This is a genomic window from Aeromonas piscicola (genome assembly GCF_000820005.1).
GTDB lineage: Bacteria > Pseudomonadota > Gammaproteobacteria > Enterobacterales > Aeromonadaceae > Aeromonas > Aeromonas piscicola.
Genome location: NZ_CDBL01000033.1, coordinates 1 through 57671 on the forward strand (window position 1 = coordinate 1; position 57671 = coordinate 57671).

Below are 57671 nucleotides of genomic sequence, written 5' to 3' on the forward strand. Positions count from 1 at the left end.
CTCTGGGTATCAGCACCAGTTTTAAGTCAGTTTTAACGCTTTTTGCCTGGCGGCCATAGCGCCGTGGAACCACCTGATCCCATGCCGAACTCAGAAGTGAAACGCGGTAGCGCCGATGGTAGTGTGGCATTCGCCATGCGAGAGTAGGACACTGCCAGGCTCCTATTTAGAAAAGGCCTCCCATTCGGGAGGCCTTTTTGCTTTGGAGTTTTTCCTCCCACCATGGGTTTCTTTTAGTAAAAATGCTGGGATGTCAGCACGTTGCCCGTTACTCTTGGTCTGGTATTGTCGGGAGTCATCGCCAGAGGAGTATGCATGGCCACGTTGAAGGAAATTGCGAAGGAGGCGGGGGTTTCCCAGGCGACTGTGTCACGGGTGCTCAATGAAGACCCAACGCTGAGCGTCAAGGAAGAGACCAGGCAGAAGATCTTCGAGATCGCCGAGCGGCTGGAATACAAGACCAGTACGGCTCGTAAAGGGGTGCACAAGAGCAAGCTGCACTTTCTGGCGGTCTATGCCTACCCGCAGAGTACCGAGGTCAACGATCCCTACTATCTCGCCATTCGCTATGGCATCGAGACCCAGTGTGCCCGCCTCAATATTGAGCTGACCCATTTCTACAACGGTGCCGAGGGGCGTGAGCTCTCCGCCGTCGACGGTATTCTGGTTATCGGCCATCTGCCACCTGAGCGGCTTGCCGCACTCTATTCCCTCTCTGCCCAGCTGGTGTTCGTGGACTGTCGCTCCCAGGGGGAGTTCGACTCGGTGGACGTGGATCTGGCGCTGATCAGCCAGCAGGTGGTGGATTTCTTCATTGCCCAGGGACACGGCCGCATCGGTTACATAGGTGGTCAGGATGAGGCTCCGGATCTGCGTGAGCTGGCCTTCCTCGACTATGGTCAGCGGCTGGGGGTGGTGCAGGAGAACGATCTCTATCGCGGGGACTTCTCCAGTGCCTCCGGCTATCGGCTGGCAAAAGAGATGCTGGCGGGGGATTGGCCCAAGGCCTTGTTTGTCGCCTCTGACTCCATCGCCATCGGTGTGCTGAGGGCCATCCACGAGAAGGGGTTGGCCATTCCCCAGCAAATTGAGCTTATCAGCGTCAACGATATTCCGACTGCCAAGTTTACCTTCCCGCCGCTCTCCACCGTACGGATCCACTCCGAGTTGATGGGCTCCCAGGGGGTCAATCTGCTGGTAGAACGGCTTCGCGACGAACGTGAGATCCCGCTGCGGGTACTGGTCCCCAGCCGACTGACCCTGCGTGGCACCACCCGGTAGTTTTAGTAAAACTCATTGGTTTTTAGCCGCGCCATTCTGACATGGTGCGGCGACTCTCTTCATCCCGGATAGACATTCCCACTCTTACTAAATGCTTAATATATTGTTATATAACAATATTATTGTTTCCTCTCTTATGAAGATCAACATCCATGCCACCCAGGCAGACAAACCCCTCCTTTAGTTCCGGCTTCTGATCTCGCTCACAAAACCATCCAGCCATTGTGATCAGGTTAAAACTTTACCGATCCAAAACTGATGTTTAGTAAATGTTTATCTAAAGTTTACCCAGTCAAAGTTGCCTTGTTCCGGGAGGACATGTGAATAACTGGGAAAACGTTCAATTCGTTGGTGAAAACAGGCTGGCTCCGCGCGCCTACTTCTTCTCTTATGCCGACCACTCGCTGGCGGCCACCATGCAGCGCGAGCTGAGCCGCCGCTTTCTCTCCTTGAGCGGCCAGTGGCAGTTCAACTACTTTGCACACCCCCTGCAGGTGCCGGAGGCCTTCTATCACAGCCCCATGAGCGAGTGGGGCCAGATCACAGTGCCCAACATGTGGCAGATGGAAGGGCATGGCAACCTGCAATACACCGATGAAGGCTTTCCCTTCCCCATCGACGTGCCCTTCGTGCCGACCAACAACCCCACCGGCGCCTATCAGCGCAGCTTTATGCTGAGCCCGGCCTGGGATGGCGAGCAGGTGATCATCAAGTTTGACGGGGTGGAGACCTACTTCGAGGTCTATGTGAACGGCCACTATGTCGGTTTCAGCAAAGGGAGCCGCCTCACCGCCGAGTTCGATATCAGCGCCTACGCCAACATCGGCGAGAACCTGCTGTCGGTGCGGGTGATGCAGTGGGCTGACTCCACCTATATCGAAGATCAGGACATGTGGTGGATGGCGGGGATCTTCCGCGACGTCTATCTGGTGGGCAAACCGGCCGCCCATGTGCAGGACTTCTTCATTCGCACCGCGCTGGCCGATGACAACCAGAGCGCTACCCTGAGCTGCGATATTCAGCTGGAAAATCTGGGTGCGACTGCCCGAGATCACCGTCTGGTCTGGTCGCTGCTGGATCAGGGCAGCGAGATCGCCAGCGGCTCGCTCGACAATCTCGTCATCGATGGCAAGTGTGACTGCCGCTTCACGCTGGATCTGGCCAACCCTCATCTGTGGAGTGCCGAAGACCCGTACCTCTACCAGCTGCAACTCTCCCTCTACAACGGTCAGGGCGAACTGCTGGAAGTGATCCCGCAGCGGGTCGGGGTGCGCGAGATCAAGGTCAAAGATGGCCTCTTCTACGTCAACGGCCACTACCTCAAGCTGCACGGGGTGAACCGTCACGACAACGACCACCTCAAGAGCCGCGCAGTCGGTATGGATCGGGTGGAGCGCGATATCGTGCTGATGAAGCAGCACAACCTCAACTCGGTGCGCACCGCCCACTACCCGAATGACCCGCGCTTCTACGAGCTGTGCGACCAGTACGGCCTGTTCGTGATGGCGGAGACCGACGTGGAGACCCACGGTTTTGCCAACGTCGGCGATCTCAGTCGCATCACCGACGATCCCTTCTGGGAGCCGGTGTTCATGGATCGCATCGAGCGCCACGTTCACGCCCAGAAGAACCACCCCTCCATCATCATCTGGTCGCTGGGGAACGAGTCCGGCTACGGCTGCAACATCAGAGCCATGTACCAGCGCTGCAAGGCGATCGACCCGACCCGGCTGGTGCACTACGAAGAGGATCGCGATGCCGAGGTGGTGGATGTGGTCAGCACCATGTATTCGCGCGTATCCCAGATGAACTGCTTCGGCGAGTTCCCTATGACTAAGCCGCGCATCCTCTGCGAATACGCCCACGCCATGGGCAACGGCCCGGGTGGTCTTAGCGAATACCAGCAGGTGTTCGACCGCCATCCCCACATTCAGGGCCACTACATCTGGGAGTGGTGCGATCACGGCATCCTGGATCAGGACGAGCAGGGCCGCCCCGTTTACAAATACGGCGGCGATTACGGCGACTACCCCAACAACTACAACTTCTGCATGGATGGCCTCATCTATCCGGATCAGACTCCTGGGCCGGGCCTGCGCGAATATAAGCAGGTGATCTGCCCGGTCAAGGTGCGGGCGCTGGATCTTGCCAGCGGCCGGCTTGAGCTGGAAAACCGCTACTGGTTCTCCAATCTCGACGACATTCGCCTGCTGGTCGAGGTGAAGGCCGAGGGCGAGCTGCTGGTCAGCCAGCAAATCCGGCTGGAAGGGGTTGCCCCCGGTGCCATCACAGATCTGCTGCTCGAACTGCCATCCCTCGATGCACGGGAAACCTTCGTCCAGCTGCGGGTCATCAAGGCCACCGCCACTCGCTACAGTGCAGCGGAGCACGAGCTGGGCCAGTACCAGTTCCAGCTGAAAGAGTCGACTCGCCAGCTGCAGCCCTTTGCCAGCCCCAACGCCACCCCGTTGCAGATTGCCGACGAGCGGCTTGCGCTTGTCTTAAGCGGCAGTGGCTTCGCCCTGCGCTTCTCGCGCCTCGACGGCAAGCTGGTGAGCTGGCAGCAGGATGGCATCGAGCTCATCGAGCGCTCGCCGCGCCTCACCTTCTTCAAGCCGATGATCGACAACCACAAGCAGGAGTACGAGAGCCTGTGGCACCCGAACCACCTGCAGATCATGCAGGAGCACTTCCGCACCATGAGCTGGCGTCAGCTGGGTGACGCAGTCGAGGTGACGGTAGAGAGCCTGATAGCGCCCCCGGTGTTCGACTTCGGCATGCGTTGCCGCTACGTCTACACCCTGAGCCCGAACGGCCAGCTGCATGTGGCACTGTCCGGTCAGCCCTACGGCGGCTATGACGACATCATTCCCAAGATCGGCTTCGAGCTGGGTATTCGTCAGGATCTCGACCGGGTGCACTACTACGGCATGGGTCCGGGCGAGAACTATCAGGACAGCCGCCAGAGCAACTGGATCGACAGCTTCAACAGCACAGTGGGCGAGATGTGGGAGCACTACCCCTTCCCGCAGGACAACGGCAACCGCCAGCAGGTGCGCTGGGCGACCCTGACCAACCGTCACGGCGCCGGTCTCTACGTGCGACCCGATGCCCCCATCAACCTGAGCGTCTGGCCCTATAGCTGGGAGCATATCCACGCGGCGCAGCACATCAACGAGCTGCAGCCTAGCGGTTATCTCACCCTCAATCTGGATCACAAGGTGCTGGGGCTGGGCTCCAACTCCTGGGGCTCCGAGGTGCTGGACTCCTGGCGGGTGCGCTTCGAGCCGTTCAGCTTCGGCCTGACCCTGCTGCCCATCGCCCGCGGCAACCTCAATCCGGCTGCACTGGCCGGGCTCGATCTCACCATCAACGGCGGGAGGAACCTCGCATGATCACCCTGGACAACCTGACCCTGTTCAAAAACATCTACCGGGAGGGCAAGAAGTGGGGCCGCTGCGTGGAGGCCATCAACAACCTGGCAAACCTCAAGCCCGGCATCTGCCACTCCATCGGTGACTCTCTCACCTACCGCTTGCAGGAGGGGGCCAGCCCGGCCACCTCACTGTTCGAGGGGCAGCGTCGCTACTTCGACGTCCACTACTACCTGGAAGGGGAAGAGACGGTGGAGTGGGCTGCCAAGCGCGAGCTGCGGGTCGAGCGGGCCTATGACGACACCACCGACCGCGAGTGGCTGGCCGGTGAGGTCCGTGAGCGCCAGAAGATCGGCAACGGTCAGGTGGTGATCTTCGAGAACGACGAGGCTTACCGGTTCACGGGCGACAGCCCGGTGCGCAAGCTGATCATCAAGGTCACGGTCGAAGGCGGCTACTTCAAAAACAAATAACAAGCCGCTGGTTTTGCACTGATAAAAGCCGGAAGGGCGGGGCTCACCCTACAAACCATGCCCCGTCCTTTCGCTGAAATAACTACAGGTCTGGAGATGCACCATGTCTGATTCCAAACGGAATACGATAGGCAAGTTTGGTCTGCTGTCGCTCACCTTCGCGGCGGTATTCAGCTTCAACAACGTCATCAACAACAACATCGAGATCGGTCTGGCCTCAGCCCCGATGTTCTTTCTGGCCACCCTTTTTTACTTCATTCCGTTCTGCCTGATCATTGCGGAGTTTGTGTCACTGAACAAAAACTCCGAAGCGGGGGTGTATGCCTGGGTGAAGAGCTCCCTCGGCGGTCGCTGGGCCTTTATCTCCGCCTACACCTACTGGTTCGTGAACCTGTTCTTCTTCACCTCTTTGCTGCCGCGGGTCATCGCCTACGCCTCCTATGCCTTCCTCGGCTACGAATATATTTTCACCCCGCTGGCGACCACTTTCTTAAGCATGGTGCTGTTTGCCTTTGCCACCTATGTCTCCACTAATGGCGCCAAGCTGCTCGGCCCCATCACCTCGGTGACCTCGTCCCTGATGCTGCTGCTGACCCTCTCCTACATTCTGCTGGCAGGTGTGGCGTTAGTCGGTGGTGTACAACCGGCTGACCCCATCACGGTGGAGGCCATGGTCCCCGATTTCAGCTGGGCCTTCCTCGGTATCACCACCTGGATCTTCATGGCGGCCGGTGGCGCCGAGTCGGTCGCTGTCTACGTCAATGACGTGAAAGGCGGCTCCAAATCCTTCGTGAAAGTGATCATCGTCGCCGGGCTCTTCATTGGTGTGCTCTACTCCATCGCCTCCCTGCTGATCAACGTGTTTGTCCATAGCGACACCCTGAAATTTACCGGTGGCTCGGTGCAGGTGTTCGAGGGGCTGGCGGCCCATTTCGGTCTGCCCACCGTGCTGATGAACCGCTTCGTGGGTCTGGTCTCCTTCACCGCCATGTTCGGCTCCCTGCTGATGTGGACTGCCACCCCGGTGAAGATCTTCTTCTCCGAGATCCCGGCCGGCATCTTCGGCAAGAAGACGGTCGAGCTGAACGAGAACGGTGTGCCTGCCCGTGCAGCCTGGATCCAGTACCTCATCGTGCTGCCGCTGATGGTGATCCCGACCCTGGGTTCCAACACCGCGCAGGATCTGATGAACACCGTCATCAACATGACCGCTGCCGCCTCCATGCTGCCGCCGCTGTTCATCATGCTGGCCTACCTCAATCTGCGCCTGAAGCTGGATCACCTGCCACGGGATTTCAAGATGGGTTCGCGCACCACCGGTATCGCCGTGGTGTCGGTGCTGATCGCCATCTTCTCGGTTGGCTTCCTGGCCTCCACCTTCCCGACCGGCGCCGACATAGTGACCATCGTCTTCTACAACGTCGGCGGAATCGTGATCTTCCTGGGCTTCGCCTGGTGGAAATACAACAGATACGAAGCCTCCCTGAGCGAGGAAGCGCGCGCGAAAGAGGCCCTGCCGGCCGCTCAGGTTTCCATCCAGCCTTCCTGATCCCCAGCGAATGGGGTCCGAGTGGCCAAGAGAGTGAAAGCGGGTGGCGGTAGCCACCCGTGACAGGTTGAACCACAGAACAGAAGGAGCATGGAATGAGCGAGACGATCGAGTTTGCCGAATTCAAACGGGTCGAGATGAAGGTGGGCAAGGTGCTGGAGGTGGTGCGCCATCCCGGGGCCGACAAACTCTACATCGTTCAGATCGACGCGGGTGGCGAGCGGCCGCTGCAGACGGTCACCAGCCTGGTGCCCCATTACAGCGAGGAGGAGCTGCTGGGCAGCCAGGTGGTGGTGCTGACCAACCTCAAGCCCACCAAAATGCGCGGCGAGCGATCCGAGTGCATGTTGCTCTGCGCCGAGACCCCGGACGAGAGCCAGAGCGTGCTGCTGCAACCTCGGGTGCCGATGGCACCGGGCACTCCGATCGTCTGAATGGGATTGCGAGCCGGTGCGGTGAGACTGCACCGGTTCACCAACGAGGCCGCCCAGGCGGCCCGATTATAACAAGAGAGTAAAGAGCGGGGCCGACAGACCCTGGCCGAACACATCACAGAGTCACAGCGTTACCCGCAGGGAACGCGAGTCCATTGGAGGACACCATGTCTGAATCCGTACGCGGCACCATAGGCAAGTTTGCCCTGTTGTCGATGACCTTTGCCGCCGTGTTCAACGTGCGCAACATAGTCAACAACAACATAGAACTTGGGCTCAGCTCGGCACCCATCTTTCTGCTGGCCACGCTCGTCTATTTCATCCCCTTCGTGTTCATCATTTCCGAGTTCGTCTCGGCCAACAAGAGCTCCGAATCGGGCATGTATGACTGGCTCAAGAAACCGCTGGGCACCCGAATGGCCTATCTGGGCTCCTTCCTCTACTGGTTCGTGAACCTGTTCTGGTTCGTTTCCCTGTTGCCCAACGTTATCGCCTACGCCTCCTACGCCATGCTGGGGTATGAATACAGTTTCTCCCCCATGGTGACCTCGATCATCTCCATAGCGCTGTTCGCGGCGGCGACTCATATCTCCACCAAGGGGGCGACCTGGCTCGGCAAAATTGCCGAACTGGTGGCCTACGGGGTGTTCGCGCTGTTTGCCATCTATGTGCTGGGTGCCCTGATGGCGCTGAGTGGTGACCATGTGGCGGCCCAGCCCATCACGCTGGAAGCCATGACCCCCACAGTCAACTGGGCGACGTTGGGCATCATGTGCTGGATTTTCCAGGCGGCGGGCGGTGCCGAGACGGCGGCGGCCTATCTCAATGACGTCAAAGGCGGTCAGAAGTCCTTCATCAGGGTGATCATCACCGCCGGTATCGTCATCGGTGCCATGTATGCGTTGGGTTCCCTGCTGGTGAACGTGTTCGTGCCGCGTGAAAGCCTCACCTATGCCGGCGGCATGGTGGAGATCTTCACCGGCATGGCCCAGTACTTCCACCTGTCCGAGGCGCTGGTCGGCCGTGCGGTCGGGGTTGTGCTGTTCATCGCCATGTTCGGCTCCATGATGATGTGGACCTCGGCCCCGGTGAAGATCCACTTCTCCGAGATCCCCCAGGGCGTCTATGGCGAGAAGACCACCCAGCTCAACGAGCATGGGGTGCCGGTACGCGCCGCCTGGTGGCAGTTTGTGTTCGTGTTCGTGATGTTGGTGATCAACGGCTTCGGCTCCGAGTCGGTGCAGCAGATGATGAACACCGCCATCAACCTCACCGCAGGTACCGCCATGCTGCCGCCCATCTTCATCATGGTGGCCTACTTCGTGTTCCGCTGGAAACACGACGATACCCCCCGCGACTTCCGCATGGGCTCGCGCAAGTTCGGTATGGCAGTGGTTTCGGTGCTGATCGCCATCTTCGTGGTGAGCATGAGCGCCTCCGCCTTCCCGAGCGGGGTGGATCTGGTGCGTGCCTTCTTCATCAACGTCTTTATGACGGCGGTGTTTTCGGCGCTGGCCTACTGGTGGATCTCCCGCTTCGAGAAGCGCCAGGCCCGCAAGCCTGGTGGTAATGACAAGAAAACCGGTAACGGCAAGCTGGCAGGTGGTGCCAAGCTGGCCAAGCAGCGCTGAATAACCGGGCTGGCCGCCAGCCCGGGTTGTTTAATTTCCTGCACGCTGCGAGGGGCCGCTCAACTTTGCGCCTCCCGCATATCGGGGTAAGCTGGGGATTCGTTTCAACGGGAGGTGCCAGACACCTCCTGTTGTGTTTCTTGTCGTCCCTGAACCCGGCCTCTTTGATGAGGGCGGGATCTGCTTCCGATGGAGACCACTCGTGCGTCTGGATCCCTTTACCTGTGTGCTTATTCTGGTGGTCACCCTGGCCTCCCTCTTTCCCTGCGAGGGGCAGGTTGCCGTCTGGTTCGCGCTGCTGACCAAGCTGGCGGTGGCACTCTTGTTCTTCATGCACGGCGCCAAGCTGTCGCGCCAGAACTTGCTGGCGGGGCTGGGTCACTGGCGACTGCATCTGGTGGTGATGGCCAGCACTTTCGTGCTGTTCCCGCTGCTGGGGCTGCTGCTCACGCCGCTGGTGCCGCTCTGGCTGAGCCCGGCCATCTACCTCGGCTTCCTCTATCTGTGCGCTTTGCCTGCCACAGTGCAGTCGGCCATCGCCTTTACCTCCATGGCGGGGGGCAATGTGTCGGCGGCTGTGTGCAGTGCCTCGGCCTCCAGTATCCTCGGCATCTTCCTCTCCCCCGTGCTGGTGGGGCTGATGATCAATGTACAGGGGGAAGGGATCGATACCTGGCACTCCATCCAGGCCATCATGGTGCAGCTGATGCTGCCGTTTGTGGTGGGTCATCTGTCGCGGCCGCTCATTGGCCGCTGGGTCGACAGCCATCGTCCGCTTATCGGCAAGCTGGATCAGAGCTCCATCCTGCTGGTGGTCTATGTGGCCTTCAGCGAGGCGGTGGTGCAGGGGATCTGGCATCAAGTCGGTTGGTACGATCTTGCCAGCATAGTGCTGCTCAGCTGCGTACTGCTGGCGCTGGTGCTGGGTTGGAACGTCTGGATCAGCCGCCGGCTCGGCTTCAACAAGGCGGACGAGATCACCATAGTCTTCTGCGGATCCAAGAAGAGCCTCGCCAATGGTGTGCCCATGGCCAACGTCATGTTCCCGGCCGCCAGCGTCGGTGTCATGGTGCTGCCGCTGATGATCTTTCACCAGATCCAGCTGATGGTGTGCGCCGTGCTGGCCCGCCGCTATCACGAGCAGGGGGCCTGAGCCCCGCCGGGTGCTCGCGACAATGGAAAAAAGGGAGGCCTATCGGCCTCCCTTTTTCATTTTCCCGGCCCGTGGCCGTCGCTGCTATCTAGCGCTTACGCCAGACGGTGAGCTGGGCCAGCGTGTGCTGGTACTTGCGGGCTGTCTCGCGAATGACGAAGGGGACATCTCGCGGTGGGCAGTGCTCCTCGAACTCCTCGGCCAGCAGCCGTTGCAGCGCCTGATAGGTGCTGAGGGCCTCGCCATTTTCACGGATGCCGCCGAGCCAATTGGCCTTGGGGGTGTAGTCGGTCAGCCAGGTGTAGGGGCTGGTGAGCACCAGCAGGCCACCGCTGCGCAGTCTGGGAGCTATGTCGCGCAGGAAGCGGGCCGGTTCGCGCAGCCGGTCGATCAGGTTGGCGGCGAGCACCAGATCGTAGTCGCCGTATTTGGGCTTGAGGTTGCAGGCATCCCCCTGGCTGAAGTGGACGCGGCCGGTCTGTTCGGCGCCGAGATCCAGGCTCGACAGCCGCGCCTCGCAATACTCCACCAGATCTCCCTCCAGTGGCACGGCATAGCGGAAGCTGTCCTGGCTGGCGAGGGCGAGTGCCACGTCGATGAAGCGGGCCGAGTAGTCCACCCCGTCCACATGCTGGAAGTGACGGGCCAGTTCGAAGCTGGCGCGACCGGTGGCGCAGCCTATGTCCAGCGCACGCTGGTGGTTGCCGCCCAGCTCGCTGGCAAGGTCGGCCAGCGTTTTGGCGTAGTTGGCCACGCCGAAGTGGGCCGGGCCGTACTGGAAGTCGAGGTATTGTGCTACGAGCGTGTCGGTTTCATAAGGATTCACGATAACGGGTTCCTGATAACGGGAGACCAGATAGCGGAAGCCCGCATGCTGGAAGAAGTGGCGACGAAAGGCGTAACGGGATGACTTGAGGGCCTCGTTGCCCGTGCTTATCCAGCTGCCGCCCTTGATGAGGGTGTGCTTGCCATCGAAGGTCGGAGTGGAGAAGTCATCGTAGAGGGGGTGTACCTTGAACCCCTCGAAGCCGTCGATGGCGGTGCTGGTCCACTGCCAGACGTTGCCCACCAGATCGAAGAAGCTACCCTGGGGGAAGGCGTCCACCGGGCAGGAGGAGGCGAAACGGGCCAGATTGAGGTTGCCGGGTGCCTCAACCCAGTCCGGCTGATCCCCCGCCAGCTGATCGCGCAGCAGCGCCCACTCCCCCTCGCTCGGCAGCTGGATGGGCAGCCCGGTCTGGGCCGCTTTCCAGCGGCAGAAAGCGGCGGCCTCCAGCTGATTGACCTCGGCGGGCCAATCCCAGGGCATGGCCACCCGCTCCGTCATCAGCCGCAGTTGCAGTTGCTCGGGTTCGCTGGGATCGCCGACCCAGAAGCTGGGCATGCGCGCCCTGGCATACTGGCACCAGCCCCAACCCTCCTCATCCCACCACTGCTGCTGCTCATACCCCCCCGCCTGCACGAAGGCGAAATAGTCGGCATTGCTGACCAGCATGCGGCTGGCCTGAAAGGGGGCTACGTCGATGTGGCGCTCGCCATATTCGTTGTCCCAGCCGTAGGTGGCATCCTGCTTGCCGAGCTGCACCTGACCCCCTGCCACCGGCAGCAGGCTGTTGGCAGGCACGTCCGCCATCTGATGGCGTACCTGGGGGCAGGCGGGCCAATAGGGGCGGGGCCGTACCCAGGCCAGTGGCAGCTGGCGGATCAGCACGCTGGAGGTTTCGAGGTGGATGCGCTCGTGCTCTATCCCCATCAATATGACCCAGGCCGGGCTCTGCCAGTCGATGGGCAGGGTCAGCGGCATCCGCTCGATGAAGTCGACCACCAGGGCGCGCACCTGTGCGCGGTAGTCGCGCAGCTCGGCGACGGCGGGCCAGTCGTAGTGGGTCTCGTCGAGATCGTCCCAGCTCATCTCGTCCACCCCGATGGCCACCATGGCCTCGATGCGGGCGTCGAGGCGACTGTCGATGAGGCGGGCCGCCAGCAGCTTGTTGATGAAGAAGGCGGCTGTGTGGCCGTAGTAGAAGATCAGCGGATGGCGCAGCGGGATCGCCTTGTTGAACCAGGCGCGCTCATCGGCCAGACAATCGAACAGTGAGTCGTAGAGGTCGAAGGTCTGGCAGAAGTAGCCGAGCAGTTCGCGGCGCTTCTGCTCGGGATCGCTGCCGGTCAGCAGCGGGGTACGGGTCGGCGCGGGCAGGCCGATGGCGGTGGAAAACTGGGTGCTGACTTGGGTCACACTCTGACTCCTTGTTGGCAGTAGTAAATGGATTACCGCAATGGAGAGCTTTATACGCACAAGGTATCACTATTGGCTCAACAGACAGGTGCGACAACCAAAAACTTCCCTGGCTCGTCAGCAGGGTGGCCCGGCGGGCGGTTGCAGGCTGACCGGGACTTGCCCCCATTTGGGCATGGTCAGTTTTACCAACTTATGGTCTGAATGGCTCTCTACATTTTGATGACGATGGCATGAATAATTATTATATCCATAAAAATCATGCAGTTGTTGATTTGGCATGGGGTTTGCCATCTATGAGGACCAAATGGTCTGAAGACGGCCAGATCACAACGAGGAGAGTGGCGATGAAATGGATGATGGGCATGATGCTGGTCGTGGGGCTCAGTGGTTGCAGCTGGCTGGATGATACCCGGGTGACCGGGGCGGGGGCTGTCATCGAGCAGCATCAACCCATGGGCAAACAGGTGACCCGGGTGTTGGCCGGTGTGCCCGCCAGTATCCATCTGGTAGCGGGTGAGGCGAGCGGTATTCATATCAAGGGACAGGAGAACCTCTTGCCCTATCTGGTGCTGACCGAGAAGGGAGACAAGCTGGAGATAGAGGTGAAGGATGGCTATCGGCTCGATCCCACAGAGCCGCTGGAGCTCACCATCACACTGCCGGAGCTCCATGAGTTGGCGCTGGCAGGCACGGGCAGCGGCGATCTGCATGGCTTCAAGGGTGACCAGCTGGTGCTGTCGCTGGCCGGCACGGGTGATATAGTCGCCAGCAAGCTGGATCTGAAGCGGCTGGAGGGCAACATAGCTGGCTCGGGCAGCCTGGATCTGGGTGAGGGCTCGGCCAAAGCCATGGAGCTGAACATTGCCGGCGCCGGCGATGTGCTGGGGGCCGGTCTCAGAAGCGAGCAGGTCGAGATCAATATCGCCGGCAGTGGGGATGTGGAGGTGCGGGCCCGGGATCGGCTCAAGGTCGGCATCGCCGGATCCGGTTCGGTCAGCTACTGGGGGGATCCCAAGCTGGAGAGCAAGATCGCGGGCTCGGGTGACGTGACTCGCCAGGGTAGCTGATGCCGCTGACCTCAAGCCGACAATCGAAAGCAGACAGGCCCGTGACGGGCCTGTCTCGATCAGAGGTGGCGGGCGTGGAAGCGCAGGTGCGCCTCGATAAAGCTCGCCACGAAGTAGTAGCTGTGGTCATAGCCGGCATGGCGGTTGAGCTCCAGCGGCCAGGCCATGTTGGCGGCGGCATCGGCCAGGGCGTCGATATGCAGCTGCTCGGCGAGGAAGGGGTCGTCCAGCCCCACGTCCACCAGAGTGGGCAGCGGCGTCACCTCATGGTGGCGCAGCAGTTGGCAGGTATCCCACTCCTGCCACAACAACGGATTGCTGCCGAGGTAGGCGCCGAGCGCCTTCTGGCCCCAGGGGCAGCGGCTCGGGTGGCTGATGGGGCTGAAGGCCGACACCGAGCGATAGCGACCAGGTTCGCGCAGGGCGGCGATCAGCGCGCCGTGCCCTCCCATGGAGTGACCGCTGATGGCGCGGCGGGTCGAGACCGGGAAGTGGGTCTCGATGAGCTCGGGCAGCTCGCGGGTGACGTAGTCATACATCTGGTAGTGATCGCGCCAGGGATGCTGGGTGGCATTGACGTAGAAGCCGGCCCCCATGCCGAGATCGTAAGCGGGGTCGTCCGCCACGTCTTCGCCGCGCGGGCTGGTGTCCGGCGCCACCAGGGCGATGCCGAGCTCGGCGGCGATGCGGTGTGCCCCCGCCTTCTGCATGAAGTTTTCATCGGTGCAGGTGAGGCCGGAGAGCCAGTAGAGCACGGGCACCTTCTGGCCGGTGAGGGCCTGGGGCGGCAGATAGATGGCGAAGCGCATCTCGCAGCCGAGCAGGCTGGAGCTATGGCTATAGCGCTTGTGCCAGCCATCGAAGCTCTTGTTGCTGCTGATAATGTCCAGATTCATCGAAGGACTCCTGCACCCCGCCCACGATGGCGGGCGGGGTGATCATGCTCAGTAGTGGATGACGGTGCGGATGCTCTTGCCTTCGTGCATCAGCTCGAACGCCTCGTTGATCCGGTCCAGCGGCATGGTGTGGGTGATGAAGTCATCGAGGCGGAACTCACCCTGCATGTAGCGCTGTACGTAACTCGGCAGTTCGCTGCGACCACGCACCCCGCCGAAGGCACTGCCGCGCCAGACCCGGCCTGTGACCAGCTGGAACGGACGGGTACTGATCTCCTGACCCGCGCCGGCCACGCCTATGATGACCGACTCGCCCCAGCCCTTGTGGCAGCACTCCAGCGCCGCGCGCATCACCTTGACGTTGCCGATGCACTCGAAGGAGAAGTCGACGCCGCCGTCGGTGAGATCAACGATCACCTCCTGAATCGGCTTGTCATAGTCGTTCGGGTTGATGCAGTCGGTGGCGCCCAGTTTGCGGGCCAGCTCGAATTTGCTCTCGTTGATGTCGATGGCGATGATGCGGCCGGCCTTGGCCAGACGGGCGCCGATCACGGCGGAGAGGCCAATGCCCCCCAGACCGAAGATGGCGACGCTCTCACCCTCTTTCACCTTGGCGGTGTTCATCACGGCGCCTATGCCGGTGGTGACGCCGCAACCGAGCAGGCAGACCTCTTCCAGCGGGGCGGCCGGGTCCACCTTGGCGATGGAGATCTCGGGCAGTACCGTGTATTCGCTGAAGGTGGAGGTGCCCATGTAGTGATAGATGGGCTGGCCATCCTTGGAGAAACGGGTGGTGCCGTCCGGCATCAGCCCCTTGCCCTGGGTGGCGCGGATCTTCTGGCACAGGTTGGTCTTGCCGGATTTGCAGAACTTGCACTCGCCGCACTCGGGGGTGTAGAGCGGGATCACGTGGTCCCCCACCTTGACGCTGGTGACGCCCGCGCCGACGGACTCGACTATGCCGCCGCCCTCGTGGCCCAGGATGCAGGGGAAGACCCCTTCCGGATCTTCACCGGACAGGGTGAAGGCATCTGTGTGGCAGACACCGGTGGCGACTATGCGTACCCGTACTTCACCGGCCTGGGGTGGCATGACCTCGACCTCTTCGATGGAGAGGGGCTGACCCGGTCCCCAGGCGATGGCGGCTTTACACTTGATGCTTTGAACCTGTGCCATGAATGACATCCTTCTTGTTGCGGTAGGTGAGCAGAGATGAACTCAGGCATGCAGTGTAGTTTCTCTTCGATTTGGTGATAATAAGGCTAAATATCAAATCACTTTTACACACAGGTAATAATGCTCGGCTGGGAAGGGATCTGTGAATTTGTCAGCGTGGCGGAGCAGGGGGGCTTTACCCCGGCGGCGCGCAAGCTGGGGGTGTCGGTGGCTCAGATCAGCCGGCAGGTGGCACAGCTGGAAGACAGGCTGCAGGCCAAGCTGCTGCTGCGTACCACCCGTCAGGTGCGGCTCACCGAGCTTGGCGAAATCTATTACCGCCACTGCCGCCAGCTGCTGGACAACCTCTACGAGGCCGAGCTGGCGGTGGGGCGCCATCAGGCGGTGCCGCAAGGGTCTTTGCGCATCACGGCACCCGTCTCCTATGGCGAGAGCCGCATAGCCCCGTTGGTGAACGACTTCATGGTACGTTTCCCCCAGCTGGAGGTGACCCTCAATCTCACCAACCAGCTGCTGGATCTGGTGCACGAAGGTTACGATCTGGCGATCCGGCTTGGTCACCTCAAGGATTCGAGTCTGGTGGCGCGCAAGCTGGCGCAGCGGGTGCCCTATGTGTGCGCCTCGCCAGCCTACACGGCCCGCCACGGCATGCCCAACAGCCTCTCCGAGCTGACCCGCCACACCTGTCTGATAGGTAATGGCGACGAGTGGTACTTCACCCTGGATGGCCGCCCCCACAGCGTGCGGGTGCACGGTCTGCTGCAGTGCAACAGCGGCCACGCCCTGCTGGACGCGGCGCTCAAGGGGATCGGCATCATCCAGTTGCCGGACTACTACGTGAGTGACCATCTGGCCCGGGGGGAGCTTGTCGAGCTGCTGCCCGAGCTGCGGGCACCGGAGGAGGGGATCTGGGCCCTCTATCCCCACAATCGCCACCTCTCCCCCAAGGTGCGGCTGCTGGTGGATTACCTGGCCGAGTGGCTGAGTGATCCCCATCAACCCGCGCTGGTGCGACCGGTCGGTTGAGCGTGCGGCATGAAAACGGACATAAAAAAGGCCCGCTTGTGCGGGCCTCTTGTTGAGAGCGGAAGGGCTATTCCCTTTCCTTGACGTAGGGGGTGCCGAGTGCCTTGGGTGCCACCGCCTTGCCGATGAAACCGGCAAGCAGGAACACAGTCAGTATGTAGGGCAGCGCCTCTATGGCCTGCACCGGAATGGCGAAGCCACCTATGCTGACCCCTTGCAGCCGGATGGCGACCGCATCGAGGAAGCCGAACAGCAGGCAGGCCGCCATGGCATTCCAGGGGCGCCACTTGCCGAACACCAGCGCCGCCAGCGCCATGAAGCCTTTGCCCGCGCTCATGTTGGGGATGAACTGGGCCGTCTGGGCCACTGCCAGATAGGTGCCACCAATACCGGCCAGCAGACCGCCTATGATGAGCGCGGTATAACGCATCCGCACCACGGAAATACCGGCGGTGTCGACCGCAGCCGGTGCCTCGCCCACGGCACGCAGACGCAGACCGAAGCGGGTGCGGAACAACACCCACCAGGCCAGCGGCACGGCGGCAAACGCCACGTACTCCAGCAGGGAGTGGCCGCTCAGCAGCTCGCTGTAGAGCTGGCCGATGACGGGCACGTCATACAGCTCCTTGGCGTAGGGCAGATCGATGGGGGCGAAGCGGGCCGCACCGGACAGCGCCGGGGTCTGGCCACCCTGATCGAACCAGTAACGGCCCAGGGTGACGGTCAGACCAGCCGCCAGTATGTTGATGGCCATGCCGCTCACCACCTGATCGCCCCTGTGGGTGATGGTGGCAAAGCCGTGCATCAGGGCGAACAGAATGGAGACGCCCACCCCTGCACCCAGACCAATCCAGGCAGAGCCGGAGACGGCCGCCGCCGCGCCGCTGGCGAACGCCGCCGCCAGCAACTTGCCTTCCAGCGCTATGTTGACCACACCGGAGCGTTCACAGAACATACCCGCCATGGCGGCCAGGATCAGTGGTGGCGCGGTTCGTATGGTGGCATCCAGCATCAGGATCAGAGTTTCGAACATGATCAGACTCCCTTGGCTTGCGCGGATGAGCGGTTGGCAAACGCCAGATAGAGCTGCTCGATGCGCGGACGCATCATGTGCTCAAGGGCGCCACAGAACAGGATTACCAGACCCTGCAGCACCACCACTATGTTGCGGTCGACCCCAAACTCGAAGCTGAGCTCGGCGCCCCCCTGATAGAGGAAGCCAAACAGCAGACTGGCGATGATGACGCCGACCGGGTGGTTGCGACCCATCAGGGCCACCGCGATACCGGTGAAGCCGAAGCCTTCCACGAAGTTGAGTTTGATCTGGTGCAGTTCGCCCTGCAGCACGTTGAGGGCGAAGAAGCCCGACAGCATGCCGGAGATCACCATGGCCAGGATCACCACCTTGGGATAAGAGATACCGGCGTAGGCGGAGGCGCTCTGGCTCGCACCCACGGAGCGGATCTCGTAGCCCCAGCGGGTATGCCAGATGAAGACCCAGACCAGGGCCGCACAGATCAGCGCCCAGAAGAAGCTGATGTTGAGCGGGCTGTTGGGCATCTCCATGCCGAAACCGCTCGCCAGCTCGCTGACCTTGGGCAACCAGCTCGCCTCGGCAAACACCTTGCTCTCGGTCGCCATGGAGCCCGCCGGCTTGAACACCTCGACCAGCAGGTAGGCCATCAGGGAGGCGGCGATGAAGTTGAACATGATGGTGGTGATGACGATGTGGCTGCCGCGCTTGGCTTGCAGCCAGGCCGGGATGAAGGCCCAGGCCGCACCGAACAGGCCACCGGCTATGATGGCCAGCGGCAGCAGCAGCGCGAACGGCAGGGAGTCGCCGAGCAGCAGACAGACCAGGCCGACGCCGAGGCCGCCGATATAGGCCTGACCTTCACCGCCGATGTTGAACAGGCCGGCATGGAAGGCCACCGCCACCGACAGGCCGGTGAAGATGAAACCGGTCGCGTAGTAGAGGGTGAAACCGACCCCTTCGCCGGTGCCGAAGGCGCCGTACCACATGATCTTGGCGGCATCGACCGGGTTGATGTCGAGGTAGTAGAACAGGATGGCCGACACCAGGAAGGCCAGCAATATGTTGACCGCGGGCAGCACGCCCACGGAGATCCAGGCAGGGATACGTGCTTGGCTCATGAGCGAGCCTCCTTGGCAATCTCGTCGGGGACTGGTGCGTTGACCATCATCAAACCCATTGTTTCACGGAAGGGTACCAGGTTCATGATGTGGCTCCTTGCGATTGGCTTGCCGCCACCTCGTCGGGAACTATGTTCGCCATCATCAGCCCTATGGTGCGCTCATCCGCCTTGGCGCCGTCCAGCTCACCGACGATGCGACCGTCGGCGATGACCAGGATCCGGTCAGACAGGCTCATGATCTCGTCCAGCTCCACCGACACCAGCAGCACCGCCTTGCCCTTGTCGCGCATGGCGATGATCTGCTGGTGGATGTACTCGATGGCGCCGATATCGACCCCGCGGGTCGGCTGACCGATCAGCAGCACATCCGGGTTCTGTTCCACTTCACGGGCGATCACCAGCTTCTGCTGGTTGCCACCGGAGAAGTTGGCCGTCTTGTGGTCGGGATGGGGCGGGCGCACGTCCCACTTGTCCATCTTGGCCTGGCAATCCTGCAGGATCGCCTCCTTGTTCTGCAGCCAGCCCTTGTTGTACTGGGGACGGCGGTGATAGCCCAGGATGAAGGCCTCTTGCGCCTCGAAGCGGTTGATAAGGCCCATCTTGTGCCTGTCTTCCGGCACATGGCCGAGGCCGAAGTTCCGCACCCGCTCGGGATCGGCCGGATGCGCCACGCTCACCTCGTGCGCTTGACCATTGCCTGTGATGGTAAAGCTGCCCTTGCTGGGCTTGATGATGCCGCCGAGCAGGCTTAGCAGCTCGGACTGGCCGTTGCCGGAGACGCCGGCGATGCCGACCACTTCACCGGCCCGCACCTCGAAGCTGACGGATTTGACCCGCTCCACCTTGGCATCGTCGAAGTAACTGAGCCCGTTGACTTTGAGTTTGGCCTCGCCCGGCTGGGTCGGGCCCTTGTCAACCTTGAGGCGCACCTTGCGGCCCACCATGAGTTCGGCCAGATGCTCCTTGTCGGTATCCTTGGTGGCGACGTGTGCCACCATCTCGCCCCGGCGCATGATGGAGACCTGATCGGTAATTGCCAGGATCTCCCGCAGCTTGTGGGTGATGAGGATGATGGTCGCGCCCTGATCCCGCAGCTTTTTCAGCACCTCGAACAGGTGATCCGCCTCTTGCGGGGTCAGCACCCCGGTCGGCTCGTCGAGGATCAGGATGCGGGCACCACGATAGAGCGCCTTGAGGATCTCGACCCGCTGTTGCAGGCCCACCGGAAGATCCTCGACCTTCTCGTGCAGTGGCACGTCGAGACCATAGTCCCGCGCCAGCTCGCCGAGCAGCTTCTCGGCCGCCGCCAGGCTCTGGCCCAGGTGCCAGCCGTTTTCCGCGCCGAGGATGACGTTCTCCAGCACGGTGAAATTGTTAACCAGCATGAAGTGCTGGTGCACCATGCCCACGCCTGCGGCGATCGCATCTTGTGAGCCATGGGGTTTGAAAGGATTGCCGTCGATGAACATCTCGCCTCTGTCGGCGTGGTAGAAACCGTAGATGATGCTCATCAGAGTCGACTTGCCGGCGCCATTTTCGCCGACGATACCGTGAATACTGCCTTTTTGAACCTTAAGGTCGATCTGCTTGTTGGCGTACACTTCGCCGAACCGCTTATCGATACCCCTTAATTCGATGGCATAGCGATCTGTCTGGTCCATGATGCAGTCCTTGCGGGTCATGAAGAGAGACTAAAAACCGGCCCCTACGGGCCGGTCGTTGGGTTGAGAGTAGTAGCGGTTACTCAGTATTTGCAGCTGTTGTCGCTCATATAGTCATGAACTTTGACCTTGCCGGAGATGATGTCGGCCTTGATGGCGTCAACCTTGGCTTTCATGTCTGCGCTGATCAGCTTCTCGTTGTCTTTGTCGAGTGCCCAATCCACACCGCCCTCGGCCAGGCCCAGGTTCTTGATACCCGGTTTCCAGGTGCCCTTGGCGGCGTCATCCCAGGTCTGATAAGCGGCCAGACCCACGGATTTGACCATGGAGGTCAGCATGGTGCCCGGTTGCAGGTGGTTCTGGTTGGAATCCACGCCGATGGCGAACTTGCCTTCATCCTTGGCTGCCTGGTAAACACCGATACCAGTACCACCGGCTGCGGCGTAAACCACATCGACGCCCTTGGCGAACTGGGATTTGGCCAGCTCGGCACCCTTGGCCGGGTCAGCAAACGCTGCCGGGGTGGAGCCTGTCATGTTCTGGAACACTTCGATCTTCGGATTGACGTACTTGGCACCCTGCTCGTAGCCGCACTCGAACTTGCGGATCAGCGGGATATCCATGCCGCCCACGAAGCCGACCTTGCCGGTTTTGGAGGCGATGGCAGCCAGCGCACCCACCAGGAAGGAGCCTTCATGCTCCTTGAAGATGAGGGACTGCACGTTCGGCTTGTCGACCACCATGTCGATGATGGTGAACTGGGTTTTCGGGAATTCGGTCGCGACTTTCTCGACGGCCGAGCCCATGTTGAAGCCGACGGCGACGATCGGGCCGTTGCCACGGCTGGCCAGACGACGCAGGCCCTGCTCACGCTGGGCTTCGTTCTGGGGTTCGAACTCCTTGACCTTGACGCCTTTGTCCTTGTTGTAGACTTCGACGCCGTTACGGAACACGGCTTCGTTGAATGACTTGTCGAATTTGCCAGCGGTGTCATAGATGACGGCGGGCTGGGAAGCTGCCTGAGCGGAAAGGGCAGCGAGAGTGAGGGTGGCCACGGTGGCCAGCTTGAGCACTTTAGTCACGATCGTATCCTTGATTGTTATGTGAGGGTCCACAACCTGCCGGAGCAGGCCATAAAGTACGCTGGCTAACTGTAAGTGAGCCACGGTGCGGGTCAAGGAGATCATAAAGGAAAAACGTTTGCGGTAACGGTTTGAAATATAAGCAGATCAATTTATAAGTGGTTGTTTTGATGCCTGTTTTCAGATTTAAATTCTGCAAAAACCGGGCTTCAAATGACATTTTTGTTTATATTCATATGGTTATAAGCAAGCGTTTTCGCCCTGCAGGCTAAAAAGTGGTTTCTATTGGTGCCTGTTTATGTTCCATGCCCGTTTTGGCCCCTCCGGACCCAGGCCCGACATACCAGGTTGCGCCGGTCGTTCACGCCGATTTGGTCTGTGGCGCCACAGGTCGTATAATCCCCGCCTGTATAAATAAACAGGAGTGGTGATGGACGTTTCAACCCTGCTCGACGGGCTCAACGACAAGCAAAGAGATGCCGTTGCGGCGCCCCGCAGCAACCTGCTGGTGCTGGCCGGCGCCGGTTCGGGCAAGACCCGGGTGCTGGTGCACCGTATTGCCTGGCTGATGCAGGTGGAGCGTTGCTCACCCTTCTCCATCATCGCCGTGACCTTTACCAACAAGGCGGCGGCCGAGATGCGCGGCCGGGTCGAGAAAGTGTTGGGCAGCATGCAGCGCGGCATGTGGATAGGCACCTTCCACGGTATCGCCCACCGTCTGTTGCGGGCCCACCACCTGGATGCGGGTCTGCCGCAGGATTTCCAGATCCTCGACTCCGACGACCAGTACCGCCTCATCCGCCGCGTCATCAAGGCGCTCAACCTGGACGAGAAGCACTGGGCCCCCCGCGCCGTGATGAGCTACATCAACGGCAAGAAGGACGAGGGCTTGCGCCCCGGCGACATCGACCTCTACGGCGACCCCGTCACCCGCACCTATCAGCAGATCTACCAGACCTATCAGGAGACCTGCGATCGCTCCGGGCTGGTGGACTTTGCAGAACTCTTGCTGCGCGCCCACGAGCTGTGGCTGAACAAGCCGCACATCCTTGAGCATTACCGGGATCGCTTCCAGAACATACTGGTGGATGAATTCCAGGATACCAACGGCATCCAGTACGCCTGGCTGCGGATGTTGGCAGGGGATTCCGGCAAGGTGATGATCGTCGGCGACGATGACCAGTCCATCTACGGCTGGCGCGGCGCCAAGATAGAGAACATCCAGCGCTTCCTGACCGACTATCAGGGCGCCGAGACCATACGCCTGGAACAGAACTACCGCTCCACCGCCAATATCCTCAAGGCCGCCAACTGCGTCATTGCCAACAACTCGGAGCGGCTCGGCAAGGAGCTGTGGACCGAGGGGGCCGAGGGGGACCCGATTTCGCTCTATGCCGCCTTCAACGAGGTGGACGAAGCGCGCTTCGTGGTCGGTCGTCTCAAGGACTGGAAAGAGAAGGGCGGCCTCTTGGCCGACTGCGCCATCCTCTACCGCTCCAACGCCCAGTCGCGGGTGCTGGAAGAGGCGCTGATGCAGGACGCCATGCCCTACCGCATCTACGGCGGCCTGCGCTTCTTCGAACGGCAAGAGATCAAGGACGCCATGGCCTACCTGCGGCTGATCAACAACCGCGGCGACGACGCCAGCTTCGAGCGGGTGGTCAACACCCCGACCCGCGGCATCGGCGATCGCACCCTCGAGATCCTGCGTGGCAACGCCCGCGATCAGGGGCTCAACCTGTGGCAATCGGCCAAGGGGCTGCTCAATGACAAGGTGCTGACCGGTCGTGCCGGCAATGCGGTGCGTGGCTTCGTTGATCTGCTGGATGCGCTGGAAGAGAAGGTCTCTCTATTGCCGCTGCACCAGCAGGCCGATATCGCCATCCAGCACTCCGGCCTCAAGGCCATGTATCTGGCGGAAAAAGGCGAGAAATCCCAGGCACGGGTAGAGAACTTGGACGAGCTGGTCACCGCCTGCCGCCAGTACCAGCGTCCGGACGAGCTGGAAGAGATGAGCGATCTCTCCGCCTTCCTCGCTCACGCGGCGCTGGAATCCGGCGAGAATCAGGCGGACGAATATGCCGATGCGGTGCAGCTGATGACCTTGCACAGCGCCAAGGGGCTGGAGTTCCCGCTGGTGCTGCTGGTCGGCGTCGAAGAAGGCATGTTCCCCAGCCAGCAATCGACCGAGGAGTCGGGTCGGTTGGAAGAGGAGCGGCGCCTCTGTTACGTGGGCATGACCCGCGCCATGGAGAAGCTCTACATCTGTTATGCCGAGAGCCGCCGCATCTACGGCCGCGAGATGTTCCACAAGCCGAGCCGCTTTATCCGCGAGATGCCAGCCGAGTGTCTGGAAGAGATCCGCCTGCGCACTCAGGTCAGCCGCCCCACCCAGTACGGTCGCTTTAGCCAGAACGAAGTGCAGCAGAGCTTCGACGCCAGCGGCATCAAGCTCGGCCAGCGGGTGCTCCATCCAAAATTCGGGGAAGGGGTAGTACTCAACTTCGAAGGGGTCGGCCAGCAGAGCCGGGTACAGATCCAGTTCGACGAGGTCGGCGCCAAGTGGCTGGTGACGGCGTATGCCCGCCTTGAAGCGCTGTAAGGCGCAGCACACCCACCTGTGATGTGAAAAGGAGCCGATGGCTCCTTTTGCTTTGGTGTTCTGTGGCTGACTCGACTGTCTTTTGCAAATAGCACGGCTGGCGCCGTGCAGGACGCGAGGGCGTTGCCCTCGACAGGGTTTCGCCCGCCCTTCGGGCTTGGGCGAGTGACTTTGGAAAGACCCAAAGTCACCAAAGGTCTTCTCCCCCGCCAATCCGCTGGCTTCGCCAGTACCCTCGGTTCAGAGTTAACGTCGGACGGGCCGCCGCAGACGGCACATCCCTGTGCCGACTGCGGCTACACCATCATCCCTGATGGCGTCCCTGACGTTGCCTCTGATCCTCGGCGGATTGGAGGGGGATCAAAACCGTGCCCGACTTTGACTTGGGGGAATCCTGTATGACCGCTTTGGTCAGAATGAGGTGGCGCGATCTTGGACGCCAGCGGCATCAAGCTTGGCCAGCAGAGAGGGGTACGGGTCCAGTTCGATAACGTCGGCGCTGTGTGGCTGGTGACGGCGTATTCAAGGTTAAAGGGTTGTAACTTTCTTTATTCAACCAACCTAGAAGTAAATATCTGGGTTGATATATTATGTACATAATGTCGTTACATCGTTTTTACTTTGTCGGAATAGACTTCATAGTATTTTATTTTTGCTTTATCAAGCTGTGATAATAGCATTTCCTTTACTTTGCTTGTTGAAATGCCTTCCTTTTTCTTGAATTTAATACTATTAACTCGAATGGCCAATTCGGATTTAACGTCCTTTTTTATGGTGAACTCTGGAAAGTCGAAGGTAATGTGGCATGTTCCACTAAAATTAGTGTAGTCAAAGGTGTAGTCAGCCTCTAGTGAATGTAGTTTAATATGTTTGTGCAGAGCTTTATCCTGGACAAAGAATGTTGAGTGCAAACCACTCCCTTTTAATATTAAGGTCGATATTTTCTTTTCCATCCAAGACATTTCAGTGGGGAGTTTTTGACTTTCATCAGGACTGAATCCTATATCTTTAGTATCCTTAAAATATAGTTCGCAGTCTATTGGGTTTTGGCTTACCCTTTGGAGAAAAAGAACTCTGTTCTCATTTGAAAAATCAGAAAATAGTATTTTTTTCAATTCCTCTCGTTTATCTATAAAACCAGACGACTTCATTTCATGAATCAAAGTAGATGTGATTGTACTAGCAACATCTTTTGTCTCTGATGATGTATGAGATAGCGATATATTAACATCAACAGAGTCTTTTTCTTTTTTCAATCTCACTTTCCCGGAGAATAATGTTGTATTTTTATCCCAGCTTTTACTGTAGTCATATCTTTCAATTGTAAATGCCAGTTCAATATTGTTACTATCACCATCTATAGTTTTAAAGGATGGGGAACCTATCAATTTGTAGTTGGAAAAAGGCTTATTTATCACTCTAGATAAGTCGAGATTCGCCGGTAGCATAGCTTTTAATGTATGATCGCCTTTAATACATTTTACGGTCTGCGTTTGAAGTTTTGGATTTTCCTCTTTTGTTTTAACTTTCTCGAGAATATCCGCAAATTCTTTTGGAGTAACTCCAGTCCTCACGATAAGAGGTACTTGGTCTGGCTTCTCGTCAGCGTAAGTGAAAACGCCTCTTTTTCTTAAAATTGCTCTGAGATCACTTTTTGTAATAAGTGAGTCATTGAGTAAGTCCCTTAAATTATCACCATATGGTAATACATATTTTTCATTTGCCATGTACTAAGCTCTCGAATGTATTCTTGAATGAATAAACATTTATATCTAAGGATCGACCAGCGTCACCTTGTAATTGCACTGCGCGATTAACTATAGTTTGGTGTTTAAGTGGGTCGTAATCAGGAAATAAAAATACAAAAGAATTTGTAAAGTTTTGTGACACATCACTGGCGAGATATATTAACCTATTCATTGCTTCTTCAGAAAAGCCATCTTTACAGCTCAAGCAAAATGACATTTTTTGGGAGTTTTTATCAGTCAATCTGAACGGGAGAATGTCTGATGTTAAATACTCGACGGGCATTACCTTGCCAAACTTATTAATTTTTGGGTCGCTGTAATTAGATGACGTGAAAGCATAGTGGAAATTAACATCCATATCATAATAAGAGCTTTTTATATATGATATAGAATCGTAAATAAATTTAGCTCTTTCATTATCTACCACGTAAATACATGAAAATGACAGGCCTTTCTCTATTACAATATTATGGATTTTTTTGAGAACATTCTGTTCTGACTCACTATCATTGGTTAGCCAAAACAGCACACCTATTTCTCTTGATGCTCGAATTCCACTCATTTCATAATCTGAGTTATTTATTGTTCTGAAGTCAGATAACATGAAGCACTCAAGAGTATGAGCTAGGTCACGAAAATAGCTTTTGAAGTGGCTTGTAGGATAGTTAGGATACGGTTTAGATGTGTATTTGACTGAGATTACTATGTTATCTAATGTGAAGTCTTGTAACTGTGACTTAACTGAATGGAACAGATCTATTCCATGAGTATTTTTATCACCATTACCTATTTTATGAGCGCCACCATGTTCACACGGGATGGTAACCCCATCCTGCGCGGCACTCCACCCAATCATGGTAATAAAATTACGCACGACTTTCTCACCATGCTCCCCAATTTTTTTAGATAACTCCCCCATCTCTACCTCTTCTGCAAATAAATACCAAAAGTTGGACGGTTAGTTATATCATGTGTCACTTGACTCTCTCAAGCTACCTTGCAAGTATTTGGCGAGTAGATTTGACTTTAGATATTTAAATAAAAATAAAGCATTGTAGGTTCGATTAGCGAAGCGTAATCGGACGATCGCGTAATCGGAGGCGAACTCTGACTTTCGAGGATTCGGTCAATCGTCCCTTCGATCATTCACAAAGGCAAAAACCTCGAGCGGTTCACTCCAATCCCCCCAACGGCCCATCCCCTAGCCCGCACCAATTCTGCGAATAGACGCCACTCGCCACATAACGATGGAAAGTGGAATACGGCCAATCGGCAACCTGCATAACATGACCATGCTTGAGCGGGTTGATATGGACGTAATCCAGATGGCGGCGGTAATCCTGCTCATCCCGGATCAGGTGTTCCCAATAATGGCGTTGCCAAATGCCCCGCTCCCCGTGGCGTAACCGGGTCTGGCTGCGCCGCTCGTTCACCGGCAAGGCGCGGGAAAAGCGGCTTTTGATCAGCCGCCAACGCAGGGGGAAATCGGTGTCCCCCTCCGGCAAAGAGAGAATGCAGTGGAGATGGTCGGGCAACACCACCCATGCGTGAATGGCGAAGGGGTGAGCCTGCTGCACCTTGGCAACGCTATGACGCAGCAGATCGATCTGCTCCACCAGCAACCGGTTGTTGCGCCGCTCCAGCAGGTTGACGGTAAAGAACCAGGTTCCTCCGGGCCACCAGGTCCGTCGCCAATTGGCCATGCCCTTCCCCTCGCTTCTGCCGAAAAGCCAAGCATAGCCTCGCCCCAGTTCGATCTGCTTGCGAGCCGTGATGACGTGGATGTTCCATTACGCGATCGTCCGATTACGCTTCGCTAATCGAACCTACGCAGCGACTCACACAGGCCTGAATCGATGCAGTCGAAGGGTGGGTAAAGCAGAGAGGGGGGATCAGAAACCCGGCCGCCAGATGGGGCGCGGTGGCCGGGTGAATTGTAAAGAGTAGGGTGACAGGGAAAGGGATCAGCCTAGTCTAATCAACTCGATGGGCGCGTAACGCTCTTGAGTGTTTGCCAGCAGCACGCACTTCTCATGCTCCGCCTGATAGGGGGTCATGTTGTCGGTGTGGGCCTTTTTCAGAACGTCGACGGCGCCGGTGGCGGCAATCATCACACGCTGACCCAGCTTCAGCGCATTGCGGTTTCGGTCATAGATTTTCATGGCACTCTCCTTTTCTTGTGTTGTACCCGGTTGGATGCCCGGGCTGCGGGATCAGCCTACGCCCCTGGAAAAACGTGATGCATGTCACAGATCAAAAAAGAGCCAAAGAAGGACTCAGGGTGCCGGCAGCCTCGAGTAAATCTGGGACACCCATCTTTCTGAGTAAGCCGTAGCCAGGTTGGTGATGAGTAAAAGATGGGTGCCCCAATACGCAGCTTCCTGTCGATGGGCATACCTTGTCGCGGCGGTTGTGGGGTGGGGGTGATACTGCGGGGGGATGCGCTATAGTGGTGCCGCTTGTTTAACTGCCTTCAACCAACCGAGAACGCACCATGAACCGTGATATTGCTGCCCAGTTTATCAAGATGCTGACCAACCTCGACCTGTGCCTGGCCAAGGCCGCCGCCCATGCCGAGGCGAAGCAGTTCAATGTGGAGAACTTCTTCGGCGATCGGCTGATCGTCGACATGCTGCCACTCAGCAAACAGGTGCTGATCTGCTGCGATTCGGCCCGTACCTGTGTCGCCACCGCCAGCCATGGCGAGCTGCCCGTGATGGGGGATGAACCCGGGACCATGGCGGATCTGCGCGCCCATATTGCCAAGACCATCGCCTTTTTGCAGAGCAAGCTGGATGCCGATTTCAGCCAGTTCGAGAGCGGTCGCTACGTCCCCCACTGGGCGGGCGGCAAGGGGATGGATGGCCATACCTGCGTCCACGAGTACGCCATCCCCAACTTCTACTTCCACCTCACCATGACCTATGCCCTGCTGCGCCGGGCCGGGGTCGATCTCGGCAAGCGGGACTATCTGGGCGGGTTGAACCTGCAATAAGTCTCAGGGTTGCCGGAATGAAGAGAGCCTGCCATGTGGCAGGCTCTCTTTTTTGGGCTGGCCGACGCGCGCAACCCGCTCGGGCCTGTGCCAGGCTACTCCCCCGGGATCTCGGGTTCGACCAGGGCAGCCAGCTGGGTCAGGGACTCCTGCCAGCCGAGATAGCACATCTCCACCGGTATGACCTCGGGGATCCCGGCCTGCTCGATGGCAAGCTCGGTGCCGCAAAGCACTCCGGTCAGGCTGATGGTCACCTGCATCATCCCTGGCAGGTTGGGGTCGTCGAAGCTGTCGGTGTAGCGGATGCGCTTGCCCGGCTCCAGTTCGAGGTACTCGCCGCCAAAGGCGTGGGCATGCCCGCTGGCAAAATTGCAGAATGACATCCGAAACGAGCCGCCAACCCGAGCCTCCAGATGCGCCACCCGGCAGGTAAAGCCGTGGGGCGGCAGCCACTTGGCCAGCGCATCCGCTTCGATAAAGGCCCGATAGACCCGCATCGGCGGCGCCTTGAGCACCCTGTGCAGTCGTACTGTTCCCGTCGTCATGATCAACTCCTCCTGATTGAGATCCGCATCAAGGATAGTCGCCAGCGCTGGGTCATTCTGGTATGAGCGCCGGATCAGAAAGGACCGTTACTTTTGCGCAACTGGTCCGGCAGGCCGTCATGATCACCCAGCTCGCGCTCGGGGACATCGTCCCAGTGCAACTTGCCGAGGGTGATATTGCGCTCGGGGTGAACGGCGTAGTGGATACGGTTGTCCTCCCGATCCGTGTCACCGATACAGAGCAGCCGAACAGTCTCTTCGGTGTTGTTGATAAAGGCGTGGGCCAGTCCGTCACCGGCCTTGAAGCCAACCGAGTCGCCCGGTTGCAGCCGATGGAGCACCCCATCGAGCCAGACATCCGGCGTCCCTTCCAATACGTGGACGAACTCGTCCTCGGTCTTTTCGGCGTGGGGCCAGCTGGTGCGGTGGCCGGGTTCGACGATCTCGTGGTGAATGCCGATCCGGCTAAAGCCGAAGTGCTTGCCGAGGGCGCAGCCGCGTGAAAGCGGCTCCTGACTGCCGGAGTAGTAACGCGGCGTCTGCTCTTGCAGCTCGCGCCAGTGTTTGATGCAGGGGTGGCGATTCATTGTGATTCCTTATGCTGTGAAGGGTGCTCAGAACGGGCCGTTGCGCTCGCGCAGCCGGTCGGGCAGGCCGTCGTGATCACCCATGTCGCGCCCGGGCACGTCGTCCCAGTGGCGCTTGCCGATCTGGCGGTTGTACTCGGGGTGCAGGGGGTAGTGGATGCGGTTGTCGGCGCGATCCCTGTCCCCTACGCAGAGCAGCCGCACCGGCTCATCCGTATTGTTGATAAAGGTGTGGGCCAGCCCGTCACCGGCCTTGAAGCCCACCGAATCCCCCGGTTGTAGCCGATGGAGCACCCCATCGAGCCAGACATCCGGCGTCCCTTCCAGTACGTGCACGAACTCGTCTTCGGTCTTTTCGGCGTGGGGCCAGCTGGTGCGGTGGCCGGGCGCTACCAGCTCGTGGTGAATGCCGATGCGGCTAAAGCCAAAGTGCCTGCCCAGCGCGCTGCCGAGGGACATCCGCTCCTCGCTGCCGGGGTATGATCCCGGCTCCGGCTCTTGCAGCTCGCGCCAGTGTTGGATGCTGGGGTGACAGGTCATAGTGGTTCCTTATGCTATGAGGAGGCGGTCACGGGAGGGGTCATCCTAACTGCCAGAATACGGGGGAGAAAAGCAGAAATCGGCGACCGGTTTCACCGCTGACGGCGAAACAGCGGACTCGGCTATGGGTCGATTCCCATCCGACAAGGGCTACGCGGCCATGCTACCGGCGCGAACAAAAAATGCAGACAACAAAGAGGGAGCCGCTGGCTCCCTCTCTCGATCTTGTCAGCACCAGTTTTCGGATGCCTATTTGCCGCTGTTATTTTCCACTCTTATTTACCAATATTGTCCGCCAGCTGTTTGGCGCGGCTGGCAGCCCACTGGTCGATCATCTTCTCCATCTCCTCGGCTGTGATGGGCGAATCCTTGTGGGTGGTGTCCGGGCTTTCGCGGGCATCCATCACCCGCACCAGCAGCTTGCCGCTCTGGGAGTCGAGCAACTGGGCCATACTGCCCACCTTGAGCAGGTAGGGCTCCTTGCCGATCACTTCGCGGGTGACGTTGATGGCGATCTTGGCTGGCATCAGGTCACGCAGTTTGGGGTCGGGACGGGTCAGGTCGAAGTTGGTGACAGCCGACTGGATCCGCATTACCCCCGGGCCGGGGGCGGTGGCGATCTTGACGCCGTGGCGGATCAGCTCGCTCTGGAACTTGTCGTGGTAGTAACGGCCAATCTGGTTCTGTTCGTTGGCGGTCAGCAGATACCACTGGCCATTCTCCTGGCGGATAAACTGCAGCGGATCGAGCAGCACCTGATGGTACTGGCGCAAGTCGACCCCGGGCTCCTTGTAGACGCGCTGATTAGCGTTGCTTTCGCTCGGTTGAAAGGCCGCCAGCGGGATCGCCTGCAACCCCTGCGATACCTGATTCTTCACTGCGCAGCCACCCAACAGGATGGCCACCATGCCTGCGATTACGGCTCTCTTCATCTTTGCTCCTGATATGCATGGCCCTGGCATCCAATGCGCAAGGCGTTGCAAGAGAAATAACCGATTCAAAGAGCGCCCACAAGAGGAAGCGGTCGCCCGTTCAGTCGTCATCCAAGTTATCGGGGAGGGGGCTGGGCTTGCCACTGGCTGGCTGGGCGGGCTGGCTGGCCCCCTGTGTCGGCAGGTGACGGGGCCATGGAACCCGGCGCAACCGTCACTTCTTTTCGCTAACACTGTGATTTTTCAATGGATCGGCAAGGATTTGATCAAGGTTGCGGTTATTGCGGCCATTCGCTCATATAATCGCCGCCATGAAAATGATTCGGAAGGATTCGATGGTCACGCTGATGGCGGCTCTGTGCGGGCTACTCTGCACCTGCCTGGTATGGGCGGCGCCCGCCCCCTTTGTCTCCATCCCGCCCGGCCCGTCAGCGGCCAGGGCGACGACGACTCAGGTCAGCATGGAACCGCTGCTCTCCTGGTTCACCGGCGAGTTCTCCAGCCGGGAGCAGGCCAGTTATGACTCCCGTTTCACCAGCGCCGAGCTGCGGCTGGTGGAGATCTGGCCCGGCTACAAGGGCTTTCGCTGGGTCTATGCCGAGCAGTTCCTGACCGAGCGGGCGGTGCGCCCGTTTCGCCAGCGTATCTACCGTTTCTCTCCCGTGCCCGATGGCCGCATCCTGATGGCCGAACTGACCATGCCCAGAGCCGTCGACTTCGCCGGCGCCTGGCGCGACCCCAGTCTGCTGGACTCCCTCACCCCGCAACAGCTTTCCCTGCGTCAGGGTTGCGAGATTTGGCTGACCCGCCAACCCTCGGGGGAGTATGCGGGCCACAGCAAGGTCGGCAGTTGCTCCACCAATTTCGGTGGCGCCAGCACCCTGGTTCAATACCTCTGGATCGGCCCCCACAGCGTCAGACTGCTGGACCGGGCCTATGACAACGAGGCCCATCAGCGCTGGGGCAGCCCGGGCGAGGGCTATGTCTATCTGCGCAGAGCGACGCTGCGCGGGGAGTAACCCGGTCCGGCCTGCCTCTCATGCGGGCAGATCCAGCTCATGCCGGTGGTCGCTGAGGTAGTCGATGAGCAGCCGCAGGCGCAGCGGCATCGGCTCCCTGGCCGGATAGAGCAGGTTGACCGGGCGCGGGGCGGGCAGGGCATCCGGCAGTATCTCCAGCAGGGCCCCGCTGGCCAGCTCCTGGCTCAGCAGGGCTCTGGGTTGCAGCACTATGCCCGCATGATTCAGGGCCGCCACCTTGAGGGCGCTGCCATGGTTGCTGATGAACTGGCTGTCCCACAGGTGCAGATGTTCGAGGAGAAACTCCTCGGCCAGGCTCGACTGCGTCAGCCAGGGGCTGAAACCCAGGCAGCGGTGACGGGCCAGATCCGCCAGCTCGATCGGAGTGCCGTGGCATTGCAGGTAGTGTGGCGAGGCACAGAATACCGAGGTCGAGCTGGTCAGTGGACGTGCTATGTAGGCGGCATCCTTGGGGGTACCGACCCGAAAGATGAGGTCGAAGCCGTCGCCGATCACATCGACCAGCCGATCGCAGAGATCCAGTTCGATGCGGATCTGCGGGTACTGCGCCATGAAGCGGCACAGCAAGGGGGTCAGCCGATAGCTGCCAAAGGTGATGGGGGCATTGATGCGGATCTTGCCCGCCGCCTGACCCGTGTGGGCCCGGGTGTTCTGCTCCAGCTCCCGATAGTGCTGCAGCAGGCTCTGGCAACCGCCGAGGTACTCTCTGCCCGCCTCGGTCAGGCTCTGGCAGCGGGTGTTGCGGTTGAGCAGGCGGGAACCCACTCTGGCTTCCAGCCATTTGATGTATTTGCCGATCATGGCCGGCGTCATCTCGAATCGCTCCGCCACGGCACTGAAGCTGCCCGCGCGGGCGACTTCGACGAAGATCTCGATGGCGGTCAGACGATCCACTCTAAACTCCTGGTTTATAAAGCCGAGCGCCACTATGTCTGGCTGGCGAAGAGGCTGTCAATATACTGGGCGGCACTTGACCGACGATGGAATACCCTGTGATGAGCCTCGAATATTACGCCCTCTACCTGCTGCTCGCCGTGGGGACTGTGCTCAGTCCCGGCCCGGCGGTGATCTACACCATAGGCAACACCCTGACCCGGGGAACCCGCCACGCCATCGCTGGCTTTGTCGGGGTGGCGGTGGGGATATTGATGGTGGCGACCCTGGCCTCGCTGGCGGTGCTCTGGTTTACCCATTTGCTGGCCGGGGGGCAGCAGATCCTCACTCTGGGGGGCGCCCTCTATCTGCTCTATCTGGGGCTGAACTCCTGGCGTCAGCGCGCGGTCAGCCCGGTCGTGGGGGCCTCCACCGATCGGGATTGTGGCCGCAGTTTCGCCAAGGGAGCGCTCATCAGCCTGCTCAATCCCAAGGCGATCATCTTCTTCACCAGCCTGTTTCCCCAGTTCATCGATTTTCGTCAGGGGGCGCTGGGCCAGTGCATGCTGCTGGCGCTGACCTTCAGTGCCGTGGTGCTGGTGGTGCATGGCGGCTACTGCCTGGTGTTTCGCTGGGTGGGCATGCAGGGATATGGCGAGCGCTTCGCCAGGGGGATCAACCGGCTGTCGGCCGTGATGTTCACCGGTTTCGCGATCCTGCTGCTGATCAGGGCGCTGGGCTGAGTTAAAAGGAGAGTCCGGGCGGGATGAGGCCCGCCCGTGTCTTGCGTAAGCGTGGTGATAGAGACGCTCACAGTGAATTCAGGCGCGGCTAGGAAAAAATAAGATTCCATTGACGCCGACAATGCAGCATGCTCCGCTCTTTCGGGGAATGGCGCCGTGATAGCCAGGATCCCAACTGGAATGGTCGAGGCGATGCGGGCTGCATCACCTTCCAACAAGGTCGACATCATGTCCTATTACGAACACAGCGTTGCTGGTCATCCCGATGTCGAATTGGGGCTATGCGGCGATCGCCAGGTGCGCTACCGGATCCACTGTGCCGAGCAGGCCGGCAGCGGCCTGGTGGTCTATATACCGGGATTTGGCGGTGATCTGGGTGCTTATAGCGAAGTATTTTGCGAGAGGGTCGCCACGCAGCACGGCATGGCGGCGCTGTGCGTCGACTATTTCTGCATGCGATCGCGCCCTTCGGTGGGGGCTGGCATTTCATTGCTGCCGGGTGAGCGGGAGCGTGCGCTCTCTCTGCTGGCGTTGCCATTGGATACGCCAGATGCCGCGCTATTGCGTGCGCTGGATGGTCTCCAGCCGGACGCGCCGCTGCGTTTTCAGGGTTTGCTCACGCCCCCCGACGGCGCCTACCAGAACTTTGGTGTGATGGCGGCGCTCGATATTCTCAACGCCATCGAAGATGCCATGCGCCGCTACAATGGCAACCGCGACAATCTGATACTGGTGGGTTCCTCCTATGGCGGCTATTTGGCGCAAATGGTCAACAAGTTCCGCCCGGGTTACGCCCGCGCGCTGTTTGACAACTCCTCCTGGGCTGAACCTAATCTGGCGTATGTGGTGGGGCGGGATATAGGGGCGGTGGAGTACCAGTGCACGCTGCAAGGCGGGGTGGAACTGGCATTGTGCGTGTGTTCTCCCTGGCGGATGGTGGCCGGGCACCCTCATGAGTTTGACGTGGATGCCTTCATCATCCGCTCCTTCAGTGCCTCCCAGCTCGATCAGATGGCGGAGCAAGGAGGGACGGCCACCTTCTGTCTTATGGTGCACGCCATCCATGATCCCATCGCTCCCACTGAGGCCAAACTGGCCATGGCGCGAGCCATGCTGGCACGGGGCTTCAACGCCGAGTTGGTCCTGTTCGATGAGTCCAGCATTGATGGTGACTTCATTCGCAACATGGAACACGGTATGGGACTCTCCATGCTGCAATTTTTCGAGCAGGGGCTGGCCCTGCTCGCCGAACGCTCGCCAGACTTTCAGGCCAGTCGGGCTACTGAAGTGACCCTGCAAGCGGGCCATTCCATCTATCATCTGGACTTTGGTTGTCCCCTGGTGCGATTGCATCGCCACCGTATCGAGAGCATGGCGCCAGCCTGACGTCCCATGCCGGGGTTGCCTTGAATGGGGCGTTTGCCAAAACAACAACGGGGGCCAGGCCCCCGTTGTTGTTGATATGAATGGAAAGTAGGTCAGAGCTTGAACAGCGGCCGCAGGCGGATGCCGATCAGGCTGCCGGCCAGGGCCATCAGCATCCAGACCCAGCCGTGCAGGCTGCCCGACGCAGTGCCGTCGAAGAAGCCACCTAGGTTGCAGGCACTGTACATGGCGCCCATCCCCATCAGCAGGCCGCCAATGATGGATGCCAGGCTGTTGCCGAGCCGCATCGGGGCGAAGTTGCCGCCACCGCTGATGCAGCGCGCCAGCATGGCTCCCAGGATCCCCAGCCAGAACATGCCGACCATGGGATTGATGAAGAGTGGCTGAGCCAGTTTCGGGTTCCCCTCGAACAGGCCGAACAGGGAGGCGCCGCGCAGCGCCATATCATAGACTGCGCCGGTGATGGTCCAGGCCGAGCCGTGCAGAGCCACCACGCTGGAGTTGAGCAGGGCGATGAGAATGCCGCCGGTCAACACGGTGAAGCGGCCGTCGCGCCAGAACAGGTTGCCACCGCTGAAGAGGGGCTTGAGCTCGCCGGTGCGTTTGAGTTCGCTGTTGCGAAACAGCAGAAAGAGCACGGCGACCAGCGCCAGGTTGAGCAGCATGCCGCTCCAGATATTGCCGGTCAGATCCTTGGCCAGCACCACCTGGCTGGAGAAGGTGGCATCCAGCGCGGGTCGGAACTGGTTGCTGATCAGGGTGCCTATGCCGTAGCAGAGCAGCACCAGCCAGAAGCGGGGTTGCCCCTCGCCGCAGCAGTAGAGGGTGCCGGTGGCGCAGACGCCAGCCAGCTGCATGCCGATGCCGAACAGGAAGGCGCCGACGATGAAGGGAATGCCGATGGCCATCACGTTGCCCACCATGGCATCGCCAAACAGGGCGTGACTAAAGGAGAGGAAGCAGGTGAACAGCAGGATTTCGATGGCGATAGTGAGCAGGTGAACCCGCACATAGTAGCTGTTGCGCTTGGTCAGCATCTCGCGCCAACCGAACACTATGCCGAAGCGGCTGAAGGAGAGGGTGAAGCCGAAGCCGAATCCGATCAGGGCCATCAGGGCCCATTTCATACCAAAGGTGTTGCCGAGCCAGAGTAACGCTCCCCCCGCGAGTGCCACGATGGGGAGCGACCATTTTCGATTCATGTTGTTGTTTCCTGTGCGTCATGAGTGAGTGGAAGTCGAGCATCCTATTCCCACATTGAGTCCAATGCTATCGGTTTGGTTGATGGTAAGGATTGCGGGACGCGGGGGCTAACCGTGTCCCTGGTGGTCAATCGCGAGAGTTGGCGGGGATATCGAGGTGAAAATGCTGGGTCTGCTGGGTCAGGGTTCGTGAATGTTGAGCCACAATATCGGCCTCTTCCGCAGCCTGGCGTGCGCTGTCGTTGACCTTGGTTGCGAGCTGTGACATTTCAGTGATGCTGTCGTTGATCCCGTAGATACGTGTTTTTTCTTCTCCCATCAGGGCGCTGACCTGAGCGATCCGCCGGCAGATTTCGCCACAGCTTTGCTCGATGCGGGTAATGCTCTGTTTGGCATCAGCAACATGTCCTACTGTCTGCTCGACCCGGGCCAGTTCAGTATCCATTTCACTAACTGCTCTCTGGCTGACATCCTGTATCTTGCCGATGATGGTGGTGATCTCGGTTGTTGCCTCGCCGGTGCGATTGGCCAGTGAACGTACCTCATCGGCAACCACGGCAAACCCACGCCCCTGTTCACCGGCGCGGGCCGCTTCGATGGCGGCGTTGAGCGCCAGCAGGTTGGTCTGTTCGGCGATACCGTGGATTGCCCCCGCCAAGCCGGATATCTGCTGGGATAACCCGGCCAGGTCTGCAATGGTGCCTGAGACCTGTTTAACTCCGTGAGCCTGGGCCTCGATCACTTGTTCCACCTCTTGTATGACCAGCCGGGTGGCACTGGCGTGAGCTTCTGACTGGGAAGTCAGGGTGCTGACCTGCTGCAACTGTGCATCTCCCTCCTGGATCAGGGCATATAACTGCTCGATGACCTGCTCAACCCGCTTGGCGGATGTCACTTGGGTCTGACTGTCGTCGACATGCTGGCGAGAGAGGGTGGTCAGGCTGGTGGCCTTGTCGTTCAGTGAGCCTGCGCTCTGCTGCAATGACGCCACCAGCGTTGAAAGTTGATCCCGCATGCTGCCAATTCGTTGGATCAGATCACCGATTGCATCGTTGCCAGGGTTTGGCATGGGGCAGTTCAGCGCACCGGCGGCAATGGCGGCGGTGGCCTTGCCTGCCTCCAGCAGGCGTTGCTGGGTTGGCCGTCCCAACCAGAAGACCAGAGTACATCCCATCAGGGCGGCGAGCAGCAGTAACCAATAGCACATCTGGGTGGTCTGGGTGAGTTGTTCCAACTGTTCAGTCGCATACTGGTTGCCATGAGTGACGGTGGCATCCACCCCGAGCCGGTGGGCCCTATATATGGTGTGCAATTCAGCCGCTATGGTGGTTGCACGCTCGAGATTGCCCTGCTTGATGGCTGGAATGAACTGGCCATTGAGGAGTTGCCAGAAGTGCTCGCCTTGTGTGCGTTGCTCGCCAAGCAGGCTCCTTTTTAGGTCTTCATCTAGCGAGCTTTCCTGCCAGAAGCGGTTGCGAGTGTTGAAATCCTGTTCCAGGCGGGCGAGGGATTGCAGCAGATTCTCCTGTTCATCAGCCTTGGCATGAAGCAGGGTGTAGACCAGCAGCTGGGACTCGATGAGGTAGAGTGGGGGAGGCAATATGTCGGCGACGACATCTTTCCCTTCCCCCATCTTGTCCGCTGCGTTTTTTACCGAGTGCAGACCAAAAAAGCTGATTGATATCAATACGATGAATATCAATATACCCAGCGCTTGGCTGAAAAAAAGCGAGCGGTCGTGAATTGCCTTCAACATGTAACCTCCATTCGAATCCATATCATGGATAGCATAGTCCTATCCTGAGCCGACGCTCCGAAACCTCGGGGATGGCTCGGCCAAGTGCGTTTGATGGCCTTTGCGGTGGTGTGAGAGAACGTGTATATGGGCAGGGGAACTGACTGGCCTGATATTGCAGCCGGTCAGCTGTAGCGTAATATTATTACATTGCTATTTTTAATTAATTTTTTAAAAACGAATTTAAATTTTGCGCCCTCGAATACTTTTGGGTAGAATCTCGGCGTGTTATCAACAGATGGAAGGATATTATGGAAAGCGACAGTTGTAGCCGATTGCAAATCGCGATGTGGGCTTGCCAGAGCTGAGGTTGATATCCTTTCTTCCCCCTCACTCTGATCGCTCAGAGTGCAGCATCTATATGAGTCACCTTCGACTATCACAACCGCTTAATCCCGGCCTTCATCAGGGATTGTCGTTGTAAATCTGGATTGTTCCGCTCACCTGCGAGCCATGCCGCCTCGCGACCCTGCAATTGAACGCTTCATCATGCGCCCCGGGTGCTGCCCGTCAGGGCCGCCACAGCGTCGGAACTGTGCATCCGTGCCGTGGCCGGGAAGTGATCGAGCGTAAAATAACAAGATGGACAATATCATATTGAAAACAGATTCGTTTTCGATAGGACAGGTTGCGAAATAAAATAATTGACGTGATTGCTCAATATATTCCGGTCGTGGCAAAGGTTGCACCGTAATATTTCCATGGGGCGCGGTTTTCTCCGTTATCTTCACCCGCCCGGCATCGCTGACATTATTCTCTGACCGGCATCCAGTTATTTCAAGCTGTCGTTATCCTTATTTCCTTTATGGGTGTATGCCGCTCTGATGGCGGGATCACCGGACTCGTCCGCCGATAATACAGACCCGCGGGTCATGCTCGCCAACGACAGTGTATCTGGCTGTCAGTGGCCGCGCCCGGCCCTCTCTCCACCCCACTCGGAGGATATCGTATGACCGAAGAGCCCAAGCCTCGACCCTCGGGGTCCACGCCTCCCCACGCCTGATCCCCCTGCGGGTAACAGGATGCGGAGTCCTGATCCCTGATAGCCCCCTACCTGCTGGCAAGCTTGCCCGACAGACATACCGTCTGGCGGCAGCCATGCTGCGCCTGCGCCAACCGGGGGCCCATTGCCTGTCTCACATTAGAACTGACGCCTGGCCTGGCCCGCGACAGGGCCTTGCTGCAAGCGAAAATCAGGATAAAGAGTTATGAAGCAACAACATACCGCCAGCCGGCACAAGCAAAAGGGATTCGTCTCTCCGGGCCGTGCCAATGAGAAGCTCTCCTCACGGGTGCTCGACGAGGCCGACAAGTCCCTCGAATACACCCTCACTGCCGTGCGCGGCAATATCGACGGCCTGACCTCGACCGAGGCGGCCAACCGTCTGGTCCAGTTCGGCCCCAACGAGGTGACCCACGACAAACCGCCCCATCCGCTGATCCAGCTGATGCAGGCGTTCAAGAACCCCTTCGTGATGGTGCTGATCGTGCTCGGGCTGGTCAGCTACGTGATGGACGTGCTGATGGCCGAGCCGGGTGACGAGGATTGGGTCAAGGTGATCATCCTCGGCGTCATGGTCAGCCTGAGCGGCCTGCTCCGCTTCTGGCAGGAGTACCGCTCGGCCAAGGCGGCCGAAACCCTCAAGTCGCTGGTGCGCAACACCGCCACAGTGCAGCGTCGCCCTTCGCCGGGAGCCCCCTCCCTGCGCAAGGAGGTGGCGATGGTCGAGCTGGTGGCCGGTGACATAGTGCACCTGCAGGCGGGGGACATGATCCCGGCCGACATCAAGCTGATCGAATCCCGCGATCTCTTCATCAGCCAGGCGGTGCTGACCGGCGAGGCCCTGCCGGTGGAGAAGTACGACACCCTGGGGGCAGTGGCCGAGAAGTCGGCGGACGGCAGCAGCACGGGGGAGGTGGGCCTGCTCGACCTGCCCAACATCTGCTTCATGGGCACCAACGTGGTAAGCGGCACCGCCAAGGCGGTGGTGGTGGCGACCGGCAGCGACACCTACTTCGGTTCGCTGGCCCGCAACGTGGTGAGCCACAAGCGCATCGAAACCAGCTTCGATCGGGGCGTGAACAGCGTCACCCGGCTGCTGATCCGCTTCATGCTGGTGATGGTGCCCGTGGTCTTCATGCTGAGCGGCGTCAGCAGTGGTGACTGGATGTCGGCGCTGACCTTCGCGCTGGCGGTGGCGGTGGGGCTGACCCCGGAGATGCTGCCCATGATAGTCTCCGCCAACCTGGCGCGGGGCGCCGTGGCCATGGCCAAACGCAAGGTGGTGGTCAAGCGGCTCAACTCGGTGCAGAACTTTGGTGCCATGGACGTGCTCTGCACCGACAAGACGGGCACCCTGACCCAGGACAAGATCATCCTGGAGCACCACTACGACGTGCGCGGCAGCCGGGACGACAGGATCCTGCAGCTGGCCTGGCTCAACAGTTATCATCAGAGCGGCATGAAGAACCTGATGGACATAGCCGTCATCGAGCACGCCGATGCGCTGGGGGCGGGCTGCAAGCCGGGCAGCTACAGCAAGGTGGATGAGCTGCCGTTCGACTTCGTGCGCCGCCGCCTGTCGGTGATAGTGCAGGATGAGAGTGGCCAGCAGCTGATGGTCTCCAAAGGGGCGGTCGAGGAGATGCTCTCCGTCTCCAGCCACATCGACGACGGCAAGCAGATCCGCGAGCTGGATGAGATTGAGCGCCGTGCCCTGCTGCGCCGCAGCGAGGAGTACAACGCTGACGGTTATCGGGTGCTGATAGTGGCGACCCGCGATATCCCGGCTGCCGAGTGCAAGCAGAGCTACCGGACCAGTGACGAGGCCGGACTGGTGGTGCGCGGCTTCCTCACCTTCTTCGATCCGCCCAAGGATTCAGCCGCCCCGGCCATCCGTGCGCTGAACGACTACGGCGTGGCGGTCAAGGTGCTGACCGGTGACAACCCCATCATCACCAGCAAGGTGTGTCGCGATGTGGGGCTGAATCCGGGGGTGCCGCTGCTCGGCAAGGACATAGAGGTGATGGACGACGTGGCCCTGTGCACAGTCGTCAAGCACGCCACCATCTTCGCCAAGCTCACCCCGCTGCAGAAGTCGCGGGTGGTGAAGGCGTTGCAGGCCAACGGCAACACGGTCGGTTTCCTCGGTGACGGCATCAACGACGCCCCGGCGCTGCGGGATGCGGATGTGGGGATCTCGGTGGACAGCGGTGCCGACATCGCCAAGGAGACGGCCGACATCATCTTGCTGGAGAAGAGCCTGATGGTGCTGGAAGAGGGGGTGGTCAAGGGACGCGAGACCTTCGGCAACATCCTCAAGTACCTCAACATGACTGCCAGCTCCAACTTCGGCAACGTCTTCTCGGTGCTGGTCGCCTCCGCCTGGCTGCCCTGGGCGCCCATGCTGGCGATGCAGATGCTGATCCAGAACCTGGTGTATGACGTCTCCCAGATGCTGCTGCCCTGGGACAAGATGGATCCCGAGTTCCTCAAGCGCCCGCGCAAGTGGGAAGCCAGCAACATCAAGCGCTTCATGCTGTGGCTCGGCCCGACCTCCTCGGTGTTCGACATCAGCACCTTCTGCCTGATGTGGTTCGTGTTCGGTGCCGGCGCCATGTATGCCACCGCCAACGGCAGCATGGATCCCCTGGTCAATGGTCAGGCCATCATGAACTCCGGCTGGTTCATCGAGGGGCTGGTCTCCCAGACCCTGGTGGTGCACATGCTGCGGACCCGCAAGATCCCCTTCCTGCAGAGTACGGCCACCCTGCCGGTGCTGTTGTCGACCTCCATCGCCATCGCCATCGGCTGCTACCTGCCGTTCTCGCCGCTGGCGGAGCACTTCGGCTTCATCACCCTTGAGGCGCCCAGGTACTTCATGTGGCTGGTGATCACCATGCTGGCCTACATGGGGCTGACCCAGGCGATCAAGACCATCTACATCAAGCGCCACGGTCAGTGGTTCTGACAGGATAAGCCTGGTCATCGAGCGCCACCGTCAGTGGTGCCCGGTGTGAACCAGATTGCCATGCGGGTCTTTATCCGTGTGAACGAAAGAGGGATGGCTCAGGCCATCCCTCTTTTTCATGGGGCCGGGAGGAGATCAGTGCGGGACCAGGGCATAGGCCTCGCCGGCCATGCCAGTCAGGATGGAGAGGCTGACAGCGCCGAACAGCAGACCTGTGACCAGATTGAGCGGGCGCTGGATCCGGCCAAGCAGGCGTTGGGCCCGCGGGGTGGAGAGGCTCCAGGCCAGCACGCCGAACCAGACCAGAGAGAGCAGGAACAGCTCCAGCACCAGCAGGCCGCGCGTCAGGCCGTCCACCTGCGGCGTCACCATGGCCGCCAGCAGTCCCATGAAGAACAGCAGCGCCTTGGGATTGAGCAGATTGGTGGCAAGCCCGTTCCATATCCCCTTGCGCCAGCCCTGCTGCTCTCCGCCAGCCTTGAGGGCCAGTGTTGCCGAGCTGTGCCAGGCAGCCTTGAGCGCCCCCCAGCCGAGCCAGCCCAGATAGAGGGCGCCGACCACCTTCACCGCCATGAAGAGCCAGGGATGTTCGGCGATCAGCAGGCTGATGCCGGTCAGGCTGAGGGTGGCGTGCAGCAAGATGGCCAGTGCTATGCCGAGCGTAGCCCCCAGTGCCGTTGGCCTGTGCAGGCTGGTACGCAAGATCAGCGCGAAGTCCGGCCCAGGGCTCGCCAGGGCGATCAGGTGGATGAGACCTATGGTCAGAAACAGGCTGGTGAACATGGTAAAACCTCGATGACGGTATGAGGTGACAGCATGGGGGATCAGGGCGGGGAGGCGATTGTAAAAGATTGCAGCTGTTGATGGTTATCGGCCGCGCTGGCCTGTCATGGCCCTGGCTAGCCGGGCTGGCCCGTAAAAGACTGCATCTGCTGACGGTAATCGGCGGGGGTCAGCCCGAAGGCCCGCCGAAAACCGTGGTGGAAGTGGCTCTGATCGAAGAAGCCAACCGCCAGCGCCACCTCGCTCACCGGCAGGCCGCTGCCGAGCAGGCGCTTGCCCTGCTCCAGTCTCAGTCGCTTGAGCCAGGCATAGGGGGTCATGCCAGTCTTTTTCTTGAACTGACGCAGGAAGGCGAAGCGATCCAGCCCGAACAGGGCGGCCAGATCCTCCAGGCTGTGGCGCTCATCCAGTCGGGCCAGCAGATAGTCGCGCAGGTATCTGAGCTGGGGATCCGCCAGGGCGTGGCGCTCCGGCGCTATGTGCAGCAGCTCGCCGAGCAGGTCCAGCAGCTGGCTTTCCGCCAGCAGGCCGTCCGCCTGGGGCGTGTCCAGGTACATGTGCAGCCGGGCGAAACCCTGGTAGAGGTCGGGGCGGCTCTGCAAGCCCTTGTCGAAGAAAGGCTCGGGGCTGTCCGGTAGCCAGCGCGCCAGCTGCTCGGGGGCAATGGCAAACACCCGTACCTCATACCCTTCCGGCAGCAGACTGAGGCCATCGTGCATCTCGTCCGGGTTGACGGTGGAGAGCTCGCCGCGCACCAGATTGTGGCTGTTGCCCTTGTGGATGAATTTCTGGCCGCCCTGCTGCACCAGACCTATGTGATAGTCCAGGTGAACGTGGCGGCCATAGCTGAACTCCCTGTGGTGGGAGTGGGAGAGTTCAACCCCCGGCAGCAGCCGGGATTGCCAGTAGTGGATGCGGGATTGGGGAGCGCTCATCGACTATTGATAACCTGAAACCTGAATATTGGCTTGTAGATTATTGCAGTGTCGACGAGTCATGCCGTCAACCCTGGCTGGCAGCCCGGCGCCGCTTGCCGCTGCGCAGCCCGTCCAGGCTGAACAGCACAAGCGCACTCCAGATGCAGCCGAAGGTGATCAGCTTGTCCAGCGCCAGCTCTTCCCCGTAGAGCGTGACCGCCAGTATGAACATCAGGCTGGGGCCTATGTACTGGAAGAAACCCAGGGTGGAGAGCTTGAGCCGGGTGGCCGCGGCGGTGAAGCAGAGCAGGGGCGCCGTGGTGACGGCACCGGCAGCGATCAGCAGAAGGTTGAGGTGCCAGCTGTTCTCCGTCATGTGGCTGGTGGGGCTGTCGGCGAATCCCCACAGGTAGATGGCGGCCGGCGGCAGCATGATCATGGTCTCGATCAGCAGGCCGGTGAGGGCATCGAGGGCCAGCTTCTTGCGGATGAGGCCGTAGATGGCAAAGCTGGAGGCCAGCACCAGCGCTATCCAGGGCAGGGAGCCGAAGGCGATGAGCTGGACGGCGACCCCGATCACCGCCAGTCCCACGGCCCACCACTGCAGGCGACGCAGCTGCTCGCTCAGGAACAGCATGCCGAGCAGCACGTTGAACAGCGGATTGATGTAGTAGCCGAGGCTGGCATCCAGCATGTGACCGTTGTTGATGGCCCAGATGAACAGCAGCCAGTTGCCGCCGACCGTGATGGAGGTGAAGGCCAGGGTGAGCAGCACTTTTGGTTGGCGCAGCACGGCCTGCACCTTGTGCCACTGGCGGCCGATCAGGGTCAGCACCATCAGCAGGACGCAGGACCAGATCATGCGATGAGTCAGGATCTCGGCGGCCGGTACGGCTGAGATGGTCTTGAAATAGATGGGGGCGAGACCCCAAAGGGTATAGGCGCACAAGGCATAGATGATGCCCTGACGCTGAGCTTGTTGCTGCATGCGGATAACCTTCACTGGAGAGTCGGATGCTGGAAAACATCGCAAAAAATCAGTGTAGCGATCCTTTTGGAGGGAAAGAAGTGAATAAATGGTGATCAGCGGATTTTAACGACAGGTTGCTCTGCTCAGCGGCCCCCGCCGCGACGGATCTTCTCGACGTCCACCAGCAACCACAGCATGAGTGCAATGGCGGAGATCCACGGACCCCAGGTCACATAGGCCTCGCCCTGTCCCAGCATGTAGAACAGCAGCGGCAGTCCTATCACCAGAAACAGTACACTTCCCAGAAAAAATAACATTTTTATCTTTATATTTAAGGGCTTGTCTATTTGATGATTATATCGATTGAGGCGGGCGATGAAAGGGTAAAAATGAAAAAGGGGGATTTCTCCCCCAATTCGCTAGATGAGCGTCATTTCTGATGCTATTCGAGCTGGATCCAGGTGCTTTTCAGCTCGGTGTACTTCTCCAGGGCGTGCAGCGACTTGTCGCGACCGTTGCCGGACTGCTTGAAACCGCCGAACGGCATTGTCATGTCGCCGCCATCCCAGTTGTTGACGAACACGGTTCCGGCGCGCAGGGCGCGGGAGCCCTTGATCGCCTTGTTGAGATCCGCCGTCCAGAGCGCCGCGGCCAGACCGTAGTCGGTGTCGTTGCCGAGCGCTATGGCTTCTTCGAGCGTGTCGAAGCCGGTCACCGCCAGCACAGGGCCGAAGATCTCTTCGCGGAAGATGCGCATCTCGGGCGTCACCTCATCGAAAATGGTGGGCTCGATGTAGAAGCCGCCGCTCTCGATGTGGGTGCGCTTGCCCCCCAGCAGCAGCTTGGCTCCTTCCTGTTTGCCAATCTCGATATAACGCAGCACTTGCTCCATCTGGACGCTATCGACCATGGCGCCGATGCTGGTGGCGGGATCGAGCGGGTTGGCGGAGATCCACTCGCGGGCATGGGCCAGCAGCCGTTCCATGAACTGCGGCTTGATGCTGTTTTGCACCAGCAGGCGGGAGGCGGCGGTACACACCTCGCCCTGGTTGTAGAAGATGGCGCCGGCGGCACTCTTGGCGGCGGCGTCCAGATCCGGCGCGTCCGCCAGTATGATGTTGGGGCTCTTGCCGCCACACTCCATAAAGGCGCGCTTGAGGTTGGACTTGCCGGAGCACTGCACCAGATATTTACCAATCTTGGTGGATCCGGTGAAGGTGATGCAATCCACATCCATGTGCATGGCCAGCGCCTCGCCCACCGTATGACCAAAGCCCGGCAGCACGTTGAAGACCCCATCCGGAATGCCCGCCTCTTTCGCGATCCCGGCGATGCGCAGGGCGGTGAGGGGAGATTTCTCGGAGGGCTTGAGGATGACGGAGTTGCCGGTGGCCAGCGCCGGGCCCAGCTTCCAGCAGGCCATCACCAGCGGGAAGTTCCAGGGCACTATGGCGGCGACCACGCCGAGGGCCTCGCGGGTCACCAGCGCCAGTGCGGACTCTTCCACCGGGGCGACCTGATCGTAGATCTTGTCGATGGCCTCGGCGTTCCAGGCGATGCAGTTGGCGGCGGCGGGGGCGTCATACCCCATGGCATCACCGATGGGCTTGCCCATGTCCAGCGACTCCAGCAGTGCCAGCTCCACCTGGTTGAGACGCATCAGCTCGGCAAAGCGTTGCATGATCAGCTTGCGCTGTTTCGGGGCCAGCCCGCTCCAGCGCTTGTCACTGAAGGCGGCGCGGGCGGCTTGCACCGCCAGCTCGGCATCGGCGGCGTCGCAGGCGGCGACCTTGGTCAGCAGCTGGCCATTGGCCGGGTTGATGCAGTCGAAGGTGGCGCCATTGATGGCATCCCGGTAGCTGCCGTTGATGAAGGCTTGCGAGGGCAGGGTCAGGTGGGCGGCCTTGTGTTGCCACTGGGCCAGGGTCAGGTCACTCATGTTCACTCCTTGAACCGGCAAAGAATTGGTCTCCGCGTATCAATATGCTAAACATCTTGCCGCTTGTAAATCCATTCTGTAACAATTCATTAAACACTTGCCCCTTTATCCTCGGCAATGGCGGCCATCCTTGTCACTCGCCATGAGCGAGAAACCGGCCGGGGCAAGGTGCCAGCGATCGGCGTGAACGCCGCTGAATGGCCTTAGAAACTGGCCGGGGTGTTGGCGGAGATCAGCACGCACTCCTGCTCGCCCACGTTGCGAAAACGGTGAGGGGTGCGGCTGTCGAAGTAGTAGCCATCACCCGCCGCCAGCTGGTGGACCTGCTCGCCGACGGTGACCTCGACCGTGCCCCGGATGACGATGCCGCACTCTTCTCCCTCGTGGCTCAGCATGTCGTCACCCGTGTCGGCACCCGGCGGCAGTATCTCCTGCATCATGCCGATGGCACGGTTGGCGCGGCTGTGGCCAACCAGCCGGTAGCTGATGGGATGGGTGCCGAGATCCGGCATGTCGCTGGCGCGGAAGATCACCTCGGTTCCCATCTCGGTCTCTTCGGTGAAGAAGCTGGCCAGGGACATGGGGATACCTTCCAGCACCTTGCGCAGTGAGGAGACCGAGGGGCTCACCTGATTTTTCTCGATCTGGGAGATAAAACCGTTGGTCACACCGGAGCGTTTCGCCAGCTCGCGCTGGGAGAGGGCCGCCTTGGTGCGAACCGCCTTGAGGCGGTGACCTATATCCATCAATAGACACTCCTTGACTGTTTACTATTATTAAAATTGTGTTAAATATCTTATACCACCCCGCTCATGTATCAGCTAGGGGTGGCACCAGATGGGGCGATAATGAGCCCCTTTTTAGGAATTCAGGTGTTTAATTTAATAGGCATAAGCCGATAGTTACTAAACACCTTAAGGATGAGGTGACCATGAAACCGATCAGCGACATCAATACGCCCTCCGACATGTCCGCCTTCTGGATGCCGTTTACCGCCAACCAGCAATTCAAGGCGGCGCCGCGCATCCTGAAGTCGGCAGAGGGGATGTATTATCACTCAGAGGATGGCCGCAAGATACTGGATGGCACAGCCGGGCTCTGGTGTTGCAACGCGGGCCATGGTCGCCGCGAGATAGCAGAGGCGGTCTCCCAGCAGATTTCCCACCTCGATTTTGCGCCGACGTTCCAGATGGGGCACCCCCTGCCGTTCGAGCTGGCCAACCGGCTGGTGGAGATTGCCCCCAAGGGACTGGGCCATGTCTTCTATACCAACTCGGGCTCGGAAGCCGTGGACACGGCGCTCAAGATTGCGCTGGCCTGGCAGCGGGCGCGGGGGCAGGGTACCCGCACCCGGCTGATTGGTCGCGAGCGCGGCTATCACGGGGTCGGCTTCGGCGGCATCTCTGTGGGGGGCATTCCCGGCAACCGCAAGTGGTTCGGCTCCCTGCTGACCGGGGTGGATCACCTACCCCACACCCTCAATATCGCCAAACATGCCTTCACCAGGGGGCTGCCCGACGAAGACCTGACCCTGGCCGACGAGCTGGAGAAGATCGTCTTCCTGCACGATGCCAGCAACATAGCGGCCGTCATAGTCGAACCCATCGCCGGCAGTACTGGTGTCATCATGCCACCCAAGGGCTACCTCAAGCGGCTGAGAGAGATCTGTACCAAACACGGCATCCTGCTGATCTTCGACGAGGTGATCACCGGCTTCGGTCGCCTCGGTTCCCCTTTCGCCGCCCAGGAGTTCGATGTCATGCCCGACATGATCACCTGCGCCAAGGGGCTCACCAACGGCGCCATCCCCATGGGGGCCGTGCTGGTGAGCAACGGCATCTATGACGACATGATGGCCGCCGGCAAGGGCGCCATCGAGCTGTTCCACGGCTACACCTATTCGGGTCACCCGGTGGCCGCCGCCGCCGCGCTGGCGACCCTCGAGATCTATCGCAACGAGAACCTGCTGACCCGCGCCGCCGATCTGGCGGGCTACTGGGAGGAGGCGGCCCATTCCCTCAAGGGCTGCAAGCATGTGAAGGATGTGCGCAACTACGGGCTGGTGGCGGGCATAGAGCTCGAATCCCTGCCGGATGCGCCGGGCAAGCGTGCCTACGAGGTGTTCGTGCGCTGCTTCGAGAAGGGGGCGCTTGTCCGCGTCACCGGCGACATCATAGCCTTGTCGCCGCCCCTCATCATGGAGCGCAGCCAGATAGACGATCTCTTCACCCTGCTGCAGGACGTGTTGCAGACGCAGGCATAACCCCTTTTCACCTTGAATTGCATGGCGCCCCGGATTTGGGCGCCATCTCCCTGTGCCCGGCTCGCGCGAGACTGCGCAGGGAGAGACGGATTAACCATCACGGAGGATTTATGACATATCGGGTCAGCAACTTTATCAACGGCGAGACGACCGAGAGTCGCAGCGAGCGCTTCGGTGCCATCTTCAACCCGGCCACCGGCCAGCAGCAGGGCCAGGTGGTGCTCAGCACAGCCGCCGAATGTGGCGAGGCCATTGCCGTGGCAGAGCGCGCCTTCGCCGACTGGTCGCAGACCCCGCCGCTGGTACGGGCCCGGGTGCTGTTTCGCTTCAAGGAGCTGATGGAGCAGCACAGGGATGATCTGGCCCGGCTCATCAGCCGCGAGCACGGCAAGGTGTTCTCCGACGCCCAGGGCGAGTTGACCCGTGGCCTGGAGGTGGTGGAGTTTGCCTGCGGCATTCCCCACCTGCTCAAAGGGGAGCACTCCCTCAACGTGGGCCGCGGGGTGGACAGCCACTCCATGATGCAGCCGGTGGGGGTGTGCGCCGGCATCACGCCGTTCAACTTCCCGGCCATGGTGCCGCTCTGGATGTTCCCGGTGGCCATCGCCTGCGGCAATACCTTCATTCTCAAGCCGTCCGAGAAGGATCCGTCCCTCTCCCTGCGCATGGCCGAGCTGCTCAAGCAGGCCGGCCTGCCGGATGGCGTGCTCAACGTGGTCAACGGCGACAAGGAGGTGGTGGACGTGTTGCTGAGCGACCCGCGGGTCGGCGCCGTGTCGTTTGTCGGCTCCACCCCTATAGCCCAGTACATCTATGCTACCGCCTCGGCCCACGGCAAGCGGGTACAGGCGCTGGGCGGTGCCAAGAACCACATGCTGGTGATGCCGGATGCGGATCTCGATCAGGCGGTCTCAGCCTTGATGGGGGCAGCCTACGGCGCCGCCGGTGAGCGCTGCATGGCGATCTCGGTGGCCGTGGTGGTGGGGGATGAGACAGCCGATGCGCTGGTAGCCAAACTTTCGCCACTGGTGGCGCAACTCAGGGTCGGGCCGGGTCTGGGTCAGAGCCCGGAGAACGAGATGGGGCCCCTCATCAGCCGCGAGCATCTGGCCAAGGTGCGCGCTTACGTGGATCAGGGGGTAGCCGAGGGGGCCCAGCTGCGGGTCGATGGTCGTGGCGTGAGTCACGGGGAAGGTTACTTTATCGGTGGCAGCCTGTTCGACCGGGTGAGCCCAGAGATGCGCATTTACCGGGAGGAGATCTTCGGCCCGGTACTGGCCATAGTGCGGGCCCCGGATTACGAGACGGCGCTCAAGCTCATCAACGAACACGAGTACGGTAACGGCACCGCCATCTTTACTTGCGACGGCGATACGGCGCGGGACTTCACCGCCAGGGTCCAGGTCGGTATGGTAGGGGTGAACGTCCCCATCCCCGTGCCCATGGCGTTTCACAGCTTCGGTGGCTGGAAACGGTCCATCTTCGGGCCGCTCAACATGCACGGGCCGGATGGGGTGCGCTTCTACACCCGGATGAAGACGGTGACGGCGCGCTGGCCACAGAGCCTGCGCGCCGGCGCCGAGTTCTCCATGCCGACCATGAAGTGACGCGCAGGCACGCTGCCATGGCCTAACTTGTTGCCCCCGCAGGCCATGGCTCTGCGGGGGCAACCTCTGTAAAGGAGTTACAGATGCGACTGGGAATTCTCGATTGTGACCGGCTGGATCCCGATTTGGCGGGTGATTTCGGCCCCGTTTACTCCGAGATGTTTATCAAGGGCTTTCGGGCCCTGGCCCCCGAGCTGGAGTTTCGGGTCTGGTCGGCGCTCGATGGCGAGCTGCCGGACGACCTGCAAGAGTGTGATGCCTGGCTCATCACGGGTTCGCGCCACGATGCCTACAGCGATCTGCCCTGGATCCAGGCGCTGCGAGGCTGGATCCGCCAGGCCCACGATGCCGACGTCAAGCTGGCCGGGGTCTGCTTCGGTCATCAGGTGATCGCCCAGGCGCTGGGGGGCGAGGTAGTGAAATCCACCAAGGGCTGGGGGCTCGGCGTCTCTGTCCATCCCATGCTGGCGACCGGCGCCTGGATGCAGCCTGGGCTGGACACCATCCGGATCCTGGCCAGTCACCAGGATCAGGTCGAGCAGCTACCGCCGGGCGCGATCCGGCTGGCGGGCAACGATTTCTGTCCCAACTTCATGTTCTTGCAGGGGGATCACATAGTCGCCATTCAGGGGCATCCGGAGTTTTCGGTGGAGTACAACCGGGCGCTGATCGAGCGGCGGCGGGACTTTTTGTCCGACGACCGCTATCAGCGCAGCCTCTCCTCGCTGGAGGGGGAAGTGGACTCGGCCACCATGATGCAGTGGCTGTTGCAATTTTTGGGCATACTGCCCGGTGGCGAAGGAGCGACCGGCGGGATCACAGCAGGAGAGCGAGCATGATTATTGGCGTACCCAAGGAAATCAAAAACCATGAATACCGGGTCGGCATGACTCCCGCCGGAGTGCAGGAGCTGGCGGCCCGGGGACACAAGGTCCTGGTGCAACAGCAGGGAGGCGAGGCGATCGGACTGTCCGATGCCGAGTACCAGGCGGCCGGGGCCGAGCTGGTGGCCAGCGCGGCGGAGATCTTCGCCCGGGCCGAGATGATAGTGAAAGTGAAGGAGCCCCAGCCGGAGGAGTGTGAACTGCTGCGCCCGGATCAGCTGCTGTTCACCTACCTGCACCTGGCGCCGGATCCGGTGCAGACCCAGCTGCTGGTGCACTCGGGGGCAGTGGCCATCGCCTACGAGACGGTGACCGACGAGCGCGGCGGCCTGCCGCTGCTGGCGCCCATGTCAGAAGTGGCGGGGCGGATGGCGATCCAGGCCGGGGCCCACAGCCTGGAGAAGGCGCAGGGGGGCAATGGCACCCTGCTCGGTGGCGTGCCTGCGGTGGCGCCCGCCAAAGTGGTGGTGCTGGGGGGCGGGGTGGTCGGTGTCAACTCGGCGCGCATGGCGCTGGGGCTGGGGGCCGATGTCACCATACTGGATCGTTCCCTGCCGCGGCTGCGGGAGCTGGACAGTCTCTATGGCCCGGCCCTCAAGACGCTTTACTCCACTCGCACCAATATCGAGGCCTGCATCGCCCAGGCGGATCTGGTGATCGGCGCCGTGCTGATCCCGGGGGCGGCGGCACCCAGGCTGCTGACCCGCGACATGCTCAAGCTGATGCGCAAGGGCTCAGTGCTGGTGGACGTGGCCATCGATCAGGGCGGCTGTTTCGAGACTTCCCACCCGACTACCCACGAGGAGCCCACCTATGTGGTGGACGGCATCATCCACTACTGTGTGGCCAACATGCCGGGCGGCGTGGCGCGTACCTCCACCTTCGCCCTGACCAATGCCACCCTGCCGTTCGTGCTGGCGCTGGCCGACAAGGGCTACGCTCAGGCGCTCAGGGATGACAAGCACCTGCGGGCCGGTCTCAATGTGTTCAAGGGCAAGATCACCCAGGCGGCGGTGGCCCAGGCGCTCGGCTACGAGTACGTCAGCGCCGAGTCCGTACTGGGCTGACGCAGCTGCGTGAAGCCGGCCGGCAAACGTCGAGCGGGCTCACAAACCCCGCGATTTCAGGGAGGGCCGTCAGGGCCCTTTCTCATATACTGGGATCCCTTGTCAGTGAGGTCTCTCCATGTCCCGTATTCTGCTGCTCGCCAATCTCAACTGTGATCATGTGCTCTCCCTCTCCGAACCCCTGGTGGCCGGTGCCCGGTTGCAATACGTGGATCAGGGCCGCCGGCTGGGGGGCGGCGCCGCCAACACCGGCATAGGGCTGGTGTGGGCCGGCCACGAGGTGACCATAGCCTCCCGCATCGGGCTGGATGAGGCGGGCGACTGGCTGCTGGAGCAGGCGGCGAGCTATGGACTGGATTGCTCTCACGTGGAGCGGTTCGGCGGCGAGACAGGCGAGCTGCTGATCCTGGTGGACTCCACCGGCGAGCGCACCATCCTCAGGCGGCCGCGTCGCCCCGATCTGCCCGGTGACCTGCCGGTAGAGGGAGTGGACTGCCTCTACGTGAACTATCCCGGCACCGCCATCATCAGCTATATGCGCCAGATGCTCGGCAAGAGCTTCGTGGTGGCCCAGTATCCCAAGGGCGGGCAGGCGCGTCGTCCCTGCCACGTGCTGGTGGCCTCCCGCTCCGATCTCGGGGAGGTGAGCGATCCCTGGCAGCATGCCCGCCAGCTGGCGGGTGAGCAGCTGGAGTGGCTGGTGCTGACCGAAGGCAAGGCGGGAGCCGTGGCCATTCACGGCGAGGAGCAGATCCGGGTGGCGGCGCGGCCGGTTTCGGTGGTCGATACCACGGGGGCGGGGGATGCCTTCGCTGGCGGCCTCATTCACGGGCTGGCCCGCGGCATGGCGATCCAGGATGCCTTGCAGTGCGCGGTAGACTGGGGTGCCTTCGCGGTTGCCTCCGAGAGTTCGATTCCCTCCAGCGCCTTGAAAAACTGGCTCAGGCAGCCTCACTGAATCCTGAAAAACGGTTTCGTATGGTGCAGGTTAATTCATTCGGGTGCTTGGGGGAGACAGGCGAATTTAGCCGCCCAAAACACCCCAAACCTTGGACTAAGCCTGCAAGTTTGCGATCAATCAAAGAAAGTGTCGATTTATGTGCATCTTCATCGACACCCGCCTGAGCTGCTCTTAACCTTGTCACTCCACGACTCAGATTAAGATGCGTGCTCCGTGCAAGCGCAAGCGCGGCCCCGCCTCTTAGCTTTAGGTTGTCGTCCTGATTTCTGGCTTGTAGTAAGAGGCAAGTGCGACCATGCAACTGACACGATTTACCGACTATGCCCTGCGTACCCTGACTTTTTTGGCGGTTCAGCCGGGAGATCGCCTGTCGACCATCACAGAGGTGGCCGATACCTTTGCCATCTCCCGCAACCACGTGGTCAAGATAGTGCATCAGCTCGGCATCAAGGGCTACATAGAGACGGTACGTGGCAAGCATGGCGGCATCCGCCTCGGCCGCTCCGCCGTCTCCATCAACCTGCGCGATGTGGTGATGGACATGGAGCACGTGCTCTGCCCGGTGGATTGCAAGCGCGAGAACTGCCGCCTCTCCGGTGGCTGCCGTATTCAGGGCATACTGCGCCGCGCCATGAACGCCTTCCTTGAGGTGCTGGGGGAATACACCCTGGCCGATGCGGTGCGGGATCCTACCCGTCTCTGTCACCTGCTCGGCATCGAACAGGATTCCATCCTGGCCATGGCATAAACGCCGCGCCGAACTGACAAAGGGGCCCCCGGGCCCCTTTGTGCTTTCTGGCGTGTGAGCCAGGGGTGGCGGTTGGGGTCAGAGCTGGGGGATCAGGGTGATGGCGCCATGGAAGCAGGCGAGACCGCAGGCACCGCAGCCATCGCATGCCGCCATGTTGACGCTGACGCCATCGGCGGTGGCCTTGATCGCCTGCTGGGGGCAGGCATCTTCACACAGCAGGCAGTAGAAGCCCTGTCTGGCCTGACAGCTCGCCTCTATCTGTACCCGGGTCTGCACCTGGCGTCCCCACTGCAGGTCGAGGGCGCCGGTCGGACAGGCTCTGGCGCAGCTGCCGCAGTAGCTGCACTGGCCGCAGGCGAGATCCAGCACAGGGGTGCCGGCGATGGCGGTACCCTCGTATTCGGGCTGGCTTGCCGGTTTGAGCAGGCCGTTGGGACAGGCCTTGAAGCATTCACCACAGCGGGTGCAGAGGGAGAGGTACTGGGACTCTTCGATGGCCCAGGGCGGGCGTGCCTCGTGACAAACCACGTCCGGTTTGCGGGAGCTCCCCAATGCGTGCGTCAGCCATCGACAGAAAAAATGAGTCATGCTCACCCCTGATACCTATTAGGGGTTAATTTTATCCAAGTTTCCGCTGGCAAGCCAGAGAATAGCGCCGGCCAGGATCGCAAGCCGGGTTGCCCTTGTGTAAGCTAGGCGAGTCTTTTTGCGGGATTGAATGAACTCATGTGGTTATTTCTGTGGCGTGCGTCTCTGTTGTATATCTTCCCCCTGCTGATGTGGGCCTATTGCCGCATCAAGGATATCGAGTTCGCCGAGCTCGATACCGGGGTTAACAGTCACAAGTGGGTGGTGTTGGCCGCCTACCTCCTCTATGTGATGTTCTGGCTGTTGCTCAACCGTTACCTCGAGCTCTTCCTGCGTCAGCGGAGCCGCAAATGATCGACCCCGGGCTCTGGGGGATCTTGCTGCCTGCCGCCGTGCTGGCTCTCGGGCTTGGCTGGCTGATCGGGCGTCGGGCCGCCACGGCGCAGGCTCAGGAGCTGATGCTGGCACAAGAGCGCCATCAGGCGTTGCAGGATCGCTTCGACGAGTTGCAGGACGAGCGGATGCAGGGCCAGCAGAAGCTTGATCAGCAGCAGACCCTGCTGATCAAGCTCACCGCCCGCCTCAAGGATGCCGAAGCCACCCTGCGCAGCGAGCGGCTGGCCGCTGCCGAGAAGCTGCAACTGCAACAGGAGGCGGAACAGCGTCTCAGCCAGCAGTTTGAAAACCTCGCCAACCGTATCTTCGAGCAAAACTCGGGCAACTTCCGCGAACTGAACCAGAACAGCCTGGATCTGCTGCTGACCCCGCTCAAAGAGCAGCTTGAGGGCTTTCGCCGTCAGGTGGGAGAGACCCACGCCCAGGAAACGGCCCAGCGCCACAGCCTCAAGTTCGAGCTGGAGCGTCTGGCCGAGCTCAATACCCGCATGACCGAAGAGGCGGCGGCCCTGACCCGCGCCCTCAAGGGGGACAGCAAGCAGCAGGGCAACTGGGGTGAAGTGGTGCTGGCGCGGATCTTGAGCGAATGCGGCCTGCGCGAGGGCCATGAGTACCACACCCAGGTCAATATCGAGGTGGACAAGGGCAAGCGCTATCAGCCCGACGTCATCGTCCACCTGCCCCAGGAAAAAGACATCATCATAGACGCCAAGGTGTCGCTGACAGCCTATGAACGCTGGTACAACGCCGATGACGCGCTGGAGAAGGCGGTGGCGATCAAGGAGCACGTCGCCTCGGTGCGCAACCATATCCGCGAGCTGGGCCGCAAGGATTACCAGCAGCTGCCCGGGGTGCGCACCCTGGACTATGTGCTGATGTTCGTGGCGGTGGAGCCCGCCTTCCTCACCGCGCTGGAGGCCGATCCCTCCCTGGTGCGCTACGGCCTAGACAACAACATACTGCTGGTGAGCCCCACCAACCTGATGGTGGCGCTGCGCACCATAGAGAACCTGTGGCGCTATGAGCGGCAGAATCAGAATGCCCGTCAGATCGCCGAGCGTGCCGGTCGCCTCTATGAGAAGCTGCGGCTGTTTGTGGAGGAGATGCAGCAGATGGGTGGCAGCCTGCACAAGGCGCAGGAGAGCTACGACAAGGCGATGGGGCGGCTGGTCAACGGCCGTGGCAACCTGATCGCCCAGGCCGAGCGCTTCCGCGAGCTGGGGGTCGAAGTGACCAAGACGCTGCCCGAGCCGCTGGTCAACCGCGCGCTGGAGCGGGAAGAGTCCGCAGAGTGAGGCGGATGGTCATGCACCGCATGAGATAAAGAAGGGCAGCCATTGGCTGCCCTTCTTGCATTTGCTCACCCGGCTTCGAGGCTGGCCAGGCAGAGTCGCAGCCTTGATTGGCGGCGTTACTGCTTCCAGAAGGAGGGGAAGAAGAGCACCGCCACTGTCAGGATCTCGAGCCGCCCCAGCAGCATGCCGAAAGACAGTATCCACTTGGCCGAATCCGGCAGGCTGGCGAAGTTGGTGCTGGGACCTATGACGGGGCCCATGCCGGGGCCCACGTTGGCCAGCGCCGTGATGGAGCCCGAGATGGCGGTCAGGGGATCCAGCCCGATGGCGGCGAGCAGGGCGGCGATCAGCAGTATGACGGCGAAATAGGCCAGCACGAACGAGATCATGGAGCGGATGATGGCGTCGTTGACCGGGCGACCGTTGTACTTCTGCGGGAAGACGGCGGAGGGGTGCATCAGCTGGCGCATCTGCTTTTTGAACAGGGCGAACGCCACCTGTACCCGGAAGATCTTGAGACCGCCGGCGGTGGAGCCGGAGCAGGCGCCCAGTGCCAGCAGGATGATGAAGATGATGCTGGTGAGCGGCCCCCAGGTGCCGAAATCACCGAGGCCGAAGCCGGTGGTGGTGAGCACCGAGACTATGTTGAAGCTGCTGATGCGCAGGGCATCCATAAAGCCGTAAATATCTCTTATCCACAGATAGAAGGTGACGACGACTGTGACCCAGATCACCAGCCAGAAGAAGCCCTGCACCTGGGCATCCTTGAGCAGGCTGTTGTCGCGGCGGCTCAGGCTCTGCACGTAGAGCAGGAAGGGCAGGCCGCCGAGGAACATAAAGAGGGTCCCGATCCAGTGCGCCGAGTTGGAGAAGTGGGACATGGATTGATCCGAGGTGGAATAGCCCCCGGTACTGAGGGTGGTCATGGCGTGGTTGACCGCCTCGAACAGCGTCATGCCGCTCACCCAGTAGGCGAGGAAACAGAGCATGGAGAGCACCAGATAGACCACCACTATGTTGTTGGCCACTGTCTTGGCGCGCGGTGCGCTCTTGTCCGACCAATCCGAACTCTCGGTCTGGAACAGCTTCA

The 57671-nt window shown here is 60.4% G+C and carries 49 protein-coding genes and 1 rRNA gene (1 of these 50 running past the window's edge); 24 read left to right on the top strand and 26 right to left on the bottom strand.

The window, feature by feature from the left end:
* Positions 1 to 45: 45 nt before the first annotated feature.
* The 8 genes from rrf to BN1128_RS05255 all read left to right on the top strand — a co-directional run bounded on the left by rrf (position 46) and on the right by BN1128_RS05255 (position 9895).
* Positions 46 to 160 (top strand): 5S ribosomal RNA (gene rrf / locus BN1128_RS05220).
* 155 nt (positions 161 to 315) lie between these two features.
* Positions 316 to 1281 (top strand): transcriptional regulator EbgR, encoded by a 966-nt coding sequence (gene ebgR, locus BN1128_RS05225; RefSeq protein WP_042866807.1) that lies wholly within the window; start codon positions 316 to 318, stop codon positions 1279 to 1281.
* A 320-nt stretch (positions 1282 to 1601) separates the two neighbouring features.
* Positions 1602 to 4676 (top strand): beta-galactosidase subunit alpha, encoded by a 3075-nt coding sequence (gene ebgA / locus BN1128_RS05230; RefSeq protein ID WP_042866808.1) that lies wholly within the window; start codon positions 1602 to 1604, stop codon positions 4674 to 4676.
* Positions 4673 to 5128 carry a beta-galactosidase subunit beta gene (locus BN1128_RS05235; protein ID WP_042866810.1) on the top strand — a complete coding sequence of 152 codons (456 nt, stop codon included), beginning with the start codon at positions 4673 to 4675 and terminating at the stop codon, positions 5126 to 5128. The genes ebgA and BN1128_RS05235 overlap by 4 nt, the downstream gene beginning before the upstream one ends.
* A gap of 103 nt (positions 5129 to 5231) precedes the next feature.
* A complete protein-coding gene (locus BN1128_RS05240; protein ID WP_042866812.1) occupies positions 5232 to 6677 on the top strand; it encodes an amino acid permease in 1446 nt (481 codons plus the stop codon).
* 95 nt (positions 6678 to 6772) lie between these two features.
* Positions 6773 to 7111 carry a tRNA-binding protein gene (locus BN1128_RS05245; RefSeq protein WP_042866814.1) on the top strand — a complete coding sequence of 113 codons (339 nt, stop codon included), beginning with the start codon at positions 6773 to 6775 and terminating at the stop codon, positions 7109 to 7111.
* Positions 7112 to 7278: 167 nt separating this feature from the next.
* A complete protein-coding gene (locus BN1128_RS05250) occupies positions 7279 to 8742 on the top strand; it encodes an amino acid permease (RefSeq protein ID WP_042866815.1) in 1464 nt (487 codons plus the stop codon).
* 202 nt (positions 8743 to 8944) lie between these two features.
* Positions 8945 to 9895 carry a bile acid:sodium symporter family protein gene (locus BN1128_RS05255; protein ID WP_042866817.1) on the top strand — a complete coding sequence of 317 codons (951 nt, stop codon included), beginning with the start codon at positions 8945 to 8947 and terminating at the stop codon, positions 9893 to 9895.
* 88 nt (positions 9896 to 9983) lie between these two features.
* On the opposite strand, the gene ovoA is transcribed toward BN1128_RS05255, so the two are convergent.
* A complete protein-coding gene (gene ovoA / locus BN1128_RS05260) occupies positions 9984 to 12134 on the bottom strand; it encodes a 5-histidylcysteine sulfoxide synthase (protein ID WP_042866819.1) in 2151 nt (716 codons plus the stop codon).
* Between the two features lie 347 nt (positions 12135 to 12481).
* Here ovoA and BN1128_RS05265 point away from each other — a divergent pair, with 347 nt between their 5' ends.
* Positions 12482 to 13204, top strand: a complete 723-nt coding sequence (locus BN1128_RS05265; RefSeq protein WP_042866821.1) for a head GIN domain-containing protein — start codon at positions 12482 to 12484, stop codon at positions 13202 to 13204.
* 59 nt (positions 13205 to 13263) lie between these two features.
* Here the strand turns inward: BN1128_RS05265 and fghA are convergent, their stop codons facing one another.
* The gene (fghA, locus tag BN1128_RS05270) at positions 13264 to 14100 is read right to left on the bottom strand and encodes an S-formylglutathione hydrolase (protein ID WP_042866823.1); all 837 of its coding nucleotides are present in this window, start codon (positions 14098 to 14100) and stop codon (positions 13264 to 13266) included.
* Between the two features lie 48 nt (positions 14101 to 14148).
* Positions 14149 to 15276, bottom strand: coding sequence for an S-(hydroxymethyl)glutathione dehydrogenase/class III alcohol dehydrogenase (locus BN1128_RS05275; protein ID WP_042866825.1), 1128 nt, complete (start codon positions 15274 to 15276; stop codon positions 14149 to 14151).
* Between the two features lie 120 nt (positions 15277 to 15396).
* On the opposite strand from BN1128_RS05275, the gene BN1128_RS05280 reads away from it, so the two are divergent.
* The gene (locus tag BN1128_RS05280) at positions 15397 to 16302 is read left to right on the top strand and encodes a LysR substrate-binding domain-containing protein (protein ID WP_042866827.1); all 906 of its coding nucleotides are present in this window, start codon (positions 15397 to 15399) and stop codon (positions 16300 to 16302) included.
* A gap of 67 nt (positions 16303 to 16369) precedes the next feature.
* Here the strand turns inward: BN1128_RS05280 and BN1128_RS05285 are convergent, their stop codons facing one another.
* The 4 genes from BN1128_RS05285 to BN1128_RS05300 all read right to left on the bottom strand — a co-directional run bounded on the left by BN1128_RS05285 (position 16370) and on the right by BN1128_RS05300 (position 21201).
* Positions 16370 to 17335: an ABC transporter permease gene (locus tag BN1128_RS05285; RefSeq protein WP_042866829.1), complete on the bottom strand. Its 966-nt coding sequence runs from the start codon at positions 17333 to 17335 to the stop codon at positions 16370 to 16372.
* Between the two features lie 2 nt (positions 17336 to 17337).
* On the bottom strand, positions 17338 to 18456 hold the full coding sequence (locus BN1128_RS05290; protein WP_042866832.1) for an ABC transporter permease: 1119 nt from the start codon (positions 18454 to 18456) through the stop codon (positions 17338 to 17340).
* An 82-nt stretch (positions 18457 to 18538) separates the two neighbouring features.
* Positions 18539 to 20119: an ABC transporter ATP-binding protein gene (locus tag BN1128_RS05295; RefSeq protein WP_042866833.1), complete on the bottom strand. Its 1581-nt coding sequence runs from the start codon at positions 20117 to 20119 to the stop codon at positions 18539 to 18541.
* An 83-nt stretch (positions 20120 to 20202) separates the two neighbouring features.
* The gene (locus BN1128_RS05300) at positions 20203 to 21201 is read right to left on the bottom strand and encodes a BMP family lipoprotein (RefSeq protein ID WP_042866835.1); all 999 of its coding nucleotides are present in this window, start codon (positions 21199 to 21201) and stop codon (positions 20203 to 20205) included.
* Positions 21202 to 21631: 430 nt separating this feature from the next.
* On the opposite strand from BN1128_RS05300, the gene uvrD reads away from it, so the two are divergent.
* Entirely contained in the window at positions 21632 to 23803 is a 2172-nt protein-coding gene (gene uvrD, locus BN1128_RS05305; RefSeq protein WP_042866837.1) for a DNA helicase II, read from the top strand.
* Positions 23804 to 24408: 605 nt separating this feature from the next.
* On the opposite strand, the gene gapS4b is transcribed toward uvrD, so the two are convergent.
* The 4 genes from gapS4b to ydfZ form a co-directional block, all read right to left on the bottom strand.
* Positions 24409 to 25530, bottom strand: coding sequence for a GapS4b family protein (gene gapS4b, locus BN1128_RS05310; RefSeq protein ID WP_042866839.1), 1122 nt, complete (start codon positions 25528 to 25530; stop codon positions 24409 to 24411).
* On the bottom strand, positions 25520 to 26470 hold the full coding sequence (gene gapS4a / locus BN1128_RS24455) for a GapS4a family protein (protein WP_082030362.1): 951 nt from the start codon (positions 26468 to 26470) through the stop codon (positions 25520 to 25522). Before gapS4a ends, gapS4b begins: the two co-directional genes overlap by 11 nt.
* 253 nt (positions 26471 to 26723) lie before the next feature.
* Positions 26724 to 27254: an REP-associated tyrosine transposase gene (locus BN1128_RS05315; protein ID WP_042866841.1), complete on the bottom strand. Its 531-nt coding sequence runs from the start codon at positions 27252 to 27254 to the stop codon at positions 26724 to 26726.
* A 261-nt stretch (positions 27255 to 27515) separates the two neighbouring features.
* Entirely contained in the window at positions 27516 to 27713 is a 198-nt protein-coding gene (gene ydfZ, locus BN1128_RS05320) for a putative selenium delivery protein YdfZ (RefSeq protein WP_042866843.1), read from the bottom strand.
* Between the two features lie 332 nt (positions 27714 to 28045).
* Here ydfZ and BN1128_RS05325 point away from each other — a divergent pair, with 332 nt between their 5' ends.
* The gene (locus BN1128_RS05325; RefSeq protein ID WP_042866845.1) at positions 28046 to 28546 is read left to right on the top strand and encodes a DUF1993 domain-containing protein; all 501 of its coding nucleotides are present in this window, start codon (positions 28046 to 28048) and stop codon (positions 28544 to 28546) included.
* 95 nt (positions 28547 to 28641) lie between these two features.
* On the opposite strand, the gene BN1128_RS05330 is transcribed toward BN1128_RS05325, so the two are convergent.
* The 4 genes from BN1128_RS05330 to BN1128_RS05345 form a co-directional block, all read right to left on the bottom strand.
* Entirely contained in the window at positions 28642 to 29091 is a 450-nt protein-coding gene (locus BN1128_RS05330) for an SRPBCC family protein (RefSeq protein ID WP_042866848.1), read from the bottom strand.
* A gap of 74 nt (positions 29092 to 29165) precedes the next feature.
* Positions 29166 to 29678 (bottom strand): cupin domain-containing protein, encoded by a 513-nt coding sequence (locus tag BN1128_RS05335; RefSeq protein ID WP_042866850.1) that lies wholly within the window; start codon positions 29676 to 29678, stop codon positions 29166 to 29168.
* A gap of 27 nt (positions 29679 to 29705) precedes the next feature.
* A complete protein-coding gene (locus tag BN1128_RS05340; protein WP_042866852.1) occupies positions 29706 to 30218 on the bottom strand; it encodes a cupin domain-containing protein in 513 nt (170 codons plus the stop codon).
* Between the two features lie 275 nt (positions 30219 to 30493).
* Positions 30494 to 31150, bottom strand: a complete 657-nt coding sequence (locus BN1128_RS05345) for a DUF3313 domain-containing protein (RefSeq protein ID WP_042866853.1) — start codon at positions 31148 to 31150, stop codon at positions 30494 to 30496.
* A 335-nt stretch (positions 31151 to 31485) separates the two neighbouring features.
* Between BN1128_RS05345 and BN1128_RS05350 the strand changes: the two genes are divergently transcribed.
* Positions 31486 to 32169 (top strand): chromophore lyase CpcT/CpeT, encoded by a 684-nt coding sequence (locus BN1128_RS05350; RefSeq protein ID WP_209428544.1) that lies wholly within the window; start codon positions 31486 to 31488, stop codon positions 32167 to 32169.
* Positions 32170 to 32187: 18 nt separating this feature from the next.
* On the opposite strand, the gene BN1128_RS05355 is transcribed toward BN1128_RS05350, so the two are convergent.
* Complete coding sequence (locus tag BN1128_RS05355; protein WP_042866854.1) at positions 32188 to 33084, bottom strand: LysR family transcriptional regulator; 897 nt, start codon at positions 33082 to 33084, stop codon at positions 32188 to 32190.
* Between the two features lie 101 nt (positions 33085 to 33185).
* Here BN1128_RS05355 and BN1128_RS05360 point away from each other — a divergent pair, with 101 nt between their 5' ends.
* Positions 33186 to 33806, top strand: coding sequence for a LysE family translocator (locus BN1128_RS05360; protein ID WP_042866856.1), 621 nt, complete (start codon positions 33186 to 33188; stop codon positions 33804 to 33806).
* Positions 33807 to 33986: 180 nt separating this feature from the next.
* Complete coding sequence (locus BN1128_RS05365; protein WP_042866858.1) at positions 33987 to 35192, top strand: DUF2920 family protein; 1206 nt, start codon at positions 33987 to 33989, stop codon at positions 35190 to 35192.
* 92 nt (positions 35193 to 35284) lie between these two features.
* Here the strand turns inward: BN1128_RS05365 and BN1128_RS05370 are convergent, their stop codons facing one another.
* Positions 35285 to 36394, bottom strand: a complete 1110-nt coding sequence (locus BN1128_RS05370) for a YeeE/YedE thiosulfate transporter family protein (protein ID WP_244464559.1) — start codon at positions 36392 to 36394, stop codon at positions 35285 to 35287.
* Between the two features lie 127 nt (positions 36395 to 36521).
* On the bottom strand, positions 36522 to 38027 hold the full coding sequence (locus BN1128_RS05375) for a methyl-accepting chemotaxis protein (protein WP_276325053.1): 1506 nt from the start codon (positions 38025 to 38027) through the stop codon (positions 36522 to 36524).
* 1370 nt (positions 38028 to 39397) lie between these two features.
* On the opposite strand from BN1128_RS05375, the gene mgtA reads away from it, so the two are divergent.
* Entirely contained in the window at positions 39398 to 42160 is a 2763-nt protein-coding gene (gene mgtA / locus BN1128_RS05380) for a magnesium-translocating P-type ATPase (RefSeq protein ID WP_042866861.1), read from the top strand.
* 135 nt (positions 42161 to 42295) lie between these two features.
* Here mgtA and BN1128_RS05385 read toward each other — a convergent pair whose 3' ends face one another.
* From BN1128_RS05385 to BN1128_RS05405, 6 genes are all read right to left on the bottom strand, one after another.
* Complete coding sequence (locus BN1128_RS05385) at positions 42296 to 42943, bottom strand: LysE family translocator (RefSeq protein ID WP_042866863.1); 648 nt, start codon at positions 42941 to 42943, stop codon at positions 42296 to 42298.
* A gap of 116 nt (positions 42944 to 43059) precedes the next feature.
* Positions 43060 to 43878 (bottom strand): AraC family transcriptional regulator, encoded by an 819-nt coding sequence (locus tag BN1128_RS05390; protein WP_042866865.1) that lies wholly within the window; start codon positions 43876 to 43878, stop codon positions 43060 to 43062.
* A 67-nt stretch (positions 43879 to 43945) separates the two neighbouring features.
* Positions 43946 to 44848, bottom strand: coding sequence for an EamA family transporter RarD (rarD, locus tag BN1128_RS05395; protein WP_042866867.1), 903 nt, complete (start codon positions 44846 to 44848; stop codon positions 43946 to 43948).
* Between the two features lie 125 nt (positions 44849 to 44973).
* On the bottom strand, positions 44974 to 45147 hold the full coding sequence (locus BN1128_RS25845) for a hypothetical protein (RefSeq protein ID WP_167335794.1): 174 nt from the start codon (positions 45145 to 45147) through the stop codon (positions 44974 to 44976).
* A gap of 125 nt (positions 45148 to 45272) precedes the next feature.
* Positions 45273 to 46769, bottom strand: a complete 1497-nt coding sequence (locus tag BN1128_RS05400; RefSeq protein WP_042866868.1) for an aldehyde dehydrogenase — start codon at positions 46767 to 46769, stop codon at positions 45273 to 45275.
* A gap of 203 nt (positions 46770 to 46972) precedes the next feature.
* On the bottom strand, positions 46973 to 47515 hold the full coding sequence (locus BN1128_RS05405; protein ID WP_042866870.1) for a cupin domain-containing protein: 543 nt from the start codon (positions 47513 to 47515) through the stop codon (positions 46973 to 46975).
* Positions 47516 to 47700: 185 nt separating this feature from the next.
* On the opposite strand from BN1128_RS05405, the gene aptA reads away from it, so the two are divergent.
* From aptA to BN1128_RS05435, 6 genes are all read left to right on the top strand, one after another.
* A complete protein-coding gene (gene aptA / locus BN1128_RS05410; protein ID WP_042866871.1) occupies positions 47701 to 49032 on the top strand; it encodes an omega-aminotransferase AptA in 1332 nt (443 codons plus the stop codon).
* A 110-nt stretch (positions 49033 to 49142) separates the two neighbouring features.
* A complete protein-coding gene (locus tag BN1128_RS05415) occupies positions 49143 to 50639 on the top strand; it encodes a CoA-acylating methylmalonate-semialdehyde dehydrogenase (RefSeq protein ID WP_042866872.1) in 1497 nt (498 codons plus the stop codon).
* A gap of 83 nt (positions 50640 to 50722) precedes the next feature.
* Entirely contained in the window at positions 50723 to 51478 is a 756-nt protein-coding gene (locus BN1128_RS05420; RefSeq protein WP_042866875.1) for a glutamine amidotransferase-related protein, read from the top strand.
* Complete coding sequence (ald, locus tag BN1128_RS05425; protein ID WP_042866877.1) at positions 51475 to 52590, top strand: alanine dehydrogenase; 1116 nt, start codon at positions 51475 to 51477, stop codon at positions 52588 to 52590. Before BN1128_RS05420 ends, ald begins: the two co-directional genes overlap by 4 nt.
* Before the next feature lie 118 nt (positions 52591 to 52708).
* Entirely contained in the window at positions 52709 to 53548 is an 840-nt protein-coding gene (locus BN1128_RS05430) for a PfkB family carbohydrate kinase (protein WP_042866878.1), read from the top strand.
* Positions 53549 to 53846: 298 nt separating this feature from the next.
* On the top strand, positions 53847 to 54299 hold the full coding sequence (locus BN1128_RS05435) for an Rrf2 family transcriptional regulator (RefSeq protein WP_011704258.1): 453 nt from the start codon (positions 53847 to 53849) through the stop codon (positions 54297 to 54299).
* A gap of 78 nt (positions 54300 to 54377) precedes the next feature.
* On the opposite strand, the gene BN1128_RS05440 is transcribed toward BN1128_RS05435, so the two are convergent.
* A complete protein-coding gene (locus tag BN1128_RS05440) occupies positions 54378 to 54890 on the bottom strand; it encodes a ferredoxin-type protein NapF (RefSeq protein ID WP_042866879.1) in 513 nt (170 codons plus the stop codon).
* Positions 54891 to 55028: 138 nt separating this feature from the next.
* Here BN1128_RS05440 and BN1128_RS05445 point away from each other — a divergent pair, with 138 nt between their 5' ends.
* Together BN1128_RS05445 and rmuC are read left to right on the top strand one after the other, a co-directional pair.
* The gene (locus BN1128_RS05445; protein ID WP_042866881.1) at positions 55029 to 55244 is read left to right on the top strand and encodes a hypothetical protein; all 216 of its coding nucleotides are present in this window, start codon (positions 55029 to 55031) and stop codon (positions 55242 to 55244) included.
* Positions 55241 to 56581: a DNA recombination protein RmuC gene (gene rmuC, locus BN1128_RS05450; protein ID WP_052445494.1), complete on the top strand. Its 1341-nt coding sequence runs from the start codon at positions 55241 to 55243 to the stop codon at positions 56579 to 56581. The genes BN1128_RS05445 and rmuC overlap by 4 nt, the downstream gene beginning before the upstream one ends.
* A 116-nt stretch (positions 56582 to 56697) precedes the next feature.
* Here rmuC and BN1128_RS05455 read toward each other — a convergent pair whose 3' ends face one another.
* Positions 56698 to 57671: the 3' portion of a TrkH family potassium uptake protein gene (locus BN1128_RS05455; RefSeq protein ID WP_042866883.1), read on the bottom strand. It continues 469 nt past the right edge of the window; only the last 974 of its 1443 coding nucleotides appear in the window; the start codon falls outside the window, past its right edge; it ends in the stop codon at positions 56698 to 56700.

Coding starts and splice junctions, on each gene's coding strand:
- ebgR (WP_042866807.1), top strand. CDS start 316: ATGGCCACGTTGAAGGAAATTGCGAAGGAGGCGGGGGTTTCCCAGGCG.
- BN1128_RS05235 (WP_042866810.1), top strand. CDS start 4,673: ATGATCACCCTGGACAACCTGACCCTGTTCAAAAACATCTACCGGGAG.
- BN1128_RS05240 (WP_042866812.1), top strand. CDS start 5,232: ATGTCTGATTCCAAACGGAATACGATAGGCAAGTTTGGTCTGCTGTCG.
- BN1128_RS05245 (WP_042866814.1), top strand. CDS start 6,773: ATGAGCGAGACGATCGAGTTTGCCGAATTCAAACGGGTCGAGATGAAG.
- BN1128_RS05250 (WP_042866815.1), top strand. CDS start 7,279: ATGTCTGAATCCGTACGCGGCACCATAGGCAAGTTTGCCCTGTTGTCG.
- BN1128_RS05265 (WP_042866821.1), top strand. CDS start 12,482: ATGAAATGGATGATGGGCATGATGCTGGTCGTGGGGCTCAGTGGTTGC.
- fghA (WP_042866823.1), bottom strand. CDS start 14,100: ATGAATCTGGACATTATCAGCAGCAACAAGAGCTTCGATGGCTGGCAC.
- BN1128_RS05275 (WP_042866825.1), bottom strand. CDS start 15,276: ATGGCACAGGTTCAAAGCATCAAGTGTAAAGCCGCCATCGCCTGGGGA.
- BN1128_RS05280 (WP_042866827.1), top strand. CDS start 15,397: ATGCTCGGCTGGGAAGGGATCTGTGAATTTGTCAGCGTGGCGGAGCAG.
- BN1128_RS05285 (WP_042866829.1), bottom strand. CDS start 17,335: ATGTTCGAAACTCTGATCCTGATGCTGGATGCCACCATACGAACCGCG.
- BN1128_RS05290 (WP_042866832.1), bottom strand. CDS start 18,456: ATGAGCCAAGCACGTATCCCTGCCTGGATCTCCGTGGGCGTGCTGCCC.
- BN1128_RS05295 (WP_042866833.1), bottom strand. CDS start 20,119: ATGGACCAGACAGATCGCTATGCCATCGAATTAAGGGGTATCGATAAG.
- uvrD (WP_042866837.1), top strand. CDS start 21,632: ATGGACGTTTCAACCCTGCTCGACGGGCTCAACGACAAGCAAAGAGAT.
- gapS4b (WP_042866839.1), bottom strand. CDS start 25,530: ATGGCAAATGAAAAATATGTATTACCATATGGTGATAATTTAAGGGAC.
- gapS4a (WP_082030362.1), bottom strand. CDS start 26,470: ATGGGGGAGTTATCTAAAAAAATTGGGGAGCATGGTGAGAAAGTCGTG.
- BN1128_RS05315 (WP_042866841.1), bottom strand. CDS start 27,254: ATGGCCAATTGGCGACGGACCTGGTGGCCCGGAGGAACCTGGTTCTTT.
- ydfZ (WP_042866843.1), bottom strand. CDS start 27,713: ATGAAAATCTATGACCGAAACCGCAATGCGCTGAAGCTGGGTCAGCGT.
- BN1128_RS05325 (WP_042866845.1), top strand. CDS start 28,046: ATGAACCGTGATATTGCTGCCCAGTTTATCAAGATGCTGACCAACCTC.
- BN1128_RS05330 (WP_042866848.1), bottom strand. CDS start 29,091: ATGACGACGGGAACAGTACGACTGCACAGGGTGCTCAAGGCGCCGCCG.
- BN1128_RS05335 (WP_042866850.1), bottom strand. CDS start 29,678: ATGAATCGCCACCCCTGCATCAAACACTGGCGCGAGCTGCAAGAGCAG.
- BN1128_RS05340 (WP_042866852.1), bottom strand. CDS start 30,218: ATGACCTGTCACCCCAGCATCCAACACTGGCGCGAGCTGCAAGAGCCG.
- BN1128_RS05345 (WP_042866853.1), bottom strand. CDS start 31,150: ATGAAGAGAGCCGTAATCGCAGGCATGGTGGCCATCCTGTTGGGTGGC.
- BN1128_RS05350 (WP_209428544.1), top strand. CDS start 31,486: ATGGTCACGCTGATGGCGGCTCTGTGCGGGCTACTCTGCACCTGCCTG.
- BN1128_RS05360 (WP_042866856.1), top strand. CDS start 33,186: ATGAGCCTCGAATATTACGCCCTCTACCTGCTGCTCGCCGTGGGGACT.
- BN1128_RS05365 (WP_042866858.1), top strand. CDS start 33,987: ATGGTCGAGGCGATGCGGGCTGCATCACCTTCCAACAAGGTCGACATC.
- BN1128_RS05370 (WP_244464559.1), bottom strand. CDS start 36,394: ATGAATCGAAAATGGTCGCTCCCCATCGTGGCACTCGCGGGGGGAGCG.
- BN1128_RS05375 (WP_276325053.1), bottom strand. CDS start 38,027: ATGGGGGAAGGGAAAGATGTCGTCGCCGACATATTGCCTCCCCCACTC.
- mgtA (WP_042866861.1), top strand. CDS start 39,398: ATGAAGCAACAACATACCGCCAGCCGGCACAAGCAAAAGGGATTCGTC.
- BN1128_RS05385 (WP_042866863.1), bottom strand. CDS start 42,943: ATGTTCACCAGCCTGTTTCTGACCATAGGTCTCATCCACCTGATCGCC.
- BN1128_RS05390 (WP_042866865.1), bottom strand. CDS start 43,878: ATGAGCGCTCCCCAATCCCGCATCCACTACTGGCAATCCCGGCTGCTG.
- rarD (WP_042866867.1), bottom strand. CDS start 44,848: ATGCAGCAACAAGCTCAGCGTCAGGGCATCATCTATGCCTTGTGCGCC.
- BN1128_RS25845 (WP_167335794.1), bottom strand. CDS start 45,147: ATGTTATTTTTTCTGGGAAGTGTACTGTTTCTGGTGATAGGACTGCCG.
- BN1128_RS05400 (WP_042866868.1), bottom strand. CDS start 46,769: ATGAGTGACCTGACCCTGGCCCAGTGGCAACACAAGGCCGCCCACCTG.
- BN1128_RS05405 (WP_042866870.1), bottom strand. CDS start 47,515: ATGGATATAGGTCACCGCCTCAAGGCGGTTCGCACCAAGGCGGCCCTC.
- aptA (WP_042866871.1), top strand. CDS start 47,701: ATGAAACCGATCAGCGACATCAATACGCCCTCCGACATGTCCGCCTTC.
- BN1128_RS05415 (WP_042866872.1), top strand. CDS start 49,143: ATGACATATCGGGTCAGCAACTTTATCAACGGCGAGACGACCGAGAGT.
- BN1128_RS05420 (WP_042866875.1), top strand. CDS start 50,723: ATGCGACTGGGAATTCTCGATTGTGACCGGCTGGATCCCGATTTGGCG.
- ald (WP_042866877.1), top strand. CDS start 51,475: ATGATTATTGGCGTACCCAAGGAAATCAAAAACCATGAATACCGGGTC.
- BN1128_RS05430 (WP_042866878.1), top strand. CDS start 52,709: ATGTCCCGTATTCTGCTGCTCGCCAATCTCAACTGTGATCATGTGCTC.
- BN1128_RS05435 (WP_011704258.1), top strand. CDS start 53,847: ATGCAACTGACACGATTTACCGACTATGCCCTGCGTACCCTGACTTTT.
- BN1128_RS05440 (WP_042866879.1), bottom strand. CDS start 54,890: ATGACTCATTTTTTCTGTCGATGGCTGACGCACGCATTGGGGAGCTCC.
- BN1128_RS05445 (WP_042866881.1), top strand. CDS start 55,029: ATGTGGTTATTTCTGTGGCGTGCGTCTCTGTTGTATATCTTCCCCCTG.
- rmuC (WP_052445494.1), top strand. CDS start 55,241: ATGATCGACCCCGGGCTCTGGGGGATCTTGCTGCCTGCCGCCGTGCTG.